48 protein-coding genes (2 of these 48 running past the window's edge) are annotated in these 56,975 nt (G+C 68.5%); 16 read left to right on the plus strand and 32 right to left on the minus strand.

The genetic code is table 11. From position 1 onward, the window contains the following. From glgX to BIZ42_RS19475, 8 genes are all read right to left on the minus strand, one after another. Positions 1 to 793, minus strand: the 5' end (the start) of a protein-coding gene (gene glgX / locus BIZ42_RS00740; RefSeq protein WP_070425234.1) for a glycogen debranching protein GlgX. The gene continues 1,343 nt to the left of window position 1, outside the view; the window shows 793 of its 2,136 coding nt (coding positions 1-793); the start codon lies at positions 791 to 793; its stop codon lies off the left edge, out of view. Then, complete coding sequence (locus BIZ42_RS19165; RefSeq protein WP_019184616.1) at positions 790 to 954, minus strand: DUF2934 domain-containing protein; 165 nt, start codon at positions 952 to 954, stop codon at positions 790 to 792. Before BIZ42_RS19165 ends, glgX begins: the two co-directional genes overlap by 4 nt. 10 nt (positions 955 to 964) lie before the next feature. Further along, positions 965 to 3,511, minus strand: coding sequence for a malto-oligosyltrehalose synthase (treY, locus tag BIZ42_RS00745; RefSeq protein WP_070425235.1), 2,547 nt, complete (start codon positions 3,509 to 3,511; stop codon positions 965 to 967). A gap of 1 nt (position 3,512) precedes the next feature. After that, positions 3,513 to 5,405, minus strand: coding sequence for a 4-alpha-glucanotransferase (locus BIZ42_RS00750; protein WP_070425236.1), 1,893 nt, complete (start codon positions 5,403 to 5,405; stop codon positions 3,513 to 3,515). Further along, positions 5,402 to 7,138: a malto-oligosyltrehalose trehalohydrolase gene (gene treZ / locus BIZ42_RS00755; RefSeq protein ID WP_083279745.1), complete on the minus strand. Its 1,737-nt coding sequence runs from the start codon at positions 7,136 to 7,138 to the stop codon at positions 5,402 to 5,404. The genes BIZ42_RS00750 and treZ overlap by 4 nt, the downstream gene beginning before the upstream one ends. Next, positions 7,135 to 9,375, minus strand: coding sequence for a 1,4-alpha-glucan branching protein GlgB (gene glgB / locus BIZ42_RS00760; protein ID WP_070425238.1), 2,241 nt, complete (start codon positions 9,373 to 9,375; stop codon positions 7,135 to 7,137). Before glgB ends, treZ begins: the two co-directional genes overlap by 4 nt. Continuing rightward, entirely contained in the window at positions 9,372 to 10,931 is a 1,560-nt protein-coding gene (glgA, locus tag BIZ42_RS00765; RefSeq protein WP_257785233.1) for a glycogen synthase GlgA, read from the minus strand. Before glgA ends, glgB begins: the two co-directional genes overlap by 4 nt. Positions 10,932 to 11,268: 337 nt before the next feature. Further along, complete coding sequence (locus BIZ42_RS19475; protein ID WP_070425239.1) at positions 11,269 to 11,460, minus strand: hypothetical protein; 192 nt, start codon at positions 11,458 to 11,460, stop codon at positions 11,269 to 11,271. Positions 11,461 to 11,582: 122 nt separating this feature from the next. Here BIZ42_RS19475 and BIZ42_RS00775 point away from each other — a divergent pair, with 122 nt between their 5' ends. The 4 genes from BIZ42_RS00775 (at position 11,583) to BIZ42_RS00790 (ending at position 16,877) form a co-directional block, all read left to right on the plus strand. Beyond that, positions 11,583 to 12,365 carry a DeoR/GlpR family DNA-binding transcription regulator gene (locus BIZ42_RS00775; RefSeq protein ID WP_070425240.1) on the plus strand — a complete coding sequence of 261 codons (783 nt, stop codon included), beginning with the start codon at positions 11,583 to 11,585 and terminating at the stop codon, positions 12,363 to 12,365. A gap of 25 nt (positions 12,366 to 12,390) precedes the next feature. Continuing rightward, positions 12,391 to 13,530 (plus strand): MFS transporter, encoded by a 1,140-nt coding sequence (locus tag BIZ42_RS00780; protein ID WP_070425241.1) that lies wholly within the window; start codon positions 12,391 to 12,393, stop codon positions 13,528 to 13,530. Between the two features lie 247 nt (positions 13,531 to 13,777). After that, a complete protein-coding gene (locus tag BIZ42_RS00785) occupies positions 13,778 to 15,955 on the plus strand; it encodes a TonB-dependent siderophore receptor (RefSeq protein WP_070425242.1) in 2,178 nt (725 codons plus the stop codon). Between the two features lie 88 nt (positions 15,956 to 16,043). Then, positions 16,044 to 16,877, plus strand: a complete 834-nt coding sequence (locus tag BIZ42_RS00790; RefSeq protein ID WP_156785659.1) for an isocitrate lyase/phosphoenolpyruvate mutase family protein — start codon at positions 16,044 to 16,046, stop codon at positions 16,875 to 16,877. Positions 16,878 to 16,883: 6 nt separating this feature from the next. Here BIZ42_RS00790 and BIZ42_RS00795 read toward each other — a convergent pair whose 3' ends face one another. Together BIZ42_RS00795 and BIZ42_RS00800 are read right to left on the minus strand one after the other, a co-directional pair. Continuing rightward, positions 16,884 to 17,204, minus strand: a complete 321-nt coding sequence (locus BIZ42_RS00795; RefSeq protein WP_019184628.1) for a multidrug efflux SMR transporter — start codon at positions 17,202 to 17,204, stop codon at positions 16,884 to 16,886. Beyond that, complete coding sequence (locus BIZ42_RS00800; protein WP_019184629.1) at positions 17,201 to 17,572, minus strand: multidrug efflux SMR transporter; 372 nt, start codon at positions 17,570 to 17,572, stop codon at positions 17,201 to 17,203. Before BIZ42_RS00800 ends, BIZ42_RS00795 begins: the two co-directional genes overlap by 4 nt. Before the next feature lie 278 nt (positions 17,573 to 17,850). On the opposite strand from BIZ42_RS00800, the gene BIZ42_RS00805 reads away from it, so the two are divergent. Beyond that, positions 17,851 to 18,717: a LysR family transcriptional regulator gene (locus tag BIZ42_RS00805; RefSeq protein WP_070427400.1), complete on the plus strand. Its 867-nt coding sequence runs from the start codon at positions 17,851 to 17,853 to the stop codon at positions 18,715 to 18,717. Here the strand turns inward: BIZ42_RS00805 and BIZ42_RS00810 are convergent. The 3 genes from BIZ42_RS00810 to BIZ42_RS00820 form a co-directional block, all read right to left on the minus strand. Next, on the minus strand, positions 18,690 to 19,616 hold the full coding sequence (locus tag BIZ42_RS00810) for a M14 family metallocarboxypeptidase (protein WP_070425243.1): 927 nt from the start codon (positions 19,614 to 19,616) through the stop codon (positions 18,690 to 18,692). The two genes, BIZ42_RS00805 and BIZ42_RS00810, sit on opposite strands and share 28 nt — an antisense overlap. 65 nt (positions 19,617 to 19,681) lie before the next feature. Then, positions 19,682 to 20,167 (minus strand): NAD(P)H-binding protein, encoded by a 486-nt coding sequence (locus tag BIZ42_RS00815; protein ID WP_216636714.1) that lies wholly within the window; start codon positions 20,165 to 20,167, stop codon positions 19,682 to 19,684. A 248-nt stretch (positions 20,168 to 20,415) separates the two neighbouring features. After that, positions 20,416 to 20,880, minus strand: a complete 465-nt coding sequence (locus BIZ42_RS00820) for a cupin domain-containing protein (protein WP_070425244.1) — start codon at positions 20,878 to 20,880, stop codon at positions 20,416 to 20,418. Between the two features lie 203 nt (positions 20,881 to 21,083). On the opposite strand from BIZ42_RS00820, the gene BIZ42_RS00825 reads away from it, so the two are divergent. Then, positions 21,084 to 21,977 (plus strand): LysR family transcriptional regulator, encoded by an 894-nt coding sequence (locus BIZ42_RS00825; RefSeq protein ID WP_070425245.1) that lies wholly within the window; start codon positions 21,084 to 21,086, stop codon positions 21,975 to 21,977. Between the two features lie 116 nt (positions 21,978 to 22,093). Here BIZ42_RS00825 and BIZ42_RS00830 read toward each other — a convergent pair whose 3' ends face one another. Together BIZ42_RS00830 and BIZ42_RS00835 are read right to left on the minus strand one after the other, a co-directional pair. Beyond that, a complete protein-coding gene (locus BIZ42_RS00830) occupies positions 22,094 to 23,071 on the minus strand; it encodes a zinc-binding dehydrogenase (RefSeq protein ID WP_070425246.1) in 978 nt (325 codons plus the stop codon). A 51-nt stretch (positions 23,072 to 23,122) separates the two neighbouring features. Beyond that, positions 23,123 to 23,893, minus strand: a complete 771-nt coding sequence (locus BIZ42_RS00835; protein ID WP_070425247.1) for a hypothetical protein — start codon at positions 23,891 to 23,893, stop codon at positions 23,123 to 23,125. A gap of 116 nt (positions 23,894 to 24,009) precedes the next feature. Here BIZ42_RS00835 and BIZ42_RS00840 point away from each other — a divergent pair, with 116 nt between their 5' ends. Both BIZ42_RS00840 and BIZ42_RS00845 read left to right on the plus strand, forming a co-directional pair. Next, the gene (locus tag BIZ42_RS00840; RefSeq protein WP_070427401.1) at positions 24,010 to 25,350 is read left to right on the plus strand and encodes an Nramp family divalent metal transporter; all 1,341 of its coding nucleotides are present in this window, start codon (positions 24,010 to 24,012) and stop codon (positions 25,348 to 25,350) included. Positions 25,351 to 25,435: 85 nt separating this feature from the next. Beyond that, entirely contained in the window at positions 25,436 to 26,269 is an 834-nt protein-coding gene (locus BIZ42_RS00845) for a class I SAM-dependent methyltransferase (RefSeq protein WP_070425248.1), read from the plus strand. Between the two features lie 82 nt (positions 26,270 to 26,351). On the opposite strand, the gene BIZ42_RS00850 is transcribed toward BIZ42_RS00845, so the two are convergent. The 7 genes from BIZ42_RS00850 to cyoA are packed head-to-tail and all read right to left on the minus strand — an operon-like array spanning position 26,352 to position 31,337. Then, positions 26,352 to 26,921 carry an SCO family protein gene (locus tag BIZ42_RS00850; RefSeq protein ID WP_070425249.1) on the minus strand — a complete coding sequence of 190 codons (570 nt, stop codon included), beginning with the start codon at positions 26,919 to 26,921 and terminating at the stop codon, positions 26,352 to 26,354. After that, the gene (locus BIZ42_RS19175; RefSeq protein WP_083279747.1) at positions 26,918 to 27,052 is read right to left on the minus strand and encodes a hypothetical protein; all 135 of its coding nucleotides are present in this window, start codon (positions 27,050 to 27,052) and stop codon (positions 26,918 to 26,920) included. The genes BIZ42_RS00850 and BIZ42_RS19175 overlap by 4 nt, the downstream gene beginning before the upstream one ends. Beyond that, on the minus strand, positions 27,052 to 27,399 hold the full coding sequence (locus BIZ42_RS00855) for a copper chaperone PCu(A)C (RefSeq protein ID WP_070425250.1): 348 nt from the start codon (positions 27,397 to 27,399) through the stop codon (positions 27,052 to 27,054). The genes BIZ42_RS19175 and BIZ42_RS00855 overlap by 1 nt, the downstream gene beginning before the upstream one ends. Next, a complete protein-coding gene (gene cyoD, locus BIZ42_RS00860) occupies positions 27,396 to 27,749 on the minus strand; it encodes a cytochrome o ubiquinol oxidase subunit IV (protein WP_019184641.1) in 354 nt (117 codons plus the stop codon). Before cyoD ends, BIZ42_RS00855 begins: the two co-directional genes overlap by 4 nt. After that, a complete protein-coding gene (gene cyoC / locus BIZ42_RS00865; RefSeq protein ID WP_070425251.1) occupies positions 27,746 to 28,384 on the minus strand; it encodes a cytochrome o ubiquinol oxidase subunit III in 639 nt (212 codons plus the stop codon). The genes cyoD and cyoC overlap by 4 nt, the downstream gene beginning before the upstream one ends. Then, a complete protein-coding gene (gene cyoB, locus BIZ42_RS00870; protein WP_070425252.1) occupies positions 28,381 to 30,360 on the minus strand; it encodes a cytochrome o ubiquinol oxidase subunit I in 1,980 nt (659 codons plus the stop codon). Before cyoB ends, cyoC begins: the two co-directional genes overlap by 4 nt. Before the next feature lie 2 nt (positions 30,361 to 30,362). Then, entirely contained in the window at positions 30,363 to 31,337 is a 975-nt protein-coding gene (gene cyoA / locus BIZ42_RS00875; protein ID WP_070425253.1) for a ubiquinol oxidase subunit II, read from the minus strand. Positions 31,338 to 31,527: 190 nt separating this feature from the next. On the opposite strand from cyoA, the gene BIZ42_RS00880 reads away from it, so the two are divergent. Beyond that, entirely contained in the window at positions 31,528 to 32,895 is a 1,368-nt protein-coding gene (locus tag BIZ42_RS00880) for a PLP-dependent aminotransferase family protein (RefSeq protein ID WP_070425254.1), read from the plus strand. 19 nt (positions 32,896 to 32,914) lie between these two features. Here BIZ42_RS00880 and BIZ42_RS00885 read toward each other — a convergent pair whose 3' ends face one another. Further along, complete coding sequence (locus BIZ42_RS00885; RefSeq protein ID WP_070425255.1) at positions 32,915 to 33,184, minus strand: hypothetical protein; 270 nt, start codon at positions 33,182 to 33,184, stop codon at positions 32,915 to 32,917. A 170-nt stretch (positions 33,185 to 33,354) separates the two neighbouring features. On the opposite strand from BIZ42_RS00885, the gene BIZ42_RS00890 reads away from it, so the two are divergent. Beyond that, a complete protein-coding gene (locus tag BIZ42_RS00890) occupies positions 33,355 to 33,966 on the plus strand; it encodes a TetR/AcrR family transcriptional regulator (protein WP_070425256.1) in 612 nt (203 codons plus the stop codon). A 100-nt stretch (positions 33,967 to 34,066) separates the two neighbouring features. Then, complete coding sequence (locus BIZ42_RS00895) at positions 34,067 to 34,756, plus strand: type 1 glutamine amidotransferase domain-containing protein (protein WP_070425257.1); 690 nt, start codon at positions 34,067 to 34,069, stop codon at positions 34,754 to 34,756. 16 nt (positions 34,757 to 34,772) lie between these two features. On the opposite strand, the gene BIZ42_RS00900 is transcribed toward BIZ42_RS00895, so the two are convergent. The 7 genes from BIZ42_RS00900 to BIZ42_RS00930 form a co-directional block, all read right to left on the minus strand. Beyond that, complete coding sequence (locus BIZ42_RS00900; RefSeq protein WP_083279748.1) at positions 34,773 to 36,179, minus strand: DUF1254 domain-containing protein; 1,407 nt, start codon at positions 36,177 to 36,179, stop codon at positions 34,773 to 34,775. Between the two features lie 215 nt (positions 36,180 to 36,394). After that, positions 36,395 to 36,589 (minus strand): heavy-metal-associated domain-containing protein, encoded by a 195-nt coding sequence (locus tag BIZ42_RS00905; protein WP_070425259.1) that lies wholly within the window; start codon positions 36,587 to 36,589, stop codon positions 36,395 to 36,397. 163 nt (positions 36,590 to 36,752) lie between these two features. After that, positions 36,753 to 37,253, minus strand: coding sequence for a Cu(I)-responsive transcriptional regulator (gene cueR / locus BIZ42_RS00910; protein ID WP_070425260.1), 501 nt, complete (start codon positions 37,251 to 37,253; stop codon positions 36,753 to 36,755). Continuing rightward, the gene (locus BIZ42_RS00915) at positions 37,250 to 39,790 is read right to left on the minus strand and encodes a heavy metal translocating P-type ATPase (protein ID WP_070425261.1); all 2,541 of its coding nucleotides are present in this window, start codon (positions 39,788 to 39,790) and stop codon (positions 37,250 to 37,252) included. The genes cueR and BIZ42_RS00915 overlap by 4 nt, the downstream gene beginning before the upstream one ends. Positions 39,791 to 39,908: 118 nt before the next feature. After that, positions 39,909 to 41,225 carry a sorbosone dehydrogenase family protein gene (locus BIZ42_RS00920; protein ID WP_019184656.1) on the minus strand — a complete coding sequence of 439 codons (1,317 nt, stop codon included), beginning with the start codon at positions 41,223 to 41,225 and terminating at the stop codon, positions 39,909 to 39,911. Continuing rightward, positions 41,222 to 41,638 (minus strand): DUF2231 domain-containing protein, encoded by a 417-nt coding sequence (locus BIZ42_RS00925; protein ID WP_019184657.1) that lies wholly within the window; start codon positions 41,636 to 41,638, stop codon positions 41,222 to 41,224. The genes BIZ42_RS00920 and BIZ42_RS00925 overlap by 4 nt, the downstream gene beginning before the upstream one ends. Positions 41,639 to 41,827: 189 nt before the next feature. Further along, the gene (locus BIZ42_RS00930) at positions 41,828 to 46,576 is read right to left on the minus strand and encodes an ATP-dependent helicase (protein ID WP_070425262.1); all 4,749 of its coding nucleotides are present in this window, start codon (positions 46,574 to 46,576) and stop codon (positions 41,828 to 41,830) included. Between the two features lie 248 nt (positions 46,577 to 46,824). Here BIZ42_RS00930 and BIZ42_RS00935 point away from each other — a divergent pair, with 248 nt between their 5' ends. Continuing rightward, a complete protein-coding gene (locus tag BIZ42_RS00935; protein ID WP_070425263.1) occupies positions 46,825 to 48,612 on the plus strand; it encodes an FAD-binding protein in 1,788 nt (595 codons plus the stop codon). On the opposite strand, the gene BIZ42_RS00940 is transcribed toward BIZ42_RS00935, so the two are convergent. Then, positions 48,609 to 49,754 (minus strand): histidinol-phosphate transaminase, encoded by a 1,146-nt coding sequence (locus BIZ42_RS00940; protein WP_216636703.1) that lies wholly within the window; start codon positions 49,752 to 49,754, stop codon positions 48,609 to 48,611. The genes BIZ42_RS00935 and BIZ42_RS00940 overlap by 4 nt on opposite strands. Beyond that, positions 49,751 to 52,426, minus strand: coding sequence for a TonB-dependent receptor (locus BIZ42_RS00945; protein ID WP_083279749.1), 2,676 nt, complete (start codon positions 52,424 to 52,426; stop codon positions 49,751 to 49,753). The genes BIZ42_RS00940 and BIZ42_RS00945 overlap by 4 nt, the downstream gene beginning before the upstream one ends. Positions 52,427 to 52,850: 424 nt before the next feature. Between BIZ42_RS00945 and BIZ42_RS00950 the strand changes: the two genes are divergently transcribed. The 4 genes from BIZ42_RS00950 to BIZ42_RS00965 form a co-directional block, all read left to right on the plus strand. Next, positions 52,851 to 54,743, plus strand: coding sequence for a DUF885 domain-containing protein (locus tag BIZ42_RS00950; protein WP_070425265.1), 1,893 nt, complete (start codon positions 52,851 to 52,853; stop codon positions 54,741 to 54,743). A gap of 155 nt (positions 54,744 to 54,898) precedes the next feature. Further along, on the plus strand, positions 54,899 to 55,684 hold the full coding sequence (locus tag BIZ42_RS00955; RefSeq protein ID WP_070425266.1) for a DUF2092 domain-containing protein: 786 nt from the start codon (positions 54,899 to 54,901) through the stop codon (positions 55,682 to 55,684). Between the two features lie 2 nt (positions 55,685 to 55,686). After that, on the plus strand, positions 55,687 to 56,289 hold the full coding sequence (locus BIZ42_RS19660; protein ID WP_070425267.1) for a hypothetical protein: 603 nt from the start codon (positions 55,687 to 55,689) through the stop codon (positions 56,287 to 56,289). Next, positions 56,286 to 56,975: the 5' portion of a hypothetical protein gene (locus tag BIZ42_RS00965; protein WP_083279750.1), read on the plus strand. The gene runs 135 nt beyond the window's last position; 690 of the gene's 825 nt are visible here — the first part of the coding sequence; its start codon is at positions 56,286 to 56,288; the stop codon falls past the right edge of the window. The genes BIZ42_RS19660 and BIZ42_RS00965 overlap by 4 nt, the downstream gene beginning before the upstream one ends.

Consider the following 56,975-nt stretch of genomic DNA (forward strand, 5'->3'; position numbering starts at 1 on the left):
CGCAGGCCACCATCTGCTTGAACTCGGCGATGGTGGAGGTGGACATGAAGCGCGGTTCGGGCGCGAAGAAGGCCAGCGTGTTGTAGCCCCAGTAGTTGCGCAGGCCGCGCTCGAGCAGATGCTGGTCGTCCACGTGGGCATGGATCGGCAGCAGTTCCAGCGCGGTCACGCCGAGCTGGCGGAGGTGATCCAGCAGCGCGTCCTGCTTCAGCGCGGAAAAGGAGCCACGTGCCTGCTCAGGCACCTGTGGGTGCAGCATCGACAGGCCGCGCAGGTGGGCTTCGTAGATGACCGTGTCCTCCCACGGCGTGGCCGGTGCGGTGTCGCGGCCCCAGGTGAAGGCCGGATCGACCACGGCGCATCGCGGCATGTATGGCGCGCTGTCGCGTTTGTCGAAGCTCAGGTCCTTGTCCTTGTGCCCGATCGTGTAGCCGAACAGCGCCGGCGCCCACTTGAGCTGGCCGACGATCTGCTTGGCATACGGATCCAGCAGCAGTTTGTTGGGGTTGAACCGGTGCCCGGCTTCCGGTGCGTAGGGACCATGCACCCGGTAGCCGTAGCGCTGGCCGGGCCGTGCGTCCGGCAGGTAGCCGTGCCAGATTTCATCGGTGTACTCGGGCAGCACGATGCGCTCGACCTCACGGCCACGCTCGTTGAACAGGCACAGCTCGACCTTGGTCGCATGCCGGCTGTACAGCGCGAAGTTGACGCCCAGACCATCCCAGGTGGCCCCCAACGGGAAGGGGCGTCCGCCCCGCAGGCGCGAGGACTGGGCAAACTGGCGGGCACTCATCGGCGCGTCTCGACGGTGTGGCCCGCGGCCTGCAGCTCGGCATCGAACAGCCGTTCGGCCATCAACCAATGCCGTTGGTCCTGCCCGTCCGGACGGCCTTCGGCTTCCCAGATCTGGCGGGCCAGGGCCCCGATGCGTTCACGTCGTTCGTTTTCGTCCATTGCGCTTGCTTCACTCGTTGATCAGCAGGGTCACGGGGCTGCCATCGGACAGCGCCCGCAGGGAAATATCGGGGTCGGTGATTTCTACCGACGTGCCGGTGAGCAGATTGCGATAGCGCCCCTGCGGAATCGTCACGCGGCCCGTGCCCCAGAACCGGGCAGGCAACGCCGCCGTGACTTCCTGCGCGGGACGCACGGTGGTGGCGATCGCGGCGACCACGATCAGCCGCTGCGCGCCGTGTTCGCGCGCGAAGGCCAGCACGCGTTCGGGCAGCGTGGTCGGCAATGGCACATAGCCGCCCAGCGCGAACAGCTCCGGGGCGCTGCTCCGGGCCTGCAGCAGGGTCTGCACCAGGCGCGCCTTGGCTACGCCATCGCGCCACCCCTGCAGCAGTACTGGCCACGCACGCCCATCCCGGCGCCAGTGCGCACGCAACGCATAGTCCACCGGCCGCCGGTTGTCCGGGTCCACCAATGACAGATCCCAGCCTTCGGTGCCCTGGTACAGATCCGGCACGCCCGGCACGCTCAGCCGCAGCGCGGTCTGGCTCAGGCTGAAACGCGCGCCGGCCGGCGCGATGCGCGCCACGACGTCCTGCACGGCCGCGCGGAACGCCTGCCCGGCATCGCTGTCGATCAATGCTTCCACCACGGCCGCCGCGCACGACTCGTAAGCCTCATCCGGATGGCCCCAACTGCTGCGCTGGCCACCCTCGCGCAGCGCCTTGGCCTGCCACTGCACCACGCGCGCAGCGAGATCAGCGCCTGATCCGCCCTCGGCCGGCCAGACCGAGACCAGTGTCTGCCACAGCATCTCGCGGTCCGCCGCACGCAGTGCACCGGCACCAAGGGGCGCTGCGAGCCGTTCGAAGCTACGCACCTGGCGCAGCCACCATTCGGGCCACGCTGACACCACCGCCAATCGCATCCGGGCGTCTTCGCCGCGTTTATGGTCATGCGTGGCCGTGGCAAGCAGGCTGCGCGGGTGCTGGTCGTGGCGGGCGCGCATGAACCCATGAAAACGCGGTGCCGACACACTCAGTACCGTTGGATGACTGCCGACCTCGTTCCGGGACAACAGCGGCGCATGCCGATAGAAGCTGCTGTCTTCCACTGCCTTGGCGTTGAGCGGCGCGCTGAGCAGCTGGGCCCGCTGTCGCAGCGCCAGGCAGCGGCGATGCAGCACCGGGTCATCCTCCTGCGATGGCGGCGCCAGCACCCAGGCGGCGATCTGCTCGATCGCAGCCACCTGGTCCGGCGCGCTGCCGGCGACGGCCGCCTCGATGGCCTGCTGCCACAGCCGCCGATCCTCGGCGCCCGGGGCCGCGTGGGTGAGATAGCTGCGGTACACCGGGAAGTGACTCAACAGCGATAACGCCGCGCGCGCCAGCAGGGGCCTGCCGAAGTCGGCGGCGACACCGCCGGTGAGGCGCGAAAGGCGGACGAGGCGCGCGACGAAGGCATCGAACTCGGCACGCAGGCCGTGCTCCAGCACGTCGCGCCGGGCCTCCAGTTCCACCTCGCGGAAGCTTCGTGGGTCACCGGTGACCTGCTGCCAGTGCCGTGTCAGCGGGTTGCCACCGGCACCGCTGTGCAGCAATGCACCGACCTGGTCCATGAAGTCGTAGCCGGTGGTGCCATCGCACGGCCAGTCCGCCCGTAATGCTTCATCCGGCGCCAGGATCTTCTCCACCCACAGGCCCAGCGCGCCAGGCGACAGCCCACGGCGGGCGCCGGCAGCATCCAGCGCTGCGCGCAGCCGGTGCAGGTAACCGGCCGGATCGCGGAGTCCATCCACGTGGTCCACGCGCAGGCCATCCACCCGTCCCTCCGCCACCAGGCGCAGCGGAAGTGCGTGCACGGTCTCGAAGACATCGCAGCGATGCATCTGCAGCGCGACCAGCGAGGCGATGGTGAAGAAGCGACGGTAGTTGATCCGGTCATCGCCACTGCGCCACCACGCCAGCCGGTACGGCTGCGCCGCCAGCACGCCGGCCAGGGCCGGTGCCGTCAGCTCCGACGCGCCTCCGGCCCAGGTGGAGGGGGCCAGCGGATACACGGTGCCGTGGTGCGCGACGCCCGCCGATCCGTTGGCGGCGCGCTGCACGGTGAGCACGCCGTCGGCGATCGCGCTGGACAGCGGCCGATCCAGCACCGGCAGCCACAGCTTGCCGTCACGCCCCGGTGCGCGCCAGGCGATGTCGAACCAGCCGGCATGCGCGCTGGCCTTGCCGTGGGCCAGCACATCGGCCCAGTACGGATTGAGCGAATGCGCCGCCATGTGGTTCGGCACGATATCCAGGATCAGGCCCATCCCGCATGCGCGCACGGCATCGGAAAGACGCTGCAACCCGGCCTCCCCGCCCAGCTCCGGATTGACCGTGGTGGGATCGATGACGTCGTAGCCATGCGTGGAACCGGGCACCGCGCTGGCGATCGGCGACAGGTACAGGTGACTGATGCCCAATGAAGCGTAGTAATCCACCTGCGCGCGGGCCGCGTCGAAATCGAAGCCGGCGTGCAGCTGCAGGCGGGCGGTGGCGCGGAACGGAACCATCTCAATGCTCCTGGCGGCGGCGGGCCGCGGCGAACTGCTGCAGCGAACGGTCCAGCGCCCGCAACGGCAACGGGGATGGCAGGCGCTGGCGCCAGTTCGGGTGGACGGCGACCGTGCCCGGGAGATTGACCTGGCCACGCAGGCCCAGCGCATCTTCCACCGGCAACAGCGCCAACGGCGCCGGGCTGGCAGCCACCTGCCGCAGCGCGGCCAGCCGGAGGGCATCCGGCGCAGCGCCATCGGTGCCGACCGCGCGGGCCAGCCGCGCCACGTCCTCGCGCCGCGCGGCCATGGCCTGCGCGGTATCGGCGGCCGGCGCTGCGCCCAGGCGCGCCCGCCAGCGCAGGTCATCGCCGTGTTGCCAGCCTTCCAGCGTTGGCAGATCGTGGGTGCCAGTCAGTGCGACGGCGTCACTCCGCCACTGCGCCGGCGGCAGGAAGTCGCCGTCCGGCGCGCGGGTGAAGGCGAGCACATCCATGCCGAGTACGCCGCGCGCGGCCAACGTGTCACGAATCCCGGGCGGCACGACCCCGAGATCTTCGCCGATGACAATGCAGCGGTTGCGCCAGGATTCCAGCGCGAGCAGATTGAGCAGATCGGCCAGCGGATAGCGCAGGTACACCCCCTGCCCCGAGCCCGCGCCGTGTGGCACCACCCATAGCCGCTGCAGGCCGAGAATGTGGTCGATACGCACCCCGCCCCTGTCACGCATCACGGCGCGCAGCAGGGTGATGAACGGCGCAAAGCCGCTGCGGCGCAATCCATCCGGCGAGTAGCTGCTGATGCCCCAGACCTGTCCGTCAGGGGCGAAGGCGTCCGGCGGTGCACCCAGTACCAGCCCACGCAGGGCGGTGTCGGCAGCCGCGGCCGCCTCGGCGCCATCGGCGGTGAAGCCGACCGCCAGGTCGGCGATCAGGCCCAGTGCCATGCCGGCCTCCTGCGCGCGGCGTTGCGCCTGCTGCCAGCTGCGCGCAGCGCGCCATTGCGCATGCACCTGCAACGCTGGATCGCGCTGGCCCATCGCGGCGGCGTTGCATCGTGCGAACGCGGCCAGTGCGGCGCCGCCCTCCTGCTCGAAGCCACGCAGATCACGCTGCAGTGCCTCTGGTGCCTGGGTGAACCGCTGGTACGACTGCTGCAGGCGATGCCACTTGCGTGCCGCCGCGCCGGCCCAGTCGATCAGGCCATCCGCCGGCGTCGGGTCCGGCGCATCGTCCTCGGCCATGTCCCACTCCTCCAGCGTGCCGGCATACACCGGCTCGAGAAAGCGACGGTCACTCGGCGAATAGGGACTGAAGGACGCATCGATTCGGCCCGCGGCGTGTAGCGGGCTCAGCGCCACCGCATCGCCACCGGCGGCGGCAATGCGCTCACACCACTGCTGTGCAGCACTGCTGTCGCCGATGCCGTCATCTCCGGCACGGCGCGCGGCATATACCTGGAGCACCGCGCCCCAGCTGCGCGGCTCGCCGAGCCCGGTAGCATCGGCCACGCTGAAGCAGCGCGTCGGCGCCACCGCCACGGCATGCTCATCCTGCCCGACGCGCAGGCGCCAGTAGCCGGGCTGATCCGGCACTACCCAGACACCGGCTCGCGCCCGCGTCGCCGGCATCGTGTGACCGCGTTCATCGCACCACTCGCCCGCGCCTTCCACATCCAGCAGCAGGGGCTCACCGAGCTGCACGGTGCGCAGCGACGGAGCGGCGCGCTCGTGCAGGCAATGCTGCAGGCTCTGCTGGCACTGCGCCGGTGTTTCCGCGCGCCAGCCCAATGCGTCCAGCACGCTCTGCAGTGTGTCCTGTTCGACGATGCGCGGCGTGCCGTGCACGTCCTCCCAGCGGATCAGCAGCCCGGCGGCCTCGGCCAGGCTGGCCAGCGCGGGCATGGCGTTCATGCCGCCACGCGCCGCACCAGCAGCGCGGCCGGTGCCAGCAGCTGGCCGTGCCCGACCTCGCCCAGCTGCAGCACGGTTTCGCCATAAGGCAGATCGGCGAGCACGGCGGTCTGGCCAAGGTTGAAGGCCAGCCACCATTGGGCATCGCCCAGTTGCCAGCCTGCGCGTACCGCGCCGTTGCCGAGCACGCTCGCGCCTAGGCTGCGTGCGTGCCGCAATTGCGGCACCAGATACTGCCAGCGCAGGGTCAGCACGCTGCGGAAGGCCGCCAGCCACGGGTTCTGCTGACGTGCTTCGGCCGACGGCAGCGGCGCCTGCGACGCCTGGAAGGTCGCCAGGGCATTCGGGTCGGGGATCGAGGCCTGCGCCTGCGGATCGGCAAAGGCACTGAAGAGGCTGAACTCGGCACGGCGTCCATCGCGTACCGCCTGGTCAAGCGGCGCATCGAAATCGGTGAAGAACAGGAAAGGCTCGCGTGCGCCCCACGGCTCACCCATGAAGAACAAGGGAATCATCGGTGTCAGGGCGGCCAGCGCCAGCGCCACCTGCAGCCGCTCGGGCGACACCAGGGTCTGCAGGCGGTCGCCGAAGGCGCGATTGCCGATCTGGTCATGGTTCTGCGCGAAGATCACGAAGTGCGCCGGCGACAGCCCCGCACTGGGTTCGCCCCGCCGGTGCCCCAGGCGGTTGACTTCCCCCTGCCAGGCAAATCCCTCGGCCAGCACCCGCGCCAGCTGTGCGGTCGGGTTGGCCGCGAAATCAGCGTAGTAGCCCTCGGTTTCGCCGGTCAGCAACACGTGCAGCGCGTTGTGGAAGTCGTCATTCCACTGCGCGGTGTAACCATCGGCCAGCAGCGAGGCGGTGTTGTGCTCGTTCTCCAGGATCAGGTGCACCTGGTGCGACGGCCCGTGCGTCTGGATCGCCTCGCGCAGCTGGGCGAGGAACGACGGCGGCTGGATCGCGTGCGCGGCGTCCAGGCGCAGGCCATCGAACCGGTACTCGCGCAGCCACATCAGAGCGTTGTCGATGAAAAAGCGCTGCACGTGCGGTTCCCGGAAGTCGATCGCCGCACCCCACGGGGTGGAGACGTCGTCACGGAAAAACGCGGGCGCATACTGCGGCAGATGATTGCCCTCCGGGCCGAAGTGGTTGTAGACCACGTCCAGCAGCACCATCAGGCCCAGCGCATGCGCGTGGTCGATCAGCGCCTTGAGCTCGTCCGGGCTGCCATAGGCCGCGGCCGGCGCGTAGGGCAATGCGCCGTCGTAGCCCCAGTTGCGCGTACCCGGAAAGGTGGCCAGGGGCATCAGTTCAAGAGCGGTGATGCCCATCGCTGCCAGTGCCGGGAGTTGCGCCTGCAGCGCGGCGTAGCCGCCCACAGCACCCACGTGCACTTCATAGAGGACGGCTTCCTCCCACGGCCTGCCCGCCCAATCGGCGTGTTGCCATGCATGGCCATCTTCGTCCAACACGGCACTGGGGCCGTTGAGCCCTTCGGGTTGCCAGCGCGAGGCCGGATCGGGAACGCTGAGCGTCCCGTCGATGCGGTAGCGGTAGCGCGCCCCCGGTGCACACACCAGCCGGATCCAGTAGCTGCCGTCGTCGGCTGCCTGCATCGGCAGCGCCTCGCCGTCGAGCAGCAGCTCCACGGACTGCGCGGCCGGCGCCCAGAGTCGGAAGACATGGTCACCTCCAGGCTGCCGCCAGGCGCCGAATCGCTCTCCCGCCGTCACCCCTCCACCTGCAGGAACACGGTGGACAGTGGCGGCAGGGTCAAGGCCAGTGACTGCGCGTGCCCGTGCATCGCGATCGGCAGGGTATCGACCTGCCCATGGTTGCCGATGTCACTGCCACCGTAGAAACGGCTGTCGCTGTTGAACACTTCCTGCCAGCGCCCGGCGTGCGGCACCCCTACGCGATAGCCGTGGCGCGCCATCGGGGTAAAATTGCTGACCGCCAGCAGCGGGCCGGCGCTCCCACGCGGATCGTGGCGGATGAAGGCGAGCACGCTGTTGACGTGATCGTCGCCAACGCTCCACTCGAATCCCTGCTCGGTCCGGTTGCCGTGCTGCAGCGCCGGCAGCTCGCGCAGCAGCCGGTTGAGGTCGCCGACCATCCGCGCCACGCCCGCGTGTGCCGGCTCGGACGCCTGTGCCCAGTCCAGCTGGGCATCGTGGTTCCATTCCGTGCATTGCGCGAATTCGCCGCCCATGAACAGCAGTTTGCTGCCCGGGTGGGCCCACATGAAACCGAGGTAGGCCCTGAGGTTGGCCAGCTGCTGCCAGCGGTCGCCGGGCATCTTGCCCAGCAGCGATCCCTTTCCGTGCACCACTTCATCGTGGGAGAGCGGCAGGACGAACTGCTCGGAGAAGGCGTACATCGCGCTGAAGGTCATCTGGCTGTGATGATGCGAGCGATGGATCGGGTCGCGACCCAGGTAGCTCAGCGTGTCGTGCATCCACCCCATGTTCCACTTGTGGGTGAAGCCCAACCCGCCCTCGCCGCTGGGGGCGGTCACGCCCGGCCACGCAGTGGATTCCTCGGCGATCACCAGCACGCCGCGTGCCTGCCGGGCGATGGCATCGTTGAGGTCGCGCAGGAAGGCGATCGCTTCCAGGTTCTCGCGGCCACCGTGCGCGTTGGGGATCCACTGCCCGTCCTCGCGGCTGTAGTCCCGATACAGCATCGAGGCGACGGCATCCACGCGCAGGCCATCGATATGGAACCGCTCGATCCACTCCAGTGCGCTGCCGATCAGGAAGCCGGTCACTTCGCTGCGGCCGAAGTTGTAGATCAGCGTGTCCCAGTCCGGGTGCAGACCCTGGCGCGGGTCATCGTGCTCATACAGCGCAGTGCCGTCGAAACGTTGCATGCCATGCGCATCGGATGGGAAATGCGCGCCGACCCAGTCCACGATCACCCCCAGTCCAGCCTGGTGACAGCGATCGACGAAGCGTGCGAAACGGTCCGGCCCACCGTGCCGCGCGGTGGGGGCGTACAGGCCGAGCGGCTGATAGCCCCACGAACCGCCGAACGGATGCTCGCTGACCGGCAGCAGTTCGATATGGGTGAAGCCCAGGCCCGTCACGTAGGGAATGAGCTGGTCGCCGAGCTGGTCCCAGTCGAGCACGTCGCCGTTCTCACCGCGCCGCCAGGAACCGGCGTGCACTTCATAGATGGAGATCGCGCGGTCATCCATCGATGCGCGCGCCTGCATCCAGGCGTCGTCCTGCCATGCACGCTGCGCCCCATCGGCCACTACCGAGGCCGTGCCCGGCAGCAGCTCGGACTGGCGGGCCATCGGGTCGGCCTTGTGGGTCAGCTGGGTCCCATCAGCCGCGGTGATCTCGAACTTGTAGCGCGCGCCGGCCTCCACGCGCGGCAGGAAGATCTCCCACACGCCAGCGCCATGGCGCAGCCGCATCGGGTGACGCCGCCCGTCCCAGCCATTGAAGTCGCCCACCACCGAAACACGGCGCGCGTTCGGGGCCCAGACGGCGAAACGCACGCCATCGATGCCCTGCTGCTGTACCTGGTGTGCACCCAGCGCCACGCGGATGCTGTTCGGGTCGCCGGCGGCGATGCCGGCCAGCGCGTCCTCGTCCAGCACGGGGCCGAAGGCGTAAACGTCTTCGATCTCCTGTTGCACGCCACCCCAATCGACCCGCAGCAGGCTCACCACGGGCCCCTCGATGGGCGCCTGGAAGATGCCCTCGCCCATGGCGGCCATCGGCCGCCAGTGGCCGGCCGCGTCGCGGCGCAGGACCGCGAGTGCGGCCGGGAACAGCACGTGCAGGCGCCAGGCGCCGGTGGCATCACGGTGGGGACCCAGCAGCGCGAAGGCATCGCCAGGCGCGCCGGCGGCAATCGACGCCCGCGCCGGCGACAACGCCGCCTCGGCCAATGGTGCTGCGGACACGCTCTCACCGCCGGGCTCGATCCCGGCATCCAGTTCCCATTGCGTGCTCATGCGCGTGCTTCCGTGGTGCGTTGATAAAGATCCAGGTAATGCGTGCCGGCGATATCCCAGCCGCTCGGGCGCAGCATCGCCGCGCGGCGCATGGCCGCCATCAGCCCGGACTGACGGAAGGTACGGAATGCACGCTGCACGCAGCGGCGCAGCGCATCGGCTTCGGCGCCGTTGAACAGGAAGCCGGTGACGCCATCGTCCACGGTATCGATCAGGCCGCCGGTGGCGTGCGCGATCGGCAGGCAGCCGAAGCGTTGGGCGTACATCTGGCTCAGGCCGCACGGCTCGAACCGCGATGGCATCAGCAGGAAGTCGGCGCCGGCGAACATGCGGCGCGCAAGCGTTTCATCGAAACCGATGTAGGCCGAGACGCTACCCGGATAGCGGCGCGCGAGTTCACGCACCTGCGCTTCGATCTGTGGCTCGCCACCGCCGATGATGACCAGCTGGCCACCGGCGGCCACGATCTGCGGGGCGACGTCGCAGGTGAGGTCCAGGCCCTTCTGGTGGACCAGCCGCGACACCACCGCGAACAGCGGGCCCCGGCTTTCGGGCAGGCCGAACGCACGCCGGACATGGCGCGCGTTGTGGTCGCGCCCTTCGCAGGACTGCACGCTGAAGTGCACCGGCAGGTGATGGTCGGTGCGCGGGTCCCAGCTGCTGTCGATGCCGTTGACGATGCCGCTCAGGTGCCCCAGCGCTGCACGGCGCGAGAGCAGCCGGTCCAGACCACAGCCCTCCGCCGGCGCGGTGATCTGCGCGGCATAGCTGATGCTGACCGTATTGACCTGGTCGGCATGCACGATGCCGCCGCGCAGGAAGGACAGCTGCCCGTGGAAATCCAGCGCTTCGCGCTGCGCCTCGGCGATGCCCAGGTCCGCGGCCAGGCTGGCCGGGAACAGGCCCTGGTAGGCCAGGTTGTGGATGGTGAGCAGGCACGAGGCCTTGCTGCCCGACCAGCGCACGTAGGCTGCGGCCAGCGCGCACGGCCAGTCATTGAGGTGCAGCAGGCCCGGCGTCCAGTCCATGCCGGCCTCACCTGCGGCGATCACCGCCGCCGCGCGCGACAGCGTGGCAAAGCGCACCGCGTTGTCGGCCCACGGCTCCCCGGCCGCGTCGACGTACGGCGAGCCGTCGCGTTCATAGAGCTCCGGGCAGATCAGCACGTAGACCGGCAATCCGTCGTCCAGCACGGTGTGTGCGATCACGCAGGCTGGCAACGCCGCGTGCGCCGGGGTCTGCCCGATCACCTGGATCGGCCCGGTGCGCTCGAGCACCTCGCGATAGCCGGGAATCAATACGCGCATGTCCGCGCGGTCGCGCAGCGCACGCGGCAGCGAGGCGGCGACATCACCCAGGCCACCGGCCTTGATGTAGTCGGCCATCTCCGAGACGACAAACAGCACGCGATGGTCGCGGCCACAGGCACGTTCGATGTGGTCGCCAGGCACGACGGTCTGCGTGATGCGGCGCCGGCGCGCACGCAGGGCATCGGTTTTGACCAGGGCCTCGGCCTTGGCGGCGGAGACCTCACGGGTGCGATTGCGAGCGGACATTGGGGGAAGACTCAACGGGGGAGGCATGGCGCAGCCACTCGCCGCCCCGCGCGTGATACGCACAGGACGAAGCGTGATCTGCCTGGAAAAGAATCGGTCGGAGACACAACCTCGACCTGTGGATCGAATCTACACTCCCGCTGAATCAATGGACTGTGAACCCTCGGCGACGATTTGTTGACTGCGCGGGACGCCGCTGCCGAAAACGGTCCACAACGCCTTGCACGCCGCGCGCATTGCACTCTATGAATCTTTCAGATTCGATGAAAACCGTGCGCGCACCTACCGTTGGCGAGTGCGGTGCGCAATGCATATCGACATGCCTTCTGGTTCTGGATCAAACCAATGTCGTGACGCAGAACATTCTCCAGACCTCCGTGCCGTTGATGGCAGTGATGGCAGTGATGGCAGTGATCGCGGTGATCGCGGTGATCGCGGCGATGGCGGCGATGGCGGCGATGGCGGTGACGCCAACGATGGCAGCGACGCCAGAGTCGACATGGAGGCCAGCGACGCCGGCGAGGGTCATGTTCGACAGCCGGGCTTACGAGGGAGCAAGGCGTTGAATGCGGTCGCTGGGAATTTGCACGTTCATGCGCATTTCAATAGAATGCGCATGAACACGCAGACTCAGCACAGGCCGCTTTCGCCATGACACCCGCCCCGGACACGCTCCCCAGTGAACGCCAGCAGACCATCCTCGGCCTGCTCCAGCGACACGGCCGGGTTCTTTCCGCCCAGCTTGCAGTGGACCTTCAAGTCTCCGAGGACTCGATTCGCCGCGATCTGCGCGATCTCGCGCAGCAGGGCCTGTGCCGGAAGGTGTATGGCGGCGCACTGCCCGCCACCCCGGATTTTCCCCCGCTGAGTGCCCGCCAAACCGTGCAGAAAACGCAGAAACAGGCACTGGCACGCGAGGCCGCCGCTCAGATCCGGGCCGGCGACACCGTTCTGCTCGATGCCGGTTCCACCAACAGCGCCATCGCCGCCTGCCTGCCAGCGCTGGAAGGCCTGCATATTCTGACCAATGCACCGGATATCGCGCTCACCCTGATGGCGCGCGGCGGCATCGAGGTCACGCTGATCGGCGGCCGCCTTGACCCTCGCATCGGCGCCACCGTGGGCGCGCAGGCACTGGAGGCCATGGGCGGACTGCGCGTGGATCTGTTCTTCATCGGCACCTGCGCAGTGGATGCGCAGCAGGGGCTGTGGGCAGTCGATGGCGAAGAAGCCGCCCTCAAGCGGGCGATGCTGGCCGCCAGCAGCCGCTGCGTGGTGGTGGCCACCAACGACAAGCTCGGCGCCCAGGCGAGCCATCGCATCGGCACCGTCGATGACATCGATGTGCTGGTGCTCGAAGCCGATGCGCCTGCGCCGCAGATCGATGCATTCGTCCGTCGCGGCGTGGATATCCAGCTCGTCTCGCGCCGTTGACCCTTTCCCAGGAATCTCCAGACCAATGACCCCGCTCTCTTCCGTTGCCGCCCGCGGGCAGCAGCACGCCACCCGCGCCGCCTTTTTCCTGCCCGGCTTCGCCACCGCTGCCTGGGCGCCGCTGGTCCCGTTCGCCAAGCACCGCACCGGGCTGGATGAAGGTTCGCTGGGCCTGGTGCTGCTGTGCCTGGGCGCCGGCTCGCTGCTGGCGATGCCGATCGCCGGCATGCTCGCCGCACGCCACGGCTGCCGCGCGGTCATGATCGCCACGCTGGTGATGGTGATCGCCACCCTGCCCCTGCTCGCCGTCGCGCCCTCACCGCTGACCCTGGGCCTGGTGCTGTTCGTGTTCGGTGCCGGCGTGGGCGCCTGCGATTGCGTGATGAACATGCAGGCGATCATGGTCGAGCGCGACAGCGGCCGGCCGATGATGTCCGGCTTCCACGCGTTCTACAGCATCGGCGGTGCCGTCGGTGCCGGCGCGATGACCGCCCTGCTCGCGTTCCACCTGCCGCCGTGGCTGGTCTGCCTGCTGGCGTCGGCGGTGATGGCCGCGCTGTTGGCCCTTTCGCTGCCGCACTGGCGGACCGACAAGGCCCCCAGTGATGCGCCGATGTTCGCGGTGCCGCACGGCGTGGTGCTCGCGATCGGGGTGCTGTGTTTCGTGGCGTTCCTGGCCGAAGGCTCGGTGCTGGACTGGAGCGCGGTGTTCCTGCATGAAGTGCAGCAGGTCGATCCCTCGCGCGCCGGCCTGGGCTACCTGGCCTTTGCCATCGCGATGACCGTGACCCGTCTCGTCGGCGATGGCGTGGTGGCCAGGCTCGGCCGCCATCGTTCGATCCTGATCGGCAGCCTGGTCGCGGCGTCGGGCTTCGCGCTGGCAACCTTCGCTGCCTGGATGCCGCTGGCCCTGTGCGGTTATGCCCTGGTCGGCCTGGGCTGCGCCAACATCGTGCCGGCCCTGTTCTCGATGGCCGGCAACCAGAAGGTCATGCCGGAAAGCCTGGCCATCCCGGCGATCACCACGCTCGGCTATGCCGGTGTGCTGGCAGGCCCGGCACTGATCGGTTTCGTGGCGCAGGCCAGCAGCCTGGTGTTCGCCTTCAGCGCGGTGGCGGTGACGCTGGTGCTGGTGGGGCTGTGCGCGCGGTGGGTGCGCGCCTGAGACTGCCCGGACTGTTCCTCGCTTCCTGAACAGCGGGGCCAACAGCAGATCGATCACCTCGAGCATGCGCGCCTCCTTGGCTGCGCCGGCGGCCCGGCGCAGCCCCAGACTTGCACGCAGAAGGCACCCGGGCAAGCGGTCGGGGCCCTGACAACGCAGATGATTCCCATTTGCTGTACGATCCGCCGGTTTTTCCCCAGGCGCGCACGCGCGCGGCCTGCCCTCGCCCGACCGGACCGCCGTACCCATGCACGCCCTTTCCGCCCGCCCCACCCTCGCCGCCATCGCAGCCGCCATCGGCCTGGCGTTGGCCTGCACCCCGCGCCTGGCCGCAGCGCAGGCCGCCGCGCCCGACGCCACGCAGCTGGATGCCGTCACCGTCACCGGCAACTGGCTGGACAACCCCACCGAAGCCAAGCTGCTCGAGCACCCCGGTGCGCGCAGCATCGTGGAGGCGCAGCGCATCGCCGAGAGCGGCTCGACCAGCGTGCGTGACGTGCTGCGCCAGATTCCCGGTGTGCAGGTGCAGGAAAGCAATGGCACCGGCGGCAGCGATGTGTCGCTCAACGTGGGCGTGCGCGGCCTCACCTCGCGCCTGTCGCCGCGCTCCTACGTGTTGATGGACGGCGTGCCGATGTCCTACGCACCCTATGGCCAGCCGCAGCTGTCGCTGGCGCCCGTGGCACTGGGCAACCTGGAATCGGTGGACGTGGTGCGCGGTGCCGGCTCGGTCCGCTACGGGCCGCAGAACGTGGGCGGCATCATCAACTTCGTGACCCGCGCGATTCCAAAGGACGTCGCCGGCTCGCTGGGCTTTGCCTCGGAGATGTACGGCCAGGGCGGCAACCTGAAGACCGTCCCCAGCCTGTTCCTGGGCGGCACCACCGACGGTGGCCTCGGCGCGGCGCTGCTGTACTCGGGCACCCACGGCGATGGCTGGCGCAGCAGCAATGACAAGACCGACATCGACGATGTCCTGCTCAAGGCGTCCTATGCGTTGGGCAACGCCGGCGACCTGGCGATGTCGCTGCACCACTTCGAAGGCAGCGGGCGCATGCCCGGTGGCCTGACCACCGCCGAATACGCCGCCGATCCGTTCCAGTCCACCCGCCCGTATGACGTGTTCAACGGGCGCCGCAGCGATGGCTCGCTGAAGTACAGCTTCAGCGACGGCCGCAACAATGTCGAGGTGCTGGGCTACTACGTGGATTCCTTCCGCGGCAGCTACATCGAGCAGGACGGCACCGGTGCCACCAGCGGCCAGCGCCGCCTCACCGCCGCGCCGCGCAGCTACCACTACCTGGGCGTGGAGCCGCGCTATTCGCGCCTGTTCACCACCGGCACGGTCGTGCAGGAAGTGAGCGTGGGCTACCGCTACCTGAAGGAAGCCAGCAGCGAGGTGGCCTCGCGCACCCGCTACTACCCGCCGGGCGCGGCGGTGGCCGGCTTCGATCTGCCGCTGCTCCCGTACCAGACCAGCCGCGGTGGCACGACCGCCCATGCGTTCTACATCGATGACCGCATCGATATCGGCAACTGGACCATCACCCCCGGCGTGCGTGTGGAGGACATCCGCACCTTCAACACCGTGACCAACCTGGCCGCCAGTGGCGCGGTCAGCAGCGTGCTGACCCCAAGCATCGACTCGCGCGAGACCCTGCCCACGCTGTCGGTGCTGTACCGCCTGAGCGATCACTGGTCCCTGTTCGCCAATGGTGGCAAGTCGTTCGGCCCGCAGCAGTATAGCCAGCTGGCCTCGACCACCGAGGGCCTGCACCCGGAATCGGCGACCACCAATGAGCTGGGCACGCACTACAACGGCAGCGGCCTGAGCGGTGAGTTCACCCTGTTCAACGTCGACTTCGACAAGGAACTGCAGCTGGCCCGCTCGATCGTCGGCGAAGGCATGTGGACCGACCTGGGCGCGACCCGGCACCGCGGCGCGGAGTCGGCGCTGCGTTACGACATGGGCCAGCTCAGCGACGCACTCACCGGCCTGCAGCTGTCGATGACCTACACCTGGACCGAGGCCACCGCCCGCGCCGGTGCGTTTGCCAGCAAGGACCTGCCGCTGTACTCGCGCAATGTCGGCTCGTTCGGCGCGCGCTATGCGATCGACCGCTGGACCTTCAACGCCGATGTGTTCGCCCAGTCCGGCCAGCGCTCGCCGGGCACCCCCACCCCGGGCGCGACCTATGTGACCGAGGAAGACCCGACCGGTCGCCTCGGCGACATCCCCGGGTACTCCACCGTCGCCGTGCGCGCCGGCTACGACTTCGGGCCAGAGCTGCACGATCTGAAGCTGGCGATCGGGGTCAAGAACCTGTTCGACCGCCGCTACTACACGCGCTCCACCGACAACAACGGCGGCAAGTTCGTCGGCCAGCCGCGAACGCTGTACCTGCAGGGCACCATCGCGTTCTGATGTGACGGCGCTGCGCGGCCCAGGCGGTCGCGCAGCGCAGCATGGGCGTGGCAGCGGCGGGCGTTACCATCAGGCCACTGCTTACCGGATGCGCACGATGACGGACCTGTCCTTCGATCCCCGCCCGCGCCGCGCGGCCTTCCGCGCGTTGCACGATGACGGCTGCTTCGTGCTGCCCAACCCGTGGGACGCCGGCAGCGCACGCTATCTGCACAGCCTCGGTTTCCAGGCACTGGCCTCCACCAGTTCCGGCTATGCGTGGAGCCAGGCCCAGGCCGATGGCACGTTGACGCTGGAGGAAACGCTCGCCCATCTCCACTCCCTCGCCGCCGCGACCCCGCTGCCGTTGAACGCCGATTTCGGCGATGGCTTCGGCACGCTGGAGGAGGTCGGCCGCAACGTCGCCCTTGCCATCGCCACGGGCGTGGCTGGCATCTCCATCGAAGACGCCAGCCCGGACCCGGACCATCCGCTGCGCACGCTGGACGATGCCGTGGCCCGGGTGCGCGCGGCGCGCCGTGCGATCGACGAGGCCGGAGAGGACGTGTTGCTGATCGGCCGTGCCGAAAACTTCTTCGTCGGCCGCCCGGACCTGGAGGATGCGATCACGCGGTTGCGCGCCTATGCCGAGGCGGGTGCGGACTGCCTCTACGCACCGGGCATCAGCAACCGCGAGCAGATCGAGGCGGTGGTGGCCGCAGTGGCACCGCGACCGGTCAACCTGCTGGTGGGCAGCGCGTTGCCGTTCACCCTCCAGGACATTGCCGCCATGGGCGTGCGCCGGGTGAGCGTTGGCGGTGCGATGGCGCGTACTGCCTGGGGCGGGATGATGCGCGCCGCGCAGTTGCTCAAGGACGAAGGCCGCTTCGACGGCTTCGCGGACGCGGCCGCCGGCACGGTGCTGAACCAGTTGTTCCGCTGAGCGGGATCAGTGGCTGGACAGCACCACCACCGCCGCGGTGACCAGCGCGATGCCCACCCAGCCGATCGGGCGCAGACGATTGCCGAACAGCACGCGCCCGCACAGCGCGGTGCCGATCACACCGATCGCACCCCACATCGCATAGGCCGTGGCCAGGTCCAGGGTCTTGACCGCCTGGCCGAGCATCGCGAACGCGATCCAGACCAGCACGATCGCGGCGACGCCCCACGCCGGCTTACGGAAACCATCGGATTTGGCGACCATCATGTTGGCCGCGATGTCGATCAGGGCCGAGCAGACCACGAACAGGAAGGCGGTGAGATTCATGACGTGTGCTCCTCGCCGAGCGTGACGCAGACGATGCCGACCGCCGCCATCACCAGGCCGATCATCTGCTGCACCGACAGGCTGTCCTTGAACACGAAAATACCGACCAGGGTCAGCAGGGTCAGGCCAAGGCCTTCCCATACCGCGTAGGCGACACCGACCGCGATGCCGCGCACCGACAGCGCAAGGAAGTAATACGAAATGGCCAGGGCCACGGCCATCACGGCATAGCCCACATAGCCGCCATGACGGGCGGCATCGGCCATGAACGAGGTACCGACCACTTCGGCGACGATCGCCACGGTCAGGCAGGCCCAGGCGATCAGTCCGCCGCGGGCACGGGGTTGCGAATGCACCTGTGTGTGCATGGAAAGCTCCTTGATGGCGGCCGGTGCGCGCCGGCGGAATGCCGGGCACCGGGGCATCGGCCGGGATGGCGGATGCGCATGCGTCGCGGCCGGGTGACATGGCCGACACCCGGTCGGCACTGGCGGCACCGACGGCACCGCATCGGCACCGCATCCGGTAGGTACCGACCGTTGGTCGGTACGCGCCAGCCGGGCCATGGCACCCGAACGACGCGCCCATTATCATCGTAGTTTCCATCATTCCCAAGATGGAATCCATCGACAAAGGCGATACATCCATGCGTTATGGCCCTGAATCCCTGCACGCGTTCGTCGAGGCCGCGGCCCTCGGCTCTTTCTCCGCCGCCGCACGCCGTTTGAAGAAGACCCAATCCACCATCAGCACCGCGATCGCCACGCTGGAAGCGGATCTGGGCCTCACCCTGTTCGATCGCAGTGGTCGTTACCCGGTGCTGACCGAAGACGGCCGCAAAGTGCTCGGCCATGCGCAGGAAATCCTGGCCGCCGCCGACCGCCTCGAGCAGCTCAGCATCCGCCTGGCCGACGAGGTCGAACCGCGCCTGACCCTGGTGTTCTCGGACATCTACCAGCTCAATCCCGACCAGCATCTGCTGCGCCGGTTCGAGCAACGCTTCCCGGATATCGAACTTGAGTGGCTGGATGCCGAAGGCGGCGACGTGCTGGAGGTGGTACAGCGCGGGCGCGCCCAGCTCGGGCTGATCCCGCATCAGCCGTCCTATCCTTCCGAACTGGCGGTACGCGCCCTGCCCCTGCGTGCGGAGATGGCGGTGTTCGTGGCCGCTGCTCACCCGCTGGCCGCCGTGGCCGCGCCGGAGGAATCGCACCTGGCCGGTCATCGCCAGATCTGCCTGAGCGGCGACGCCTGCCGTGAGGGCCACGCACGCGGGCGGACGTGGTCCGCCTCGGACTACCTGATGGTGCTGGAGATGGCCGAGGACGGCTTCGGCTGGGCTGAACTGCCGCGCGCACTGGTCACGCGCTACGGCCGGGGCATGCTGGTGGAGCTGCCCCTGCCGGGCTGGCCACGGCTGGTTTCCACCGATGCGGTGTGGCGCAAGGGCGCGCCGCTGGGGCCGGCCGCGCTGTGGTTGCTGGATCAGTTCCTGGGGGCGGCCAACGCGTAATCGATCGCCGCGCAGATCGCCGCCACCTGGGCATCGTTGCACTGCTGCGGGGTCGCGCGCGGGCTGTCCGGATACACCTCGGTGGTGGTGGTGAAGGTCGCACCGCTGACACTGGCGCACAGGCCCAGCTTTTCCAGCGGATATTCGATCACGCCGGGGGCGACCACCGGCGAGCCGATGATTTCGCCCTTGTCGTCAGCCGGGGCGATGTGGGTCACCCGTTCGACGGCCGCGTTGACGGCGGTCTGGAACGCAGGCTGCGGGTTCTCGCTGTCATCGACGAGATAGAAACCATCCGGGATCAGACCCGGCTCGAACGGCTTGCCGTCGCGCGCGGCCAGGGCCGGGCGGAATTCGGTTTCATCGCTGTCCGTGGTTTCGTGCAGGTCGATATGCATCACGATACTGCCCTTCAGCGGCGCGACGAGAGCAATCAGCGCGGCCGCTTCGGCCGCCGGGCTGTTGACCATGAAGGAGCGGTTCGGATCGATCGCCTCGGCGTTCCAGCGCTGGATGCGCTCGTAGCCCCACGGGCTGACGCAGGGCACCACCAGCAGATTGGCGCGCCCGGCGTACTCGGCCGCGCGGGTCTGCAGGAACTGAAGGGCACCCTGCACGCCACTGGTTTCGTAGCCGTGGATGCCGCCGGTGACCAGCATCGTCGGCAGCGCGGGGTTCCAGTCGCGGCTGCGTACGGCGAACAGCGGGTACTGGTCCGGGGCGTAATCCAACGTGCCGTACTGGCTGACATCGAAGCGGCCGCGCAATGCCTCCAGCACCGGCAGCACGTCATCGGCATAGCGCCGCTGCGGCACCTGGCGGGCACGCCACTGCGCCTTCTCTTCAGCGCCCCAGGGCTGGCCAGGGGTACCGATGGGATAGAAGGAGGCGTTGGTCATGGCGTGCTCGTCTGTGTTGCGGTGTGGAAGCGCGATTTTACCATTGCCGCACCGGGCAGCCCCGCTTACGCGTGGGCGAGCGCGGCGATCGCTGCATCGACAGGCTGGTCGCCTTCGGTCAGCTCGATGATGGTGCGCCGCAGCTGCGGCTGTTCCACCAGCGCGACCAGGGTGGCGGCCACATCGGCACGCGGGATGTCGCCATAGGCGATCGCCGGTCCCGCGGTGACGCGGCCAGTGCCTGCTGCATCTTTCAAGGTGCCCGGGCGCAGGATGACCCAGTCCAGATCGGTCGCGGCCAGATACACATCGGCGCGCTTCTTGACCGTCATGTAATTCTCGAAGCCCTCGCCCATGGCCTTGTTGCGGCCGGCTTCGGGGAATGCCGACACCAACAGGAAACGACGCACGCCCGCCTGCCGGGCGGCATCCACGGCAAGTTCCAGGCCACGGCCATCGATGGCGTTGGTCACGTCCACGCCCGCGCCGCCCGCACCGGCGGTGAAGACCACCACATCGCTGCCCGCCATGCTGCGGGCGAGCGTGTCCACGTCGGAGGCGGTGAGGTCGCCAGGGACCGGCGTGGCCCCAGCGCGCTGAGTTCATCGCCCTGCCCGGCACGGCGATGCAGCGCAAGCACGCGATGCTCTCTTTCAGCCAGCTGCTTGACGAGATGACGACCCACCTTGCCGGCCGCGCCGACGATGAAGACAGTGCTCAAGACGGTTCTCCTGTTTCGATCCAGCGGCAAGCCTACGCAGGCGGATGTGACACGACCGTCCCCATCGCGCGCCGACGTTCAGCCGCCGCTGTACTGCGCGTCGCTGACCTGCTCCATCCACGTCACCGGCGAGCCGTCCACCGCTTCGGCGATCGCGATATGCGTCATCGCCGTGGTGGCCTGCGCGCCGTGCCAATGCTTGACGCCCGGTGGAATCCAGACGATGTCGCCCGGGCGGATCTCGCGCGCGGGCTTGCCCCACTCCTGCACGCTGCCCACGCCTGCGGTGACGATCAGGGTCTGGCCCAGCGGATGGGTATGCCACGCGGTGCGGGCACCGGGCTCGAAGGTGACCGTCGCTCCGCCGACCCGTGCCGGCGCATCGGCCTGGAAGGGCGCATCGATGCGCACGCGGCCGGTGAAGTAATCGGCCGGGCCGGCCGCCGAGGCGGTGCTGCCGGCGCGGGTGATGGCGATGGGCGCCGCTTCGGCGGGCGCGGTGGCGGCCATCGAAAGCGACAGCGCGGCGGTGAACAGGTCCATGAAGCGATCTCCTGTGGGGAGCGACGAAGCACGCCGCCGGGACCCTCACTCTAGGCCTGGCCCCGCGCGGGAACTACCCATCGCAACCGGGATGCAGCCATGACTGATCCTCATCAATGGGTAAACAACGCTACTTGAGTTCATCAGTCGGGCCCGCGCATCATGGGCGCGCATGACTGCCATGCGCCCTCGGCCCCCGCTCCATGGCCCGCGAGAATTTCAACGATCTGCAGGTGTTCGTCACCGTCGCGCGCGAGCGCAGCTTCACCCGCGCGGCCGCCCAGCTCGGCGTCTCGCAGTCTGCGCTGAGCCACACCGTCCGCGGCCTGGAAGAGCGCCTGGGCGTGCGCCTGCTGACCCGGACCACGCGCAGCGTCTCGATGACCGAGGCTGGCGAGCGGCTGTACGACACCGTCGCGCCGCGCATGCAGGAGATCGAGGCCGAAGTGGCCGCGATCAGCGAGTACCGCGACCGCCCGGCCGGCACGATCCGCATCACCACCGCCGAACATGCGGCCAACACGATCGTCTGGCCGCGGCTGTCGGCCGTGCTGCCCGCCTACCCCGACCTGCGTGTGGAGCTCACCATCGACTACGGCCTGGCCGACATCGTCGCCCAGCGCTACGACATCGGCATCCGTCTGGGCGGGCGCGTGGCCAAGGACATGATCGCCGTGCCGATCAGCCCGCCGCAGCGCATGGCGATCGTGGCCAGCCCGGCCTACTTCGCCACGCATACCGCGCCGCAGGTGCCGGCCGATCTGGCCGCACACAACTGCATCGGCATGCGCCTGCCCACCCACGGCGGGCTGATGGTGTGGGACCTGGAAAAGGACGGCGAGGACGTGAACGTGCGCGTGGACGGCCAATGGACCTTCAACGGCAGCAGCGCGATCCGTCGCGCCGCCCTGGCCGGTGCCGGACTGGCCTATCTGCCCGAGGACATGGTGCTCGAGGACATCGCCGCCGGTGCCTTGCGGCGTGTCATGCCGGACTGGTGCGATCCCTTCGACGGCTATTACGCCTACTACCCCAGCCGCCGGCAATCCTCCAGCGCGATGCGCGTAGTGATCGAAGCATTGCGCGCAGAAAGGTAGAACCGACCGTTGGTCGGCTGAGGCGGCGCCACATCCCACGTAGAGCCGACCGTTGGTCGGCTGACGGAGTGCCCGATCAAGGGCAGCCGACCAACGGTCGGCTCTACCGGTCCTTCTCAGGGGCGCAGCAGCACCTTGCCGTTACGGCCTGGCTCCAGGCTGGCCTTGGCGGCATCGGCCACCTCGTCCAGACCGAACACACCGTCCACCGGCAGACTCAGCCCGCCACCCGCAGCCAGCTGCAGCAGCTCCCCGACCAGGCGCCGCTTGTCTTCCGGCGCCATCGCCTGGCTGACTTTGCTGCCCCAGAAGCCCTTCACCGTGGCCTGTTTGAAGATCACATCGCCCGAGCTGAGCTGCATCGGCTCACCGGTCATCGAACCGAACGACACCAACGTGCCGCCATCGCCCAGCAGGGTCATCAACTCACTGCTGGCGCGCCCGCCAACCGAGTCCACGGCGGCGGCGATCGATGCCTTGCCGACCGTGGCCTGCACCTGGGCCATCCAGTCGGACTGCGCGGTGGAAATGGTGTGGTCAATGCCGAGTCCGGCCATCTCGGTCACGCCCGCGTCGCGCCGCACCAGGTTGATGCAGTGCACGCCACGTGCCTTGGCCAGCATCGCCAGCGCCTTGCCGACCGCGCCGTTGGCCGCGTTCTGGAGAATCCACTGGCCTTGCTTCACCTGCAGGAACTCCAGCAGCATCAAGGCACTGAGCGGCATGGCGATCAGCTGTGCCGCCGCGTTGTCATCGATGCTGTCGGGCATGGGAATGACCATGCGCGCCGGCGCGATGAAGTACTCGGCCCAGGTGCCGTGCACCGACGCGGCGCTGACGCGCTGGCCGACCTTCAGGCCGTCGACGCCTTCGCCCAGCGCGTCGATCACGCCCGTACCTTCGCTGCCACCGACCGCGGGCAGCTCGGGCTTGTAGCCATACTGACCGCGCACGGTCCACAGGTCGTGGTTGTGGATGGGCGCCAGCACGGTGCGGATGCGCACCTCGCCGGCCGCCGGGGCCGGCTGCGGCACGTCGCCGCCGTGCAGGACCTGGGTCGGGTCACCGAAGGTGGTGTGGATGGCAGCGCGCATCAGCCGCGCGCCTTCATTGCGATGTTCATGGGGTATCTCCTGCAGAAGGAATCAACGGCGATGACGATGGGCGGCGACGATGGCGCGCGGCTGGTGCCAGGCGCGCACGCGCAGCCAGATGGTCTGGATCACCACGATGATGATCAGCACCAGCGCCAGGATGGCGATGTTGTGGGCCCCCGGCAGATCCCAGCCGGACTGCTTGACGTACATCCCGGCCAGCGCCCAGATGACGGCGGCCGGATAGGCGAAGTGCCCGCGCAGCAGCTGGTTGACCACCAGCACCAGCAGCGTGGCCAGCACCAGCAGCACCAGGCTCCAGCCGAGCATGTTGTCGGTCGGCAGCCAGCCAAGGGCGACGATCACCTGGGCGGTATTGAGGAAGGCCGCCAGCGACAACCAACCGGCATGCAGCGCCAACGGATAGGCAGCCCACGCACGCTGGCCACCCGGCGCGGTGACCGGCGAGGCGCGGTAGGCGGCCACGATCACGCAGAGCAAGGCGGCCCAGATGATCGCCAGCGCCGGGAGGAACCACTGGTTGGAGAACACGGGCATCCAGGCGGCGGTCAACGCGAAACCGGCCGCCGCCCACGGGCGCACCCCGGTGATGTCCGGCTTGCGCAGGCGCAGCTGCCAGAACCCGAACAGCACGTCCCACAGGAAGATCAGGCCCCAGATCGCGAAGGCATAACCGGCCGCGACCAGCAGGGTCGGGTACTGGTCGGACACTGCACCGTTGGTCGGGCCGAACGCGCCGGTCTGTGAGAACCACGCCACCACGGGCATGGCCAATGCGGCCAACAACACGATCCAACGCATGCATCCACTCCAGCTGAAAAGAGCGGTGACGATACGCGGTTCAGGGTTAAGGCGTTGGGAGGCCACAGATTGCAAAGCCTTACTAACATAGCCTCTGCTATATTGCGGCCGTGGACATCCAACGCCGCCCAGAAAACGCCCCCGCCTGGCCGTCCTCGGCCGGGCATACGCCCAGCCTGGGCGAGATGAACGCCAGCGTCGCGGTCCCGAGTGGCGGTCACTGGTGGTTCCGGCTGCTGGCCTTCCTCGGCCCGGGCTACATGATCTCGGTCGGCTACATGGACCCGGGCAACTGGGCCACCGACATCGCCGGCGGTGCGCAGTTCGGTTACCTGCTGCTCTCGGTGATCCTGCTCTCCAACCTGATGGCGATCGTGCTGCAGGGGCTCTCGGCGCGCCTGGGCATCGCCACCGGGCGCGATCTGGCGCAGGCCTGCCGCGACCACTACTCGAGGCCGGTCAACCTGGGCCTGTGGCTGCTGTGCGAGATCGCGATCATCGCCTGCGATCTGGCGGAAGTCATCGGCACGGCAATCGCGCTGAAGCTGTTGTTCGGGATCCCGCTGCTGGCCGGCGCGATCATCACCGCGGTGGACGTGGTGCTGGTGCTGCTGCTGATGAACCGTGGGTTCCGTGCCCTTGAGGCGTTCGTGATCGCGCTGCTGCTGGTGATCTTCGGTTGCTTTGCGATCCAGATCTTCATCGCCGCCCCGCCGCTGCAGGCGGTGCTGGCCGGGTTCATTCCGCACGCCCAGGTGGTGACCGATCCCAAGGCCCTGTACCTGGCGATCGGCATCATCGGTGCCACCGTGATGCCGCACAATCTCTACCTGCACTCCTCCATCGTGCAGACCCGCGCCTACCCGCGCACGGATGCTGGTCGCCGCAGCGCGCTGCGCTGGGCGGTGACCGACAGCACCATCGCGCTGATGCTGGCGTTGTTCATCAACGCCTCGATCCTGATCCTGGCGGCCGCGGTGTTCCATGCGTATGGCCGGACCGATGTGCAGGAGATCGAGCAGGCCTACGAACTGCTCGCGCCGATGCTGGGCGTCGGCCTGGCCTCGACGTTGTTCGCGGTCGCCCTGCTCGCTTCGGGCATCAACTCCACCGTGACCGCGACGCTGGCCGGCCAGATCGTGATGGAAGGTTTCCTGCGGCTGCGGATCGCCCCGTGGGCGCGGCGGCTGATCACCCGCGGCATCGCGATCGTGCCGGTGGTGGTGGTCACGGCCATCTATGGCGAGCAAGGCACCGCACGGTTGCTGGTGTTGAGCCAGGTGCTGCTCTCGATGCAGCTGCCGTTCGCGGTGGTGCCGCTGGTGCGGTTCGTCTCGGACAAGGCCAAGATGGGCGCGCTGGTGGCGCCGAGGTGGTTGATCGCGCTGTCGTGGCTGATCGGCGGCCTGATCATCGTGTTGAACGTGAAGCTGCTGGTGGATGTGTGGCGGGGCTGAGCCCTTAGCCCTTGACCTCAACATTGGTTGAGATGGCACAGTGCATTTCCCTCATCCCACTGGCACGCCCAGATCGAGCCGTTCAATGACCGATACCTCGCAGCACGCGTTATGGAATGGCCCGGCCGGTGAGGCCTGGGTGGACGCGCAGCGCCTTCTCGACCAGATGTTCGCGCCGCTGGCCGACCATCTGCTGGCCGCGATCCCGCCGGGCGACGATCTGCGGGTGCTGGATGTCGGCTGCGGCACCGGCGCAGTGGCGCTGGGCATGGCCGGGCGCCTGGGGCCGGAGGCACACGTCACCGGGGTCGACATCTCCGCCCCGATGATCGCCCTGGCGCGCGAGCGCGCGCAGCGAGCCGGCCTGGCCGTGGAATTCATCGTCGCCGACGCGCAGCAGCACGCATTCGCCCCGGGGAGCCTGGACCGGATCGTGTCGCGCTTCGGCGTGATGTTCTTCGATGACCCGGTGCAGGCGTTCGGCCAACTGCAGCGCGCCGCCAGACGCGGCGGGGTGCTGCAGGCGCTGGCTTGGCGTGGGGCGGACGAAAACGCCTTCATGACCACCGCCGAGCGCGCCGCGGCGCCCTGGCTGACGTTGCCACCGCGCCAGCCCGGCGCACCGGGTCAGTTTGCGTTTGCCGATGAGGCCCGGGTCGAGCAGATCCTGGGCGACGGCGGCTGGGAGGATATCGAGCTGCTGCCGCTGGATGTCGTGTGCCGGATCGACCGAGCGGATCTGGCGACGTACGTCTCGCTGCTGGGACCGGTCGGGAGCGCACTGCGCAACAACGACCTGGCTGCGGACGTACGAACGAAGGTGCTCGAGGAGGTGCTGCATGCCTTCGAGCCGTTCGTCGACGGCGATTCGGTGACGTTCACTGCCGCCTGCTGGGACGTGCGCGCCCGCGCGTGGTGACCACCGGGCGGATCCATCCGCGCGGTGCGCGCCTGCACGGTCCATGGCCATGCGATGGCGTGGGGAGTGGCCTGAAGCCCCCTCACGTGCCGGCCTCGGCCAGCCGCACGCGCAGCTTCTCGACGATATCCTGCTCGCTCATTGCATAGCCGTAGACATCCTGCAGCTGGCCGTCAGCACCGAGCAGGAACCACGAGGCCGTGTGCTCGAAGGTCGCCCGGTCACCTTCGCCGACGCGTCGATAGCTCACGCCCAGGCTCTCGGCGATGGCACGGGTACCGGCCTCGTCGCCGGCCAGGCCGAGGAACGTCGTATCGAAGGCCGCCAGGTACTCGCGCAGGTGCTCCGGCGTATCGCGCTGGGGGTCGACGGTGACGAAGGCGACCTGCAGCTGCTCTGCCGCGGGGCCCAGCAGCCGCTTGATCTGCACCGCCTTGACCAGGCTCAGCGGACATACTTCGGGGCAGTGGGTGAAACCGAAGAACAGCAGCGTCGGCGTGCCCTGCAGGTCGCGGATCGCAAGCGTTCGGCCGTCGCTGCTCTCCAGCTTGACCGCGCCGAGTGCCGCCTGGCCCATTACCGGTGCCTGATCATCGGCGCAACCGCCCAGCAGCGCCACCGTCACGATGCCCGCGGCGACCCAGCGCCTCACTTCGCCGCTCCGTGCAGCACCAGGCCATCGCGCACGCTGAACTCCACCACCTGCGGTGCACTGCGGGCGAACTGCAGCGTCACCCGCACCGTCTGCCCGGCCGACAACGGCCGCTTCGGCTTGAGCAGCATCAGATGGTAGCCGCCGGGCTCCAGCGCGACGGTCTGCCCCCCGGCAAAGCCAGGCCATCGGGCAGCGCCTGCATGCGCATCACTTCACCGTCCATGCGCATGGCATGGATCTGCACCTCGGCGAACATCGAGGACGCGGCCGACAGCAGCCGGTCCTCACCGCCGCCGTTATGCAGCTGCACGTAACCGGCGGCGACATTCGCCGCCGGCGGTGGCAGGCGGACCCAGGGATCGCTGACCGACACCGTTGCCGCGGTGTGGGCCTGCGGGGCCGCAGCCACCACCGGCATCACGGGAGAGGAGAGCAGCAGCCCGGCCAGCAGGGTTGCGCAGGATGAGTGGCTCATGGCGTGCCCGACATCTGCATCGGCATCATGTTGAGGTTGGCGTTGTGCATGACCCACAGCGAACCGGCCACCACGATGGCGATCAGGAAGGCGGTGCACAGGAAGATGCCGGTGTTCTCGCGCTGGCTGCGCCCTGCCCCGATATGCAGGAACAGCACCAGCTGGGCGACCAGCTGCACCACGCACAGCACCACGATGGCGGTCAGCCGCAGCGGCTGCGGGACCAGATCGGTCATGACCACGCCGAACGAGGCGCCGGTCAGGACCAGGCACAGCAGCAGGCCGAGGATGTAGCCCGTCAGGGTGGCATGGCCGCCACCGTGATCGGCATCAGGCGCGTTCGCGCTCATACAAACTCCCTCAAGTAGACGAAGGTGAACACACAGATCCAGATCAGATCCAGGAAGTGCCAGAACAGGCTCAGGCACGCCAGGCGACGGCGCACGATGCCGTCCAGGCCGAACTTCAGCACCTGGTGGATCATGATCGCCAGCCACAGCAGGCCGAAGGTGACGTGCAGGCCGTGGGTGGCCACCAGCGTGAAGTACGCCGAGAGGTAGGCACTCACATCCGGCGTTGCGCCTTCATGGATCAGCTCGGCGAACTCATACAGCTCCATGCCGATGAAGACCGCACCGAGCACGCCGGTCACGGCCAGCCAGCCCACCACCGGGTTGCGCTTGCCCGCCTGCATGCCGAGCATCGCCAGGCCGAAGGTGAAGCTGCTGAGCAGCAGCACCACGGTCTCGGAGAGCACGAAACCGAGCTTGAACAGTTCCTTGCCGCTGGGGCCGTCGGCCGTTCCGTTGAGCAGCACGCCGAAGGTGGCGAACAGCACGGCGAAGATCAGGCAGTCGCCCATCAGGTACATCCAGAACCCGACGACGGTCTTGTTGCCATCGTCGTGATGCGCGTGGGCAGGGTCGTGATGACCGGCTGCCAGCTGTCCGTGCTGCGTGGCAGCGGTGAGGGTATCGCCGCTCATGCCTTGGCTCCTTCCATCTGCGCGAAGTGCGCGTCTTCGATGCGCTTCACCTCGGCGGCGGGCACGTAATAGTCCACATCACGGTCGTACGAGCGCAGCACGAAGGTGGCGATCACACCGATCAGGCCGATGCCGGCCAGCACCCACATGTGCCAGACCAGGGCAAAGCAGAGGATCAGGCTGAACACCGAGATCACCACGCCCGATGCGGTGTTGCGTGGCATATGGATGTCCTCGTAGCGGTCCTGGCGCTGCCAGGCACGGCCGTGCTGCTTGTCGTCCCAATGCTGTTCCAGCGAGGTGATCGCCGGCAGCCTGGCGAAGTTGTAGAACGGCGGCGGCGAGGACGTGGCCCACTCCAGGCTGCGCGCATTCCACGGGTCGCCGGTGAGATCCATGTTGGCCTTGCGGTCACGCACGCTGACATAGAACTGGATGAACATCGCGGCGATGCCAGCGGCGATCACCAGCGCACCGATGGCGGCCACGATCAGCCACGGCTGGTAGCCCTCCACGCCGTAGTGGTTCATGCGGCGGGTCATGCCCTTGAAGCCCAGCACGTACAGCGGCATGAAGGCCAGGTAGAAGCCGACCAGCCAGCACCAGAAGGAAATCTTGCCCCAGCGCTCGTTGAGGGTGAAGCCAAAGGCCTTGGGGAACCAGAAGCTGATGCCGGCCAGGCAGCCGAACACCACGCCACCGATGATCACGTTATGGAAGTGCGCGATCAGGAACAGGCTGTTGTGCAGCACGAAGTCCGCGCCCGGGATCGCCAGCATCACGCCGGTCATGCCGCCCAGGGCGAAGGTGACCATGAAGCCGATCGTCCACAGCGTCGAGGAGTGGTAGCGGATCCGCCCGCGGTACATGGTGAACAGCCAGTTGAACAGCTTCACCCCGGTGGGGATCGAGATGATGGAGGTCATGATGCCGAAGAAGGCATTCACGTTGGCGCCCGAGCCCATGGTGAAGAAGTGGTGCAGCCACACGAAGAACGACAGGATGCCGATCGACGAGGTGGCGTAGACCATCGAGCGGTAGCCGAACAGCGGCTTGCCCGAGAACGTGGCGATGATCTCCGAGAACGCGCCGAAGCACGGCAGGATCAGCACGTAGACTTCCGGGTGGCCCCAGATCCAGATCAGGTTGACGTACATCATGGCGTTGCCGCTAGCGTCATTGGTGAAGAAATGCATCCCGAAATAGCGATCCATGGTCAGCAGCGCCAGGGTCGCGGTCAGCACCGGGAAGATCGCCACGATCAGGATGTTGGTGATCAGTGCGGTCCAGGTGAACACCGGCATCTTCATCAGGTCCATGCCCGGCGCACGCATCTTGAGGATGGTGACGATGAAGTTCAGGCCGGTCAGCGTAGTGCCGATGCCGGAGACCTGCAGTGACCAGATGTAGTAGTCCACGCCCACCGTAGGGCTGTACTCGATCCCGGACAGCGGCGGATACGCCACCCAGCCGGTCGCAGCGAAATCGCCGACGAACATCGACAGCATCACCAGCACCGCGCCCACCGCCGACAACCAGAAGCTGAGCGAGTTGACGAACGGGAAGGCGACGTCGCGCGCGCCGATCTGCAGCGGCACCACGATATTCATCAGGCCCACGATGAGCGGGGTCGCCACGAAGAAGATCATGATCACGCCATGCGCGGTGAAGATCTGGTCGTAGTGTTCCGGCGGCAGGTAGCCGGCGCTGTCATTGGCGGCGATGGCCTGCTGGGCCCGCATCATCAGCGCATCGGCGAAGCCGCGCACCAGCATGACCAGGGCCAGGATGATGTACATCACGCCGATTTTCTTGTGGTCCACCGAGGTGATCCACTCGGTCCAGAGGTAGCCCCACTTCTTGTAATACGTGATGGCCGCGACGATCGCCACGCCCAGCAGCAGCGAGCCGACCAGCGCCGACATGATGATCGGGTCGTGGTAGGGAATCGCTTCGAGGTTCAACTTTCCAAGCACAATCAGTTCTCCGCGGTACGGCTGGCAGACGCGGCCAGGCTCACGAGTTGGGATGTCGCGCCGGGTTCTTCACCGGGCAGGCAGATTTCGTCGTCGGGCATGCCGCCGTAGCGGCGCAGGATGCTGTCGAACAGGCCGGTATCCACGCTGGCGAAGCGCTGCATCGGCGCGCCGTGGGTCGGCTTCTCCAGTTCGGCCAGACGGGCCTGGCCCAGGTGCTGGGCAGTACCGCGCGACTGCGCCAGCCACTGCGCGAAGTCCGCCTCGGTCATCACCCGCGCATCGAACTTCATGTCCGAGAAGCCCGCGCCGCTGTAGGCCGAGGACATGCCGGCGTACGTGCCCGGCGTATGCCCGATCAGGTGCAGGCGGGTCTGCATTGCCGGCATGGTGTAGACCATGCTGCCCAGCTGCGGCACGAAGAAGGCATTCATCATCGACTCGGAGGTCAGCTTGAACGCCACCGGCGTATCGACCGGCATCACCAGTTCGTTGACCGTGGCCACGTTGTGGTCCGGATAGATGAACAGCCACTTCCAGTTGAGCGAGACCACTTCCACGCGCAGCGGCGCCTTGTCCGATTCGATCGGGCGGTACGGGTCCAGCGCGTGGGTGCTTTTCCAGATCAGCACGCCGAGCACGACCACGATCAGGCACGGGATCGTCCACACCACCACTTCGATGGCGGTGGAGTGCGACCAGGTGGGTGCGTAGGTGGCCTTCTTGTTCGACTCGCGGTAGTGCCACGCGAAGTACAGCGTGAGGATGATCACCGGGATCACCACCAGCAGCATCAGGCCGGTGCAGACCAGGATCAGCTGCATTTCCTGCTCGGCGATGCTGCCCATGGGATTGAACAACTCCAGGTTCCTGCAACCTGACAGCAGCGGCAGCAGCGCTGCCAGGCCGAACCAGCGTCCGGCGCGGGCTCGACCGGCCAGCGCGGCGCGGCGAGCGGGGTGTGTAGCGGGGTTCATGCGTGACGGCCCTTCCAACGCAGTGCCGGGCCGGGCGGCCCGGATCATGAGAAGTGGCGAACACCCCCCTGCATGACCGATATGCATGGGGGGTGCCCGCCGCAGCCGCGTACGTTAGGCAACGACATGATCCATACATGATGCGACACACTGTCGCAGCCCTGCCCGGCCGCGCGCGTACCATGCGCGCATGGAGTGGAGCCCCCTCATCGCCGACGGCCACGGGCCGGTGTACCTGCGCATCGTGCAGGCGCTGGAACGTGCGGTCTGGTCCGGCGCACTGCGTCCAGGCGAGCGCCTGCCGGCGCAACGCGCCCTGGCCAATGAACTCGGCGTGGACCTGACCACCATCACCCGTGCCTTCACCGAGGGGCGCAAGCGCGGGCTGATCGATGCACGCGGCCCGCTGGGCTCGTTCGTGGCGCCGCCACAGGTGGAACTGACCCAGCTGATCGACCTGAGCATGAACCTGCCGCCCAGCCCTGGCGGGCAGCAGGTGGCCGAGGTGCTGCGGCGCGGCCTGTCATCGGTGCTGACCCGCAGCGATGTCGGCAACCTGATGACGTACCACGTCGGTGGCGGCAGCCGCGCCGATCATCAGGCCGCGCAACAATGGCTCAAGCCGATCCTCGGCAAGGTCGATGCCGGCACGGTGATCGTCACGGAAGGCGCGCAGGCCGCGCTGTCCGCCCTGCTGCTGGCCTTGACCGATGCCGGTGACACGATTCTGTGCGAGCCGTTGGTCTACCCCGGCCTGCTGCATGCCACCCGGGTGCTGCAGCGGCGGCTGCAGGTGGTCGAGTGCGACGACGCGGGCATGCGACCGGATGCGCTGGCACGCGCTGCGAAGAAGCACAGCGCGCGCGTGGTCTATCTCAACCCGACCGCACAGAACCCGACGGCCCACACCATGCCGCCCGCACGCCGCGTAGCCCTGGCCGACGTGATCCGCGCGCAGCACCTGCAGCTGATTGAAGACGATCCGTACTGGTTGCTGCTGGCGGACGCACCCGACCCGCTCGCGCTGCTCGCGCCACGGCACACCTGTTACATCTCGACACTGTCCAAGTGCCTGAGCCCGGGCCTGCACACCGGCTTCGTGCGGCTTCCCGAGGGCATGGACCGGCAGCCGGTGCTCGATGCGCTGCGCGCGGTCAACCTGATGGCACCGCCGCTGATGAATGCCTTGGTGACGCAGCTGATCCTGGACGGCTCGGCGCAGGCCATGCTGACACTGGTGCAGGAGGAAGCCGCCGAGCGCCGCTACCTCGCGCAGTCGGCGCTCTCGCCGCGGTTCCTGCAGCACTGCGCGGGGGTGCATGCGTGGTGCCGGCTGCCCGCACACTGGACCGATGCCAGCCTCACCCACGCCGCGCGCCTGCAGGGCCTGGGCATCGCACCATCATCGGCATTCACGCCGGATGGCGTGGCGATCAACGATGCGGTGCGCATCTCATTGGGTGCCGCGGCCAACCGGCAGGAACTGCATCGAGCGCTGCGGCAACTGGATCAACTGATGCATGTGGCGGCGGCGGAAAGCGCCGGCTGGACGGTCTGAGCCCCGCCGGTGGGCCTGCTCAGCCGGAAACGGCCTTGGCCTGCTTCCAGACCGCTTCGAACTGGCTGGCAGTAATGGCGTCATCCGAATCCAAGTCCAGCCAGGACAAGGGCTGATCGGAGAGCGGGAAACGCTCGTCGGCCTGCCCGGATTTGTCGGCCCAGACCAGCACGCTGCGGTAGCTCTCGACCTGGCGGACGATCACATCGCCCTGCGCCTCGAGGTAGATCGTGCCGTTGCCGATCTCGGATTCCGCGGGGTGTTTGTAGTGTTTCCGGGTCGTGCTCATGGCGGAGGCTGGATCTGGCGGTAAAAGGGGCCGGGGAATATACCCTGATCCTGCGTCGCTGGCCGACAGCCTGCGCCTCTATCCGGTGGTATCGAGCGTTGGCGGGATGCCCATGAGCCCAGCGCACCCGGCACTAGACGACCGGTCTAATTCGGCGTAGAGTACGTCCCATGAACTCCGCCACCGCCAGCGCTCCTGCCACTACCGACGTCCGCGACACGATCCTGGCCACCGGCCAGCGGATCATGGGCGCGAAGGGCTTTTCGGCAGTGGGCCTGAATGAGGTACTGACCGCCGCAGGCGTGCCCAAGGGCTCGTTCTATCACTACTTCGCCTCCAAGGAAGCCTTCGGCGAAGCGCTGCTGGCCGACTATTTCAGTGCCTACCTCGCCGATATGGACCGCCTCTTCCGCCAGCCCGGCCAGACCAAGGCGCAGCAGTTGGACGCCTACTTCAGCGCTTGGCAGGAGAGTCAGTCGTTCGAGGATTGCCAAGGGAAGTGCCTGGCGGTGAAGCTGGGCGCGGAAGTGGCCGACCTGTCCGCCAGCATGCGTGCCGCGTTGAAGCAAGGCACCGCCGGCATCATCGAGCGCCTCGCGCGCGCCCTCGAAGACGGCGCCGAAGACGGCTCGCTGTCGTTCGCGGGCGGCGCGGAGCCGCTCGCGCAGAGTCTGTACCAGCTTTGGCTGGGCGCCAGCATCATGGTCAAGATCGTGCGCAATGCCCAGCCGTTCGAGATCGCCCTGCGCACGACCCACCAGTTGCTCCACCCTTCGCGCTGACGCGTAGAAGATCACCGGCGCGTCCCACGGGCGTGCTTTTTTCACGCTCCATTTCTAGACGACCGGTCTACTCTTAACCCACTACCCTCTGGAGTCTCCCATGAAAGTCCTCATCGTTCTGACCTCTCACGACCAGCTCGGCAACACCGGCAAGAAGACCGGCTTCTGGCTGGAAGAGCTGGCCGCGCCCTATTACACCTTCAAGGATGCAGGCGCCGAGATCGTGCTGGCCTCGCCCAAGGGCGGCCAGCCGCCGCTGGATCCCAAGAGCAACGAACCCGACTTCAAGACCGACGCCACCCGCCGTTTCGAGGCGGACGTGGATGCCAATGCGCAGCTGGCCAACACCGTACGCCTGGACAGCGTCTCGCAGGCGGACTTCGATACCGTGTTCTATCCCGGCGGCCACGGCCCGCTCTGGGACTTGGCCGAAGACCGCCATTCCGTTGCGCTGATCGAAGCCTTCATCGCTGCCGGCAAGCCGGTGGCCCTGGTCTGCCATGCGCCGGGCGTACTGCGTGACGCCAAGACTGCCGAAGGTACTCCGCTGGTCCAGGGCAGGAAGGTCACCGGCTTCACCAATACCGAAGAAGCCGGCGTCGGCCTGACCGAGGTGGTGCCCTTCCTGGTGGAGGACATGCTCAAGGCAGCGGGCGGCCACTATTCCAAGGGACCGGACTGGGGCTCGTACGTGGTCACCGATGGCTTGCTGATCACCGGCCAGAATCCGGCGTCCTCGGCGGAGACGGCCGCGGTGCTGCTGCGGACGGTGGCTTCCAACAAGAACTGACACGCTCCGGGCCGAGTCAACCCGCGACGCGTACCGGCGGTGGCGTCCAGCTGCCGTCGGTCACCGCGGGCTGCGGCCAATAGGCACGGATGTACAGCGAAAACGCTTCGCCTTCGGGTGCCGGCAGCCAGTTCGCCTTCTGCACCGGATCACTGGGTGCGTCGGCCTGCACGTAGATCGTCAGCGAGCCGTCGGGGTTGGCGATCAGGGTCTTGTTCTTGGTGCCGACCGAATAGCGCTCGATCGCGTTGGGCGAAAAGAAGTGATGCTGGTTGTAGAGCGTCAGCGACCAGAAACCCTGCACCGGCGGCAACTGCCCGGCCGGGAAGGTCACCGTGTAGCGGCTGGAACCGTCCAGCCGCTGGCCGGTATCGTCCAGGTCCTGATAGAAGTATTTCGTCTCGTTCGGCTTGTTGACGAAGATGTTGGATTTGGCCACGGCGGTGCGGGTGTAGTAGTCCGTGCCGAACGCCGCGCCATTGCTCTGCGTGGTCCAGTGGTGCGGCAGCGGCAGACCGTAGTTGCGGAACTGCAGCAGCGGACCGACCAGGTCTTGTTCGGCCTTGCCCACTTCATCGGTCATCGCACCCTTGAGCTCGGGGTTCTGGCGTGCTGCCTCGACCACTGCCCGCAGCTCGGCATACAGGGCCTGCTCGCCCGGCAATGGGCTGGCATCGTCCAGCACCAGCGGAAGCTCATCTACGAAGGTGGCAGGGATGACCCATTGCGCTTCGCCGCCGCTGTTGCCCTGGCTCTCGTCCGCCGGGAGTCTGGCCACCCGGGCCCAGTCGCGCTGCTTGGGCGTGCCGTCGAAGGCCGACAAGGGATACATGTCGATCTGGTTGATCAGCGGCAGGATCGCCTGCCGGTCCTGCGGGGTATCGTCCAGGAACACCCGCGGAATGACGAAACCGGTCTTGCTGCTGGAACGGAACACCCGGGTGATGCCGGCGGGAACGTCGCCGTGCCAGTCCGGGCCCACCAGCAGGTAGAAGCCGGGAGCCGTACCGTACATCTTGCCGATATCGGCGAAGCTGTCGCTGCGCAGATCCACCACCTGGTAGACCCAGAAGCGCTCGCCGAAATCGGGCACCTGCAGCACCACCGGCTCCACATCCAGGCCGATGCTGCCGGCACCGTAGACGACGTCCTGGTTGGGGCACGCCACCATCCGCTCCTGCGGACCGATGTAATCGCTGAGCATGCACACATGATTCAGTGGCGCCACCGGCACGAAGCCACCCATCAGGCCCGGCTCGGGCAGATCCTTGAACTTCAGCCGCCGGTTGTAGATGTTGACCATCGGCCACGCCCAGAAATAGGCGTTGCGCGCGACCATCCGGACATACGCTTCAGTCAGCCGGGTACCCCTGACCGGACCCGCTATCTCGACCTGCGTGGACGTGTGCGCGACGTTGTGCATGGTGTCAGCTCCGACTGGGCGGGGAGGCCTTGGGAGACTGATCCTCGCCGTGGCCGGTCCTGCGCACCAGCGAACATCTGCGTGGGCGGCCTCAGTAAAACTACTGCCGCTGCCGCGTGCGGTGCCGTCACCGCTGCCGCCAACGACGGCAGAATCGTCAGAAGATGCTTGGTGCACATGGGTTGTCCTCCGGGCAGGCATGCAGGATCGCGTGCTCAACGCGTCGCGGGAAATCCGGCCTCTGCCAGTGCGGCAAGAAACGCCTCCGGCCCGTGGGCGCTGCCCACACGCACTTCGCGTGCGGGCGGATCGGTCTCGATCCGCGCGTCTGGATCGACGCCCTGAAGGGCCTTGGTGACCGAACGGGCACAGCCGCCGCAGGTCATGGTGGGGATGATGAAACGATGCATGGCGACCTCGCCGTCGTGGGTGTAAGCCCACTGTCAGGGATGACAACGTGGCAAGGTCAAGCGATTGTCGTGGAGCGTCGCCGGTTATTCATGCCCGCGTTATCCGCCGCGCGGGAGCAGATGCGTCCACGCCCGGTGCGGGGCATGGACGCGGCCCGGTCGATCAGGACCGTGGCTTGCGGGACGGACGCCCGCGCGAAGACACCGGCGTATCGGCGCCGAACAGCGGCGTCTTGCGAGGCTTCCTGGCCGCTGCGGTCTCCACCGGCGCCGCAGCCGGCTGCGCCAGGTCGGCGATGATCGGGCAGTCCGGCCGATCATTGCCGTGGCAATGCGCGGCCAGGTGCTCCAGCGTCTGCACCATGGCCTGCAGCTCGGCGATCTTCGCCTTCAGCCCATCCACATGGGACAGCGCCACCGCCTTGACGTCAGCGCTGGCACGCTCGCGGTCCTGCCACAGCACCAGCAGTTCGCCGATCTGCTCGACGGAAAAACCGAGGTCGCGCGCACGCCGGATGAAACGCAGGCTGTGCGCGTCCTGCGGGCTGTAATGCCGGTAGCCCGCCTCCGAGCGTGCGGCCGGGGGAATCAGGCCGATCTGTTCGTAGTAGCGGATCATCTTCGCCGAGACCCCCGAGAACGTCGCGGCTTCACCAATATTCATCGTACGGTCCTCATCGCGCCTTCCTCCACGCCGGTACCCAGCGTATCGGCCTGCATCGGTGCATGGAAGCGCTTGAGCCGCAGCGCGTTGCCGAGCACGAACACACTGGACAATGCCATCGCCGCGGCGGCGAAGACCGGCGAAAGCAGCGTGCCGTTCAGCGGGTACAGCAGGCCCGCCGCGACCGGAATCAGCACCGCGTTGTAGGCGAAGGCCCAGAACAGGTTCTGCTTGATGTTGCGGATCGTCGCCTGGCTCAGCGCGATCGCGTTGGGCACGCCGCGCAGGTCGCCGGACATCAGCACCACATCGGCGGCTTCGATCGCCACGTCCGTGCCGGTGCCGATCGCCAGCCCGACGTCGGCCTCGGCCAGCGCCGGTGCGTCGTTGATGCCGTCCCCGACGAACGCCACCCTGGCGCCGCCCGCGCGTAAGCGCTTGAGCGCAGCCACCTTGCCATCCGGCAGCACTTCAGCCGCCACTTCATCGATGCCGAGCTGGCGCGCGATCGCTGCCGCCGTGGCCGCGTTGTCACCGGTGATCATCGCCACCTTCAGGCCCAGTGCGTGCAGCGCCTGGATAGCCGCAGGCGTGCTTTCCTTGATCGGGTCTGCCACCGCGATCACCGCCGCCAGGCGACCGTCGATGGCGGCATACAGCGGGCTCCTGCGCTGCTCGCCCAGCCGCTGCGCGGTGGGCTGGAAAGCGGTCACGTCCAGGCCGAGCCGGGTCATGTAGCGGTCCGCGCCCACGGCTACGGTGCGGCCACCGACACGCGCCGAGACGCCGAAACCGGGCACCGCTTCGAAGTGCTCCAAGGTCGCCAGTGCGAGACCCCGCGCATTGGCGGCGGCCACGATGGCCTCGGCGATGGGATGCTCCGAGCGGGTTTCCACCGCAGCGACCAGCGCCAGCACTTCATCGGCCTGGAAACCGTCGGCGGGCTCCAGGTCGGTCAGTTCGGGACGGCCCCTGGTCAGCGTGCCGGTCTTGTCCAGCGCGATCACGCTCACATCGCGCAATGCCTGCAGCGCTTCGCCCTTGCGGAACAGGATCCCCAGCTCCGCCGCGCGGCCCGTGCCGACCATGATCGAGGTCGGGGTGGCCAGGCCCATCGCGCAGGGGCAGGCAATGATCAGCACCGCCACGGCGTTGACCAGTGCAAAGGTCAGCGCCGGCGTGGGGCCGAACACCAGCCAGATCAGGAAGGTGAGCACGGCGGCGGCCATCACCGCCGGCACGAACCACATGGTGACCTTGTCCACCAGCGCCTGGATCGGCAGCTTGGAGCCCTGCGCCTGCTCGACCAGACGGATGATCTGCGCCAGCACCGTGTCCCCGCCCACCTTGGTGACACGGAAACTGAAGGCACCGGTGGTGTTGAGGGTGCCGCCGACCACCTCGGCGCCCACGGCTTTGGCCACCGGTACCGGCTCGCCGGTGATCATGCTCTCATCCACATAGGACGCCCCCTCCACCACCGCGCCGTCCACGGGCACTTTCTCGCCCGGGCGGACCAGCACGATGTCGTCCAGCGTGACCTGTTCAAGCGGCACTTCGACGGTCTCCCCACCGCGCTGCACGCGCGCGGTCCGCGCCTGCAACCCGACCAGGCGCTTGATCGCCTGCGAGGTACGGCCCTTGGCCCGCGCCTCCAGCGTGCGGCCGAGCAGGATCAGGGTCACGATCACCACGGCCGCCTCGAAGTAGACATTCGCGGTTCCCGGCGGGAGTGCGCCCGGTGCGAAGGTCGCGACCACGGAATAGCCGTACGCCGCTGCCGTGCCCAGCGACACCAGCGAGTTCATGTCGGGGGCGCCGCGCAGCAGTGCCGGCACGCCCTTGCGGAAGAAGCGCAGGCCCGGCCCGAACAGCACCAGCGTGGCCAGCGCGAACTGCAGGTACCAGCTGGTCTGCAACCCCACGGTGTGCACTACCCAGTGATGCATGGCCGGGACGAGGTGCGAGCCCATTTCCAGGATGAAGACCGGCAGGGTCAGCACCGCCGCCAGCAGCAGGGAACGGCGCAGCGCGCGTGCTTCGCGTTCGCGGCGTTGCTCCTCCTGGTCACCGGTTGCGGCCGTGCTCACACTGACCGGCCGCGCGGTGTAGCCGGCGTTCTCGACGGCGGCCTGAAGATCGGCCACTGACACCGTGCCGGCCAGATGCCGCACCTGCGCCCGCTCGGTGGCCAGGTTGACGCTGGCCGCGATCACGCCCGGCAGCTGCGCAAGACTGCGTTCCACGCGACCGACGCAGGACGCACAGGTCATCCCCTCGATGCTCAGCTCGGTGGTGTCTTCGCGGACGCTGTAGCCCGCGCTTTCGATGGCGCGCACCGCTGCCTGCGGGTCGGGCGCACCGATGAAGCTGAGATCGGCCCGCTCCGTGGCAAGGTTGACCGCGGCGGTCTGCACACCGGGGACGGCGGTCAGCGCACGCTCGACCCGGCCCACGCAGGAGGCGCAGGTCATCCCCTCGATGGGCAGACTCAGGCGGCTGATCGGCGCGCCGGACCGGGAGATTACAGACGACATGGGCAGTCCTTGGGGTGAGGTTACCTGCCACCCTAAAGATTCCCATCATGGGAAGGTCAAGCCCCTCTTAACGGGGACGGAGGGGATTATTAATCCCCTCCGTCCCTGTTAAATAGCCTTACGGCTGTGCGGGGGTGCCGTCGGCGGTAACCCGCCAGATGGTGTTGGAGAGATCGTCGGCGACGATCAGCGCGCCGCGCGGATCGACGGTGACACCCACCGGGCGGCCACGGGTCTTGCCGTCTTCGCCGAAGAAGCCGCTCACGAAATCGATCGGTTCGCCGGCGGGGCGGCCATTGCTGAAGGGCACGAACACGACCTTGTAGCCCACCGGCGGATTGCGGTTCCAGCTGCCATGCTCGCCGACGAAGACACCCTCGGCGAACTGCGTGCCCATCACCGGGGACGAGAAGGCCACGCCAAGTGCGGCCACGTGTGAGCCCAGCGCATAGTCCGGTGCGATCGCCGAGGCGACCTTCTCCGGGTTCTGCGGCATCACACGGCGGTCCACGTTCTTGCCCCAGTAGCTGTAGGGCCACCCATAGAAGCCGCCCTCCTTCACCGAGGTGAGGTAATCGGGCACCAGGTTGGGGCCGATCTCGTCACGTTCGTTGACCACCGCCCACAACGTGCCCGTGTCCGGCTGGATCGCCAACGCAGTGGGATTGCGGATGCCGGTGGCGTAATCCTTGTGCGCGCCGGTGACCGCATCGATCTGCCAGATCCGCGCGCGGTCGATCTCCACCGCCATGCCACGTTCGGTGATGTTGCTGTTGGAGCCGATGCCCACGTACAGATAACGGCCATCGGCGCTGGCGGTCATCGCCTTGGTCCAGTGATGGTTGATCGCCGCAGGCAGGTCGGTGAGCTTGACCGGTGCGCCACTGGCCTTGGTCTGCCCTTCCTGGTAGTCAAAGCGCACCACCGCGTCCTGGTTGGCAACAAAGATCGCATTGCCGATCATCGCCAGGCCGTACGGCGCGTTGAGCTTGTCGGCGAACACCGTCTTCAGTTCGTAGACGCCATCGCCATCGGCGTCGCGCAGCAGGGTCAGGCGGTTGCCGCTCTTGACCGCGGTATTGCCCTTGGCCTTGATCTTGCCGGCGATGACATCCTTCGGCTTGAGGTTCGGCGCGCTGCCGCCGCGGCCTTCGGCCACGAGAATGTCGCCGTTGGGCAGCACCAGGGTCTGCCGCGGAATGGCCAGATCGGTGGCGATCGCCGAGATGCGGTAGCCCTTGGGCACGGTGGGGAGCATGTCACCCCATTGCGCCGGCTTGGCGATGGTCATGTCCGGCATCAGCCCGCGATGCGGCTTGGGCATCTCCGGGTTGCCGCCATATTGTTCCAGCTCCGGCGCCTTGCCGCTGCAGGCAGCGAGTGCGACCGCAAGCGCGGAGACCGAGAGAATGCGGAGCGTCGTCTGGCGGCTCATCGCACACCTCCCACGCGCAGGCTGGACAGTCCCACCCAGGTGGCGATCAGCGCCAGCACGGTCAGGATCACCGAGAGCACCAGGCCCGCCGGCATCACCGCCCACGCGTCGCGCGCATGGTGCAGGCAGTTGATGAAGCCCACGCCCCAGATTACCGCGAGAATCACCACGTAAGCGAGGTTGCGACTGCCACGGACCAGCCCGACGATCCCGCACAGCAGCGCCAGCGTGGTCATCACCATCGCCCCGATCAGCAGCCAGGACGCGAAGTTGGCCCACTGGATCTCGTACGAACTCCAATACGCATAGTCCGCCAGCAGTGCGCCGAGGAACAACGGCAGCACGCCGCCCAGTACAGCGGCGTGGAACGGATGGATGACCCATGATCGGGTCAGGACAACGGTCGAAGCCATGGTGGTCTCCTGGTGAGGGGGCGAATCTCTCCCGATCCTGCCACCCCCGGCGTGATGGGGGTGCCGATGGCTCAGGTATCGGCCAGGTCCCAATACGGCGGCGAGCCGATCGCATCGGTCAGGAACGCGGAAACCTCGCGGACCTTCCGCCTGATCGCACGGGGCCGGCAGCAATGCCGGCCCTTCTGGTTACCCTTCCCAGCTCACGCCCTTGGGCGCACTGGAAAAACCCGCGGCACGCAGGGCATCCATCAAGGCGTCGCGCTTCACCACCGCGTCGTTGATCAGCTCCAGGGTGAAGGAACTGCGCCGGCCACGCCTGAGCGCACTGGCCAGTGCCTGCGAGGCCGCGCCAAGCGACGGATCATCCGCCTCGACATACACCTGCAGGTTGCGCCCCCCCTGGGCCAGATACATCAGCAGGCGCCCACCACCGATCACCACGAACGCGCCAGCCCGCCGCACCGGACGCTGCCCCGTGCGATGCGCTGGCCACGGCAGCACCGTACCGAACGGATTGGCCGGGTCCACCGCGGACAGGCCGACCGCGATGTCGGCAGCCCCCGGCCGCAGCGCTTCGGCAATCCCGCGCAGGCGGTCCACCAGCAGGCGGTCAGCGAACTGCGCCCCGCCCAGCCCCTCCACGAAACGCCCGCGCAGCACGCGGCCGGTGTCCTCCATCCCACGATAGACCTGCTGCAACGCCGGGAAGCCGCCGGCAATCCCTTCCGCGACGGCCGCGCCACGGGTCACGATGCCGTGGCGATCCAGCAGGCCCTCGGCCAGGGCCACCGCACGCACGGTGTCACTCACCGCCTCCCGTTGCAGCAGCGACCAGCGACCGGCCAGCGTCGGCGCCGCGAAGCTGGCGGTGCCCGGCGGCGCACCTTCACTGACGGCGGGCATATCGTGCATCGGGATGCCGCGGAAACCGCGGCTGCGCCGCGACGTCCTGGCTACGCGGGGGCGTGGCGGGCGCGTGCCGGACAGTGCGCGCAGCGGCGCCCATAGGTCGGTGGTCACCTGGCCCGACCAGGCCAGGTCCCACAGGGCACTCTGCAGCTGGTCCGGGGTGATCTCCGGGCTGGCCGTGCCGGCCTGCTCCCACTGGCTGCGCACGGCCGCGGCCAGTTGGCGGGCGAAGTACGCACCGCCGTCGGCCAGCACCTGCAGGATGCCGGCCTGCAACGGGGAGAGCTCTGCGTTGGGCGGGAGTGCCGGCAGGGTCTCGGCGGCCAGTTCCTGCAGGTGCAGCGCGACCAGGCCGTCGTCCTCGCCGATGCGGCCATGGCCTGACCACAACACCGTGCCGGTCGCGAGCAGTTCGTCCAGCAGTCCGGGCGCGTAGTCCACCACCCGCGCGGGCAATATCTGCTGCTCCCATACCGAGGCGGGCAGCGGCACGCCGGCCAGCAGTTCCACGACCCGTGCCACGCCGTCGATGCCCTCCAGCGCACTGCGGGCCGGGGTCTGCATGCCACGGGCGGCCTGGGCGGCATCGGCGATCAGGCCATGCCGTTCCAGCACCAGCAATGCGTAAGCCTCGCGGGGCACCGGCCGGGTGGCCTCGCGCGCGGCCTGCAGCGAGCGCACCCGCAACCGCCGGAACACGTCCTCGCTTACCCATTCGTGACGGGCCAATGGCACCGGCGCCGGCATCGCGCCGGCACCTTCCGACTGCCGGCGGACAACGCCGAACGCGCCCTTCAGCAGCTTGCCCTGCATCTCCAGCCGGGTCAGCGCGGCATCGGCCACGGCCACGCCCAGCCCGAACGCCGCTGCTGCGTCGGCGGTGGTGAACGGCGGATGGCTGCGGGCATAGCGCGCCAGCAACTCGCCCAACGGATCGGCAGCGGGCTGCAGGAATGCGTCGGGCAGGTCCGCCGCCATAGCGACACCGAGTGCGTCGCGCAGGCGTGCGGCATCTTCGATGGCGGCCCAGTGTTCGACCCCGGCGATCGGAATCCGGATCGCGCGGCGCTCCCGCTCCAATGCCTGGAGCAGCGGCAGCGGCTCGGCGTCGATGAGGCGCGCGGCCAGCGCAGCCGCCGTGAGCGGGCCCAGCTCGCGCAGCAGATCGGCAACGCCCTCCTTGCCCTTGGCGCGGCGATCCGGCGCGCGCCGCTGCAGCGCCTCGCCCATCGCGTCGACCACGGTGGGATCGAGCAGTTCGCCCAGATCGACCTGGCCGAGCAGATCCCCCAGCAGGCCGCTGTCGAGCGAGAGCACCGACGCGCGGCGCTCGGCCAGCGGCACGTCGGTGCCGTACATGAACTCGGCGACATAGCCGAACAGCAGGTTCGCCGCGAACGGTGATGGCACCTCGGTGGTGACCTCGGCCATCGCCACGCGCCCATCGGCCAGCCGCTGCATCAACCCATCCAGTGCGTCCAGATCGTAGACGTCCTGCAGGCATTCGCGCGCGGTTTCGATCAGGATCGGAAATTCGGGGTAGCCCTGCGCGATACCGAACAGCTCGCCCGCGCGCAGGCGCTGCTGCCACAGCGGGGAGCGGCGGCCCGGCGTGCGCCGCGGCAGCAACAGCGCGCGCGCCGCGCACTCGCGGAAGCGGGCGGCGAACAAGGCCGAGCCGCCCACCGCACGGGTCACCTCGCTGCGCAGCCGCTCCGGCTCGAACAGGAACAGCTCCGCCCCGGGCAGGCGGCCGGCAGCGTCGGGCAGCCGCGCGATGATGCCGTCATCACTGGCCACCACCGCCGGATCGATGCCCCAGCGCTCGCGGATGCGCGCGGCCATCGCCAGCGCCCACGGGTCATGCACGCGCCGGCCATACGGCGAATGAAGCATCAACCGCCAGTCGCCGGATTCGTCGCGGCAACGTTCCACCACCAGGGTGCGATCGGTGGGTAGCAGGCCGGTGGCCTCACGTTGTTCGCCCAGCAGGCCGACGATGTTGGCGACCGCGTTGTCGGCCAACCCATCGGCCTGCAGCCGCGCCCGCAGCGCGGGGGAAACGTCGCCCTCGCCGACCGCGCCTTCCAGCGCCCCGATGAAGGCACCGACCGCTTCGCCCAGCTCGGCCGGGCGCCCCACGCCTTCGCCCCGCCAGAACGGCAGCCGCGCCGAGCGGCCCGGTGCCGGGGTCACCACCACCTGGTCATGGGTGATCTGTTCGATGCGCCACGACGTCGCGCCGAGCGTGATCACATCGTTGACGCGCGACTCATGGACCATTTCCTCGTCCAGCTCGCCAACCCGACGCGAGCCCGCGCGTTCCTCGCCCTCAGGCAGCATCACGCTGAACATGCCGCGGTCGGGAATGGTGCCGCCGCTGGTGACGGCCAGCTGCTTCGATCCGGGCCGGGCGCTCAGCTCACCGGTGTCACGGTTCCAGACCAGCCGTGGGCGGAACCCGGCAAAATCATCGGACGGGTAGCGCCCGGCCAGCATGTCCAGCGTGGCATCGAAGGCGCTGCGTGGCAGCGACCGGTACGGCGCCGCGCGACGCACACAGGCAAACCACGCCTCCACCTGCAGCGTATCCATCGCCGCGGCGGCCACGGTCTGCTGGGCCAGCACGTCCAGCGGATTGCGCGGAGGGTCGATCGCCTCGATATCGCCGGCGAGCATGCGCTCCACCGCGACCGTCGCATCGATCAGATCGCGGCGGGTGCGTGGGTAGACCAGGCCGGTGGAGATGCCGCCCACCTGGTGGCTGGCGCGCCCGACCCGCTGCAGTGCGCTGGCCACCGAAGGCGGCGCGGCGACCTGGATGACCAGATCGACCAGACCCATGTCGATCCCCAGCTCCAGGCTGGAGGTGGCGACCACGCAGCGCAGCTCACCGGATTTGAGCGCCTGTTCGATCTCGCGGCGCTGCTCTTTGGACACCGAGCCATGGTGTGAACGTGCGATCAGCGGCTCCGCCCCGGCCGAGCGCGCGGCGGTGCCGCCAGTGAAGGAACCATGGTGCTCTGCCGCCGGAGCCTGCGTTGGCCGCTGCGCGAGGCGCTCGGCGTACAGCTCGTTGAGCCGCGCCGTCAGCTTCTCGGCCACCCCGCGCGCGTTGGCGAACACGATGGTGGAGCGCCGGGCCAGCACCTGATCGAGAATGCTGGCCTCCACGTGCGGCCAGATCGACCCCAGACGCCCGGACGACGGCGAAGCCTCCGATGCGCCGGGATGGGGCGGCAGGTCGGCCATGTCCTCCACCGGCACGACGATGCGCACATCCAATGCCCGTTGCGACGGCGGATGGACCACGCTGACCGGACGGTCGCCCCCGAGGAACCGCGCAACCTCCTCGACCGGCCGCACTGTGGCAGAGAGACCGATGCGCTGCGCCGGCACCGCCAGCAGCGCCTCCAGCCGTTCCAAGCTCAGCGCCAGATGGGTGCCGCGCTTGCTGCCGGCCACCGCATGGATCTCATCGATGATCACGGTATGCACGTCGCGCAGTGTTTCGCGCGCCTGCGAGGTCAGCATCAGGAACAACGATTCGGGCGTGGTGATCAGGATGTCGGGCGGGCGCCGGACCAGCCGCGCCCGTTCGGCGGCCGTGGTATCCCCGCTGCGGATCGCCACGGACAGGTTGACCGCCGGATCGCCGCGCCGCTCACGCTCGGCGCTGACCCCCTGCAAGGGAATCTGCAGGTTGCGCTGCACGTCGGCGCCGAGTGCCTTGATCGGCGACAGGTACAGCACGCGGGTGCCGCGCTTCTTCGGCGGCGCTGGATCGGAGGGCGGAACGCTGGATGGCTCGCCGCTGCGGAACAACTGGTCGATCGCGTGCAGGAACGCCGCCAGGGTCTTGCCCGAACCGGTCGGCGCGATCACCAGCGTGTGCTGGCCGGCGCTGATCGCGGCCCAGGCGCGGTCCTGCGCCGGCGTGGGCGCGGTGAACGCCGCGGTGAACCAGGCGCGCGTGGCCGGGGTGAAGGTGGCCAGCGAGCCGGGGAGATCGTTCGAGGTGCGCATGGATCCGGAGGTCGTGGGACGCTCGCCTGGCGTCGGCCGCGAACGAATGCAGGCACCCTAGGGTATGCCACGTCGGGCGAGCGTCAACCGCCCTGCCATCGCGGCATCGGTACCCGGACCGGTCGCCCCTGGGTCACCGCCACTCGTCCCTTCGCTCCCGGAATCCAGCCCCAGCCCAATGCTCACGGGCCTTCCCGGGACCACACTCATCGGCATCACGCACAGCGCCCAGCGCAGGAACGCCTTCCATGAAACGACGCGATTGCCTCAAGGCCGGGCTGACCCTGCCCCTGCTGCCCACGCTGCTCAAGGCCGGCCCCGCCTTCGCGGCGACCGGTGCGAGGGTGCGGCCGGGGAGCGCGGCCTGGCCGGCGGCGACCGAATGGGACCGGCTGTCGCGTGCGGTGGGCGGCCGGCTGTCGGTCCCGCAGTCGCCGTTCCTGGCCGACCCTGCCACCCGCGCGGCCGCCCTGGAGCAGTTACAGAACCCCTTTTTCCTCGGTGACCAGCCCGCCCTGACCCAGACCAGTGGCTACTTCGGGGCGTGGCGCTCCGTACCGAGTGCCAAGGTGGTCGCGGCCGCCAACAGCGCCGACGTTGCCGCCGCGGTGAACTTCGCCCGTACCCACCGGCTGCGGCTGGTGATCAAAGGCGGTGGGCACAGCTACCACGGCACGTCCTGCGCACCGGATTCGCTGCTGGTCTGGACCCGCGCGATGAACCAGGTCGAGCTGCATGAGGCCTTTGTGGCCCACAACGCCCGCCCGGGCACGGCCCCACAGCCAGCCGTGAGCGTTGGCGCCGGGGCCATGTGGATCGATGCCTACGATGCGGTCACCACCCGCGGTGGCCGCTATGTCCAGGGCGGCGGCTGCACCTCGGTAGGGGTGACCGGCCTGGTCACCGGCGGCGGCTTCGGCAGCTTCTCCAAGGCGCATGGCACGGCGGCGGCCAGCCTGCTTGAAGCGGAGATCGTCACCGCCGACGGCCAGATCCGCATCGTCAACGCCGACAACGACCCGGAACTGTTCTGGGCCCTCAAGGGCGGCTGTGCGGCGAGCTTCGGGATCGTGACCCGGATGACGCTGCGCACCCATGCCCTGCCCGACACGTTCGGCGGCGTCTCCTGCCAGATCCAGGCCAGCGACGACGCCAGCTGGCAGGCGCTGGCGGCGGAGATGCTGCGCTTCTACCGCGACACGCTGTGCAACGCGCACTGGGGCGAGCAGATCACCTTCACCGACACGCGCCGGCTCTCGGTCTCGATGGTGTTCCAGGGGCTGTCGCGCGACGCGGCCGAAGCCACCTGGTCGCCGTTCCTGGCATGGGTGCGTGCACGGCCGGCCTACACGATCACCGACCCCTTGCAGGCCCTGGCGATGCCGGCCCGCGATTTCTGGGATGCCGATTTCTTCCGCCAGCATGCCCCCGGGTTCATCGCCGAGGACACCCGCGCGGGTGCCTCGCCGCGGCACATGCTGTGGAAGGGCGATCAGGGCCAGGTCGGCTGGTTCCTGCACGGCTACGCCTCAGCCTGGTTGCCGTCGGGCTTGCTGGACGATGCGCGGCGTGAGCAGGCGGCGGCCGCGATCTGCGCTGCGGCCGAGCACATGGATGTCGGCCTGCACTGCAACAAGGGCCTGTTCGGCGCCCCTGCCGCCGCGCTGGCGGCCAGCCGTGACACCGCCACCCACCCTGCGGTGCTGGATGCCTTCGCGCTGGCCATCATCGGCAATGCCGGCGGACCGGTCTTCCCGGGCCTTGGCCTGAAGGTGGACGAGCCCCGCGCACGCCGGGGGGCCTTGAACGTGGCGCGTGCCTACCAGGCGCTGAGCGCGGTGGCCCCGTCCGCACCGGCCTACGTCTCCGAGAGCGACTACTTCCAGAAAGACTGGCAGCAGGCGTTCTGGGGACCGAACTACCCTCGCCTGCAGGCGGCCAAGCGCCGTTACGATCCGCAGGGGCTGTTCGTCATCCACCACGGCGTGGGCAGCGAGGACTGGAGCGCGGACGGCTTCGAGCGCATCCGCGGCTAACCCAGCACGTGACGCAAGGCCTGCTGCGCGCGCCGGTTCTCCGCCGGCGTGCCGACGGTGATCCGCACCCAGGTGTCATACGGGGCGAACACCCGCGCGATGCGCACGCCCTGCTGCAGCAACCCGGCTGCGACGGCTGCATGCGGGCGCCCGGTGTCGACGAACACGAAATTGCCGGCCGCCTCGGTAGAACGCAGGCCCAGCCCGGTCAGCACCTGCTGCCAGCGCTGCCGCTCCAGCGCAACGCTGCGCCGGACCTGGGCCACGTGGGCGGTATCGGCCAGCGCCGCCGCTGCCGCGGCGAGTGAGAGCTGGTTCTGCGCGTGCGCTCCCCCTACCCCGCGCTGACGCAGCGCCCCGGCCAGCCTGGTCGGGGCCAGCGCATAGCCGACCTGCAGACCCGCCAGCGCGTGGATCTTGCCCAGCGTGCGGAACACCACCACGTTCTGGCCCTGCCGCAGCAGGCGCACCGCGCTCAACGTCGCCGCATCCTCTCGATAGTCGAGATACGCCTCATCGACGATCACCAGCGTGCGCGCCTGCGCGGCGCCCACGAAACGATCGAAGTCCGCGCCCGGGCTGAGCGTGCCGGAGGGATTGTGCGGATTGACCACGAACAGCGCGCGGGTGTCCGGCGCGATCGCGGCCAGCAATGCGGGCAGGTCATTCTCCAGCCGCGCGTTCAACGGCACTTCCACCGCCCGACCGCCAAAGGGCCTGGCCGCGTCCACCAGCGCGCCATAGCCGGGCACCGAGTAGATGAAGCCACCGGCACCTTCGCTCAGCGCCAGGTGCTGGCCAAGTGCTTCCAGCACTTCACCGACGATGACCTGCTCCGGCGCGACCCCTTCCAGCGTGGCGATCTGCACCTGCAGGGCCTGCAACTGGGCGGCGCTCACGTAGCGCGGCGCCTCCACCAGCGCGCGCTGCACGGCCGGCCCCACCTTCGGCGAGGGACCGTAGCTGCTTTCGTTGAGGTCCAGCCGCAGCAGATCGGGAGCGGTGTCGGCGGCGGCGGACGGTGCGGCCCATCCGGCCACCGGCGCCAGCGCGGCTACCGCCGCCGTGGTCAGGCCGGCACGCAGCCAGTGCCGGCGCTGCGGGTCGGCAGGCAGCGTGCCTGTCATCGTGGGACGGGTCATTGGAAACGGGCCTCCAGGCGGGCGTAGTAATACGTGCCACTCCAGCCGAACGGCGACAGTTCGCTGTACGGGAACACGCCAAAGGTATCCGCACCGGAGACCTGCGGGGTCGTGGCGATGTTGCGGGTGGGATAGGTATTGAACAGATTGTTCGCGCCCACCACCAGGGTGACGGTGTCGGTGGCGCGGAACGCGATGTCCAGATCAGTGACCCAGCGCGCCTCCAGCGTCTGGATCACGTCGAGATTGCCGGCCGTGCCGGCTTCGGTCGGCAGCGTGCGGAAGCGGGTCGAGCCCTGCGCGAAGGCAGCGACGTTGGCCGCGCTCTGGTTGGTCGCCGCCACCCCTTCGATCTCACCGTAGCGGTGCGTGCCCAGGTGCAGGCCCCAGCGGCCGACGTCCCAGCCCAGCGCGAGCGTCAGGTTGTCGCGCGGCTGGCCCTTCTCCACGCGGGTGCGCTCGGTGACATCGAACAACGGCGTGCGCACGCCGAGCGCGGTCAGCTGCGACGGAGTCGAGGCGACGTGGGTCAGCTCGGTCTTGTTGCGGTTGTAGGCGACGGTCGCGGTCAGCCGGCCATGATCGGCAAGGTCCCACAGGTAGCGTGCCGACGCATCCACGCCGGTGGTGCGGGTATCTGCGGCATTGCTGAAGTAGCGCACGCTGGTCACCCCCGGTGAACCCAGCGCCGCGAGGTAGTCGCGGATCGCGGTGGAGCCGGCTGCATCGACGAAGTTGCTGGAAAGGAAGATGCGGTCATCGATATCGATCCGGTACACATCCAGTGATGCGCTGAGCCCGCCGATGCCCCAGGTGAGGCCGGCGGTGAGATTGGTGGCCTGTTCCGGCTCCAGCGACCGCGCACCCAATGCGCGCGCCTCCACCGTATCCACCGGCGCGGTGCGCACCAGCACGTACTCCGGCACACCGGTGACGGCGTTGTTGAGCGTGCGGCTGCTGGTGGAACTGAAGTACTGCTGGGCCAGTGCGGGCGCATGGAAGCCGCTGCTGACCGAGGCGCGCAGCGCGACCCCGCCATCGAGCTGGTAACGCAGTGCGAGCTTGCCGTTGGTGGTGCTGCCGAAATCGCTGTAGTCCTCCCAGCGCCCTGCCAGCGAGACCAGGAAGCGGTCGGTGACGTCGGTCTCGGCCTCGGCATAGGCCGAGATGTTGTGCCGATGGTGGTTGCCCGCATCGGCCGGCTGGATGCCGGCGAAGCCCTGCGAGCCGATGGTCGGCACGCTGCCGGCGGACGGACCATCGAGCACCCGTGCCGGCCCCCACACGTACGAGTTCAGTTCGCCCGGCGAAATGCCGTAGGTATCGCGGCGGAACTCCGCACCCAGCGCGAGTCGCAGCGGCGCATGCCAGCCCAGTTCGATACTGTTGTTGGCATCCAGGTTGGTGGTCCACTGCGAGGCCTCCAGCGCGCCGTTGTAGAACGCGGTCGGGCTGTCGGCACCCAGCGTGGCGTTGAGCGTGTTGCGGGTGCGGTAGACCAGCTTGTTGCGTCCGTAGACGCTGCTCAGGTCCCAGTGCCAGTCACCGAGCAGGCCCTTGATGCCCGCACCAAGCGACGCATTGGTGCTCTGGGTATCGACCCACGGCAGGAATCCGTCCGGGTAGATCGCACGCACGTTCTCGACCTGGCCGGCGCGGCGCAATGAGGCATTGGAGCTGCCTTCGCTCACCCCATAGCCGCCGAAGGCGTAGGCCTCCAGGCCCTCGGCCCAGGCCAGCGGCTTGCGCAGATTGCCGAACACGGTCTTCTCGACCGTGTCGGCCGAATCGGCGAAGCGCCACAGCGCATCGCGATCGATGGTGGCCTCACGTGGATCGGCGACCGCACCGGCGGCCGCACCGCCGATCGGGGCCAGGCCAGTGCCGGAGCCGAAGGTGCTTGATGGTGCCACCGCTGCCCCGTTGCGGCCGATGCCGAAGTACTGCTGGCGGGTATCGGGCAGTGCGCGGTTGGCAGCCTTGCGGTCACGATAGTCCCAGGTCAGGTGCAGGCCACCGCCCTCGGCAAAGGCCACGCCGGTATCGAGCGCGACGGCCGTCGTACCACCGCCGCCATCGCGGGTGGTACCGCGGCTGACGCGACCTTCAAACCCGGCATCCTCGCGCAGCACGATGTTGATCACCCCGGCGATCGCATCGGACCCGTACTGGGCGGACGCCCCATCGCGCAGCACCTCCACCCGCTCGAGCGCGCTGACCGGGATGGCATTCAGATCGGTGGAGACCGCGCCCTTGCCCACCGTACCGCCGGTGTTGACCCAGGCACTGGCATGCCGGCGCTTGCCGTTGACCAGCACCAGGGTCTGATCCGGCGACAGCCCGCGCAGCGTTGCCGAGCGGATATGGGTGTTGCCGTCCGGCGTGGTCGGGTGCGGGAAGTTGAACGAGGGCAGCAGCGACTGCAGGATCTGGCTGATGTCGGTGTAGCCGCTGCTGCGGATGTCCTCGGCGCCGAGCACGTCGATCGGGACCGGGGACTCGAGCACGGTGCGTGCCTGGGTGCGGCTGCCGAGCACGGTGAGCTGGTCGAGCTGGGTGACCGCCGGGCCGTCGCCGGGTGATTGGGCGTGGACCGGCAGGGTGGTGAGCAGGCTGGCAAACACGGCGACGGACAGACGGCGACGTCGCAGCACGGTGGCGCGAGGATTCATGGCAACTTCCGCAGAGATCGGGCGAGGCCCGCAAAAGACGATGGAGTGCGGCGCAGGTGGCACGTCAACGGCGACATCGCCGTGGCAGATGGAAGGCAGGCAAGACAGGCTCCCCCGGGTGACCTGCGGCCCATGTTGCAAACTTGCTGCAGAGCGTCAATCCACCCCGCCGGGCGTACCCTCGCGCGCCCGCACGCCTCCGCCATCGCCCTCGCTCAAGTCACTGATTTCACTCGATGGCGGTGGCGGCGCAGCGACCAACGCCCTTACCCATGGGCATATCCACATAGCCGACGGTGTTTGCCGCCCGACGGCCAACGACCGTCCGATACCGCCGCCTGCGCGGCCATGACGATCCGCAGATGCAGGCACACACGCGCAGGCGTAGCCTTCGCGCAGCCTGCCCGCCAACGGAGATCGCCCCGTGTTTCCGATCACGCCCGCCCGCGTTGCCCATGCCCTGCTTGCCCTCGCCATCGCTGGCGCGGTGGCCCTTCCCGTCCCGGAGGCGCGTGCACAGACGCCTGCGACCTTACGTGCGGTTGCCCCCGCCTCGTTCAACGCACTGCTCGATGCGCAGACGATGGCCGCGATCAACGCCGATCCCGAACTGCGCACCATGCTGGGCATCAGCGGCGACGCAGCGGGTGATCTGTCCGACCAGTTGACCGACGTCTCGCTGGCGCGGCGCGAGGTCAACCGCCGCGCGATGGCCGACAACCTCGCCCAGATCAAGGCCTGGCACGGCGCGCCACTGGATCCGCAGCAGCGTCTCAGCGACGGGCTCGCGCGCTGGTTCTACCAGGCCCAAATCGATCTGATGGCGGTGCCCTGGGCCGCGGCATGGTTGCCGGTTGGCGGCAGCACCTACGCGGTGGATCAACTGTTCAGCCTGCCGGTCAACCTGCCGCAGTTCATGGACAACCAGCACGCGGTGACCGATGACACCAGTGCACGCCACTACATCGCGCGGCTGCGGGCCATGGGGCCCAAGCTGGACCAGGTCCGGGCCAACATGGAGATGCAGGCCCGCCAGGGTGTGGTGCCGCCTGAGGTCGCGCTGGAGGGGGCGGCCAACCAGTTCCGTACGCTGCTCGCGCCTGCACCGGAAAACAGCCTGTGGGTGCAGTCACTGCAGCGCAAACTGGACAAGACCCCCGCCATCGCCGCCCCGCGCCGGGCAGAGCTGATCGCCGAGGCGACCACCGCCGTGCGCGACGCCGTCAATCCGGGGTACCAGCGCCTGCTCGATGACGTGCAGGCCAAGCTGGCCACCCATCCCGGCAACAAGGGGGTGTGGGCCCTGCCCGAGGGCAAGGCGTATTACGACGCGGCACTGCGCTGGTACACCAGCACCGATCTGGATGCCGATGCGATCCACCAGATCGGCCTGAGCGAAGTCGCGCGCCTGGACAAGGCCATGGATGCACGCCTGAAGCAGCTGGGTCTGCGCGACGGCACGGTTGCCGCGCGGATCGAGACGCTGCGCAAGGATCCGCGTTACCTGTATCCGGACAGCGATGCCGGCCGCCAGGCGCTGATCGGCGACATCCAGCAGCGGCTGAGCGACCTGGGCCCGATCCTGCCCACCTACTTCGGCCACCTGCCGGCGCAGAAACTGGTGGTGCAGCCAGTGCCCACGCACATGCAGGCCACCTCGCCGGGCGGTTACTACTACCCCCCGGCGATGGACGGCTCGCGGCCGGGCACGTTCTTCATCAACCTGGGCGATATCACCTCCAATACGCGCTGGAGCATTCCCACCCTCACCTATCACGAGGGCTCGCCCGGCCATCACTTCCAGATCTCGATCGGCCAGACCCTCACCGACCTGCCGATGCTGCGCCGCAGCCTCAACCCGAGTGCGTTCAGCGAGGGCTGGGCGCTGTATGCCGAACAGTTGATGGCCGAAGCCGGCGTGTATCGGGACGACCCGGCCGGTGACCTCGGTCGGCTGCAGGCCGAAATGTTCCGCTCGGTACGGCTGGTGGTGGACACCGGCCTGCACCGCAAGCAGTGGACGCCCGAACAGGCGATGGCCTACATGCAGGCCAAGACCGGGATGACGCCGGGCGATGTCCGCATCGAGGTCTATCGCTACCTGGTGCAGCCCGGCCAGGCCTCGTCCTACAAGATGGGCCAGCTGCGCCTGCTGGAACTGCGCGAGCACGCCCGCAGGCAACTGGGCGACCGCTTCGACATCCGCGCCTTCCACGACCTGATCCTGGGCAATGGGGCGATGCCGATGACGGTGGTCAGCCAGGCGGTCGAGGACTGGATCGCCGCCGGCGGGCCACCCTCCGCCCGCGCCCCCTGAGCGCACCGCGCAGGCGCCGGTGTGCGGCTGGCGACTGCGTATAAATACCTAGCGGCTTACCGTGTAACTCCGGTTGTCCGCGGCGTGGGCGGTGCGCAGAGTGTCAACAGGGTCGGCCGGTCGCGCGGCCCATCGACGACACTCTGGAGACCGTCATGCCGCGCACCCCGTCGCGCCTGCTGTTGGCCCTGGTCCTGGCCGGACCGCTGCTGTTGTCACCGCCGCCGCTTGCCGCGCAGACCGCGCCGGCGACGATCGATGCCGAGGCGATCCAGGCCCTGACGCGCATGGGCACCGCCCTGCGCGCCCTGCCGCACTTCTCACTCAGCGCCACGACCAGCACCGAGTATGTGCTCGATGATGGCCAGAAGATCGCGTTGCCTGGCACCGTCACGTATCGCGTACTCGGACCGGACCACTTCTTCGCGGAAATCCAGAGCGACCAGCAGCACCGCCAGCTCTTCTACGACGGCAAGGCCCTGACGATCTACTCCCCGCGCCTGAAGTACTACGCCACGCTGGATGGATTGAACAAGAGCAGCCAGGCGCTGCTGGCCGAATCGGCCACCACCTATGGCATCGAACTGCCGCTGGCCGACCTGTTCCTGTGGGGCACACCGGCGTTCCCGACCGATCAGTTCCAGTCGGCACTGCTGGTCGGCAGTGCCCGCATCGGCGGCGAGGCCACGCACCATTACGCCTTCCGGCAGCCCGGCGTGGATTGGCAGGTCTGGATCTCCGATGCCACCCATCTGCCGCGGCAACTGGCCATCACCAGCCACAGCGATCCGGCGCTGCCCACCTACCAGGCCACGTTGAACTGGGACACGCGGCGCGCGGTGACCGCGAAGGAACTGGCCTTCGACCCCAAGGGGGCCACCAAGATCGTGTTCGTTCCGGTGGCGCTGGCCGCGCAGACCACGCCTGACGGGGAGAACTGAGCATGGACCGTTCCACCACGCTTCGCGCCGCACTGGCGCCCGCCTTGATCACCCTGCTGCTGGGCGGCGCGTTGCTGCCGGCCGATGCCCAGGCACGGCCGGGCCTGCGCGGCTTTGCCCATCCCTCGATCGCCCATGCCGGCGGTTTCGGCGGTGGCGGCTTCGCGCCGCATCCGCCGGGGCCGGGCCCTTCGCCACATCCCGCTCCGGGGCCCCGCCCCGAGCCGGGTCCGCATCCTGGTCCGGGTCCCGGTCCCCACCCTGCTCCGGGGCCGGGACCCGGGCCGGGACCTCATCCGCCGGGTCCGGGTCCGCATCCGCCTGGGCCTGGTCCAGGTCCTGGCCCGCACCCGCCGGGTCCCGGGCCGTACCCGCCGCCGCCGCCGCCGCCGTACTGGGACCATCCGTTCTGGGATGCCGCGGCATTCACCGCCGGCGTCGCGGTCACCTCGGCGGTGATCGGTTCGGTGGTGTACTCGCTGCCGGTGGACTGCAGCACCGTCATCGTCAACGGCCTGGGCTACCAGCGCTGTGACAATGCCTGGTACCAGCCGCGCTACTCCGGCACCACCGTGCAGTACGTGGTCGTGGATGCACCGCAATGATCTGCCGCCGCCCAGCGCTGTCCCGGCTCACGCTGCTCGCCGGCATCGCCTGCGCGGCGCCGCTGGCCGCGCAGGAGGCGCCGGCCGGCCCGGCGTCCTCCGATGACATCGCCCGCAAGCTCGCCGACCCCGGGGCGGCCCTGATCTCGGTGCCGTTCCAGTACAACTACCAGGGCTCGGTCGGGCCGGGCGGCGACGTCCACAATCAGCAGTTGAAGATCCAGCCGGTGATTCCCTTCGTCGGTGAGAACGGCAAGTTCATCCTGCGCCCGATCCTGCCGTTGAGCTGGAATCAGTTCCCGGAAGACAAGCACGGGACCGGCGATCTGTTCGTGCAGGGGTACTACATCCCCAAGACCGCCTCGGAGGCACATGGCACCGAGGTCGGCTTCGGCTTCGCCGCGCTGCTCGATACCGCCTCGCACGACAGCCTGGGCACGGGCAAATACTCGCTCGGCCCCGCCTTCATCGTGGTGCACAAAACGCAGAAGTGGACCGTCGGTGCACTGGCCAACCATGTCTGGTCGGTGGGCGGTGACAGCGACCGCGAGGATGTCAGCAGCACCAGCGTGCAGCCCTTCCTCACCCGCAACCTGCCCCAGGGCTGGTCGCTGAGCTTCACCTCCGAGACCAACTACAACTGGAAGGCCGACAGCGGCGACGCATGGACGGTGCCGCTGGGAGCG

Source organism: Stenotrophomonas sp. LM091 (genome assembly GCF_001806305.1).
GTDB lineage: Bacteria > Pseudomonadota > Gammaproteobacteria > Xanthomonadales > Xanthomonadaceae > Stenotrophomonas > Stenotrophomonas bentonitica_A.

Excerpts from the sequence above, each read along its gene's own strand:
- BIZ42_RS00855 (WP_070425250.1), bottom strand. The coding sequence starts at position 27,399 with ATGAGCCACTCATCCTGCGCAACCCTGCTGGCCGGGCTGCTGCTCTCC.
- BIZ42_RS19475 (WP_070425239.1), bottom strand. The coding sequence starts at position 11,460 with ATGACCCTCGCCGGCGTCGCTGGCCTCCATGTCGACTCTGGCGTCGCT.
- BIZ42_RS00790 (WP_156785659.1), top strand. The coding sequence starts at position 16,044 with ATGCGCACGATGACGGACCTGTCCTTCGATCCCCGCCCGCGCCGCGCG.
- BIZ42_RS00955 (WP_070425266.1), top strand. The coding sequence starts at position 54,899 with ATGCCGCGCACCCCGTCGCGCCTGCTGTTGGCCCTGGTCCTGGCCGGA.
- BIZ42_RS00805 (WP_070427400.1), top strand. The coding sequence starts at position 17,851 with ATGCGTTATGGCCCTGAATCCCTGCACGCGTTCGTCGAGGCCGCGGCC.
- BIZ42_RS00820 (WP_070425244.1), bottom strand. The coding sequence starts at position 20,880 with ATGGACCTGTTCACCGCCGCGCTGTCGCTTTCGATGGCCGCCACCGCG.
- BIZ42_RS00775 (WP_070425240.1), top strand. The coding sequence starts at position 11,583 with ATGACACCCGCCCCGGACACGCTCCCCAGTGAACGCCAGCAGACCATC.
- BIZ42_RS00895 (WP_070425257.1), top strand. The coding sequence starts at position 34,067 with ATGAAAGTCCTCATCGTTCTGACCTCTCACGACCAGCTCGGCAACACC.
- BIZ42_RS00845 (WP_070425248.1), top strand. The coding sequence starts at position 25,436 with ATGACCGATACCTCGCAGCACGCGTTATGGAATGGCCCGGCCGGTGAG.
- BIZ42_RS19175 (WP_083279747.1), bottom strand. The coding sequence starts at position 27,052 with ATGCTGCTCAAGCCGAAGCGGCCGTTGTCGGCCGGGCAGACGGTGCGG.
- cueR (WP_070425260.1), bottom strand. The coding sequence starts at position 37,253 with ATGAATATTGGTGAAGCCGCGACGTTCTCGGGGGTCTCGGCGAAGATG.
- BIZ42_RS00915 (WP_070425261.1), bottom strand. The coding sequence starts at position 39,790 with ATGTCGTCTGTAATCTCCCGGTCCGGCGCGCCGATCAGCCGCCTGAGT.
- BIZ42_RS00920 (WP_019184656.1), bottom strand. The coding sequence starts at position 41,225 with ATGAGCCGCCAGACGACGCTCCGCATTCTCTCGGTCTCCGCGCTTGCG.
- BIZ42_RS00780 (WP_070425241.1), top strand. The coding sequence starts at position 12,391 with ATGACCCCGCTCTCTTCCGTTGCCGCCCGCGGGCAGCAGCACGCCACC.
- BIZ42_RS00940 (WP_216636703.1), bottom strand. The coding sequence starts at position 49,754 with ATGACCCGTCCCACGATGACAGGCACGCTGCCTGCCGACCCGCAGCGC.
- BIZ42_RS00880 (WP_070425254.1), top strand. The coding sequence starts at position 31,528 with ATGGAGTGGAGCCCCCTCATCGCCGACGGCCACGGGCCGGTGTACCTG.
- BIZ42_RS00830 (WP_070425246.1), bottom strand. The coding sequence starts at position 23,071 with ATGCGCGCTGCCATCCACACCACCTTCGGTGACCCGACCCAGGTCCTG.
- cyoC (WP_070425251.1), bottom strand. The coding sequence starts at position 28,384 with ATGAGCGGCGATACCCTCACCGCTGCCACGCAGCACGGACAGCTGGCA.
- BIZ42_RS00885 (WP_070425255.1), bottom strand. The coding sequence starts at position 33,184 with ATGAGCACGACCCGGAAACACTACAAACACCCCGCGGAATCCGAGATC.
- treY (WP_070425235.1), bottom strand. The coding sequence starts at position 3,511 with ATGGTTCCGTTCCGCGCCACCGCCCGCCTGCAGCTGCACGCCGGCTTC.
- BIZ42_RS00900 (WP_083279748.1), bottom strand. The coding sequence starts at position 36,179 with ATGCACAACGTCGCGCACACGTCCACGCAGGTCGAGATAGCGGGTCCG.
- BIZ42_RS00925 (WP_019184657.1), bottom strand. The coding sequence starts at position 41,638 with ATGGCTTCGACCGTTGTCCTGACCCGATCATGGGTCATCCATCCGTTC.
- BIZ42_RS00835 (WP_070425247.1), bottom strand. The coding sequence starts at position 23,893 with ATGCGTTGGATCGTGTTGTTGGCCGCATTGGCCATGCCCGTGGTGGCG.
- BIZ42_RS00785 (WP_070425242.1), top strand. The coding sequence starts at position 13,778 with ATGCACGCCCTTTCCGCCCGCCCCACCCTCGCCGCCATCGCAGCCGCC.
- BIZ42_RS00930 (WP_070425262.1), bottom strand. The coding sequence starts at position 46,576 with ATGCGCACCTCGAACGATCTCCCCGGCTCGCTGGCCACCTTCACCCCG.
- BIZ42_RS19660 (WP_070425267.1), top strand. The coding sequence starts at position 55,687 with ATGGACCGTTCCACCACGCTTCGCGCCGCACTGGCGCCCGCCTTGATC.
- BIZ42_RS19165 (WP_019184616.1), bottom strand. The coding sequence starts at position 954 with ATGGACGAAAACGAACGACGTGAACGCATCGGGGCCCTGGCCCGCCAG.
- cyoD (WP_019184641.1), bottom strand. The coding sequence starts at position 27,749 with ATGAGCGCGAACGCGCCTGATGCCGATCACGGTGGCGGCCATGCCACC.
- BIZ42_RS00825 (WP_070425245.1), top strand. The coding sequence starts at position 21,084 with ATGGCCCGCGAGAATTTCAACGATCTGCAGGTGTTCGTCACCGTCGCG.
- glgA (WP_257785233.1), bottom strand. The coding sequence starts at position 10,931 with ATGTCCGCTCGCAATCGCACCCGTGAGGTCTCCGCCGCCAAGGCCGAG.
- cyoA (WP_070425253.1), bottom strand. The coding sequence starts at position 31,337 with ATGAACCCCGCTACACACCCCGCTCGCCGCGCCGCGCTGGCCGGTCGA.
- BIZ42_RS00800 (WP_019184629.1), bottom strand. The coding sequence starts at position 17,572 with ATGCACACACAGGTGCATTCGCAACCCCGTGCCCGCGGCGGACTGATC.
- BIZ42_RS00945 (WP_083279749.1), bottom strand. The coding sequence starts at position 52,426 with ATGAATCCTCGCGCCACCGTGCTGCGACGTCGCCGTCTGTCCGTCGCC.
- BIZ42_RS00905 (WP_070425259.1), bottom strand. The coding sequence starts at position 36,589 with ATGCATCGTTTCATCATCCCCACCATGACCTGCGGCGGCTGTGCCCGT.
- BIZ42_RS00810 (WP_070425243.1), bottom strand. The coding sequence starts at position 19,616 with ATGACCAACGCCTCCTTCTATCCCATCGGTACCCCTGGCCAGCCCTGG.
- BIZ42_RS00795 (WP_019184628.1), bottom strand. The coding sequence starts at position 17,204 with ATGAATCTCACCGCCTTCCTGTTCGTGGTCTGCTCGGCCCTGATCGAC.
- BIZ42_RS00935 (WP_070425263.1), top strand. The coding sequence starts at position 46,825 with ATGAAACGACGCGATTGCCTCAAGGCCGGGCTGACCCTGCCCCTGCTG.
- BIZ42_RS00750 (WP_070425236.1), bottom strand. The coding sequence starts at position 5,405 with ATGAACGCCATGCCCGCGCTGGCCAGCCTGGCCGAGGCCGCCGGGCTG.
- BIZ42_RS00890 (WP_070425256.1), top strand. The coding sequence starts at position 33,355 with ATGAACTCCGCCACCGCCAGCGCTCCTGCCACTACCGACGTCCGCGAC.
- glgB (WP_070425238.1), bottom strand. The coding sequence starts at position 9,375 with ATGAGCACGCAATGGGAACTGGATGCCGGGATCGAGCCCGGCGGTGAG.